Origin of the sequence: Vibrio chanodichtyis (assembly GCF_028863985.1) — a bacterium.
Classification (GTDB): Bacteria; Pseudomonadota; Gammaproteobacteria; order Enterobacterales; family Vibrionaceae; genus Vibrio; species Vibrio chanodichtyis.
Window position 1 is genome coordinate 1 of the sequence record NZ_JARBFT010000002.1, and the last position, 57671, is coordinate 57671.

The following is a 57671-nucleotide window of genomic DNA, read 5'->3' on the forward strand; positions in this document are numbered from 1 at the left end:
GCTTGACACCCAATGAGTCAGAACGATTGTATTGGGAAAACTCTAAAACCGTGGCCAATTTTAGTTGACCACTACAGAGCGAAGGTTTCAATCCACGCGCCTGTGGGAGGCGCGACATGATAAACAACATAATTGTTATGATGATTTTTTGTTTCAATCCACGCGCCTGTGGGAGGCGCGACATTGAATCTCGCCGTGATAAAGCCTTAACCAAAGTTTCAATCCACGCGCCTGTGGGAGGCGCGACTTTGGTGGCTATTTACATTTTACTGACAGCACCAGTTTCAATCCACGCGCCTGTGGGAGGCGCGACCTCAATTCGGATTGCTCCTCTCTAGACGATTACGAGTTTCAATCCACGCGCCTGTGGGAGGCGCGACTTCACTATCTTTGTCAAAATCGTTCATATCCTTGTTTCAATCCACGCGCCTGTGGGAGGCGCGACGATGGCTCTCAAAATGCTTATGTTGGTAGAGTGGTTTCAATCCACGCGCCTGTGGGAGGCGCGACTCCGAGCTAATATGCGTTGATGAGCTGCCCAACATGTTTCAATCCACGCGCCTGTGGGAGGCGCGACGTCATGATCTATGGGTTTGGTTTCCGCCAAGTAGTTTCAATCCACGCGCCTGTGGGAGGCGCGACTTGTCGCTTCGATTTCATCTGCAGGGATGCGTTTTTGTTTCAATCCACGCGCCTGTGGGAGGCGCGACTTCTTTTAGGGGCATTTTTCTATTCGGAGTAATGTTTCAATCCACGCGCCTGTGGGAGGCGCGACATGCCTATTATGAGCAGATGCTATTTGATGCCAAGTTTCAATCCACGCGCCTGTGGGAGGCGCGACCAAGAACCCAATCATTACTAAACTTGTCGAACTTGTTTCAATCCACGCGCCTGTGGGAGGCGCGACAGAGCAAATTAACGCTATCAAGTATGCTTTGCTGGTTTCAATCCACGCACCTGTGGGAGGCGCGACGCTTTATGCAGAGTTCGTTGCTCAAGTGGCTAGTGTTTCAATCCACGCGCCTGTGGGAGGCGCGACGCCTTGATGTATGGTTTTGCTAACGTCTCACTCGTTTCAATCCACGCGCCTGTGGGAGGCGCGACCTAGGATTTTAACATCCTCCCAAAGGTTTGACAGGTTTCAATCCACGCGCCTGTGGGAGGCGCGACGATCCGGATTATAGCGGTTATGTGTTTGGTTCTCGTTTCAATCCACGCGCCTGTGGGAGGCGCGACTTCAAGTGATGCGCAGGCTACAGCTTCTTACCTAGTTTCAATCCACGCGCCTGTGGGAGGCGCGACATACATTGACGGCGTTTCATCTTTCGGCCACCCAGTTTCAATCCACGCGCCTGTGGGAGGCGCGACTTCTCAACATTGCCACCCTTTGCTCTCTCGCTCTTGTTTCAATCCACGCGCCTGTGGGAGGCGCGACCTTTCATTTTATAACTCCTTGCTGAATAGGTGCCGTTTCAATCCACGCGCCTGTGGGAGGCGCGACCATTTATTTACTAGTTCCGTTCGGACATTAATGCGTTTCAATCCACGCGCCTGTGGGAGGCGCGACTCTACAAGCCGGAAGTCAAGCCAACTAGTAGCCGTTTCAATCCACGCGCCTGTGGGAGGCGCGACAAGTGCATCTTTCATTGGGGACAAGTATTTAGTTGTTTCAATCCACGCGCCTGTGGGAGGCGCGACTTGGGCAAAAAAATATCTGAAGAACAAGAATTGAGTTTCAATCCACGCGCCTGTGGGAGGCGCGACGGCGTACCCACGCGATTAAGCCGTACCAAAATTAGTTTCAATCCACGCGCCTGTGGGAGGCGCGACGAATTCGATGATGCAGTGCCACAATTCATTCTTGTTTCAATCCACGCGCCTGTGGGAGGCGCGACTGACAAACACCTGATCTCGGTTTCCGTGAACTCGTTTCAATCCACGCGCCTGTGGGAGGCGCGACCGGCGATTGCCTTGTCGTTGCTATAATTCTTCTAGTTTCAATCCACGCGCCTGTGGGAGGCGCGACGCGTTTGTGTGTCACTCGTAATACCACGCTTCAGGTTTCAATCCACGCGCCTGTGGGAGGCGCGACCTTTTCCCTCCACAAGAAGCTTATAAACGTTGTGTTTCAATCCACGCGCCTGTGGGAGGCGCGACCTTGCACTTGCTTGACCTGGCAACCAGCAACTCGGTTTCAATCCACGCGCCTGTGGGAGGCGCGACCAACGGTACTTCATTCGCTGTTGGCTTGGTTAGGGTTTCAATCCACGCGCCTGTGGGAGGCGCGACTCTACTTGCCAAGCCTTACATCCAAGCGGCCCTAGTTTCAATCCACGCGCCTGTGGGAGGCGCGACTTTCGGCCCAAGATGATGTCTCTCTCCCAGTATTTGTTTCAATCCACGCGCCTGTGGGAGGCGCGACCTCTATCTACTATTTAACTACTTAACACTGAAAGGTTTCAATCCACGCGCCTGTGGGAGGCGCGACACCGACATGACTGCAACATTCGACACAAGAGCAAGTTTCAATCCACGCGCCTGTGGGAGGCGCGACCTCTTCTTTGTCTTCATCAACGGCATAGGAAATGTTTCAATCCACGCGCCTGTGGGAGGCGCGACGTTCGCGTTGGCAATATCGGCCAACCCTTTCAGTGTTTCAATCCACGCGCCTGTGGGAGGCGCGACGTTAACCCAGAGTTAAGCGATGATACAAAGCGTGTTTCAATCCACGCGCCTGTGGGAGGCGCGACTAACGCTAAGTATAAGTTGCTGTATTTAACAAAAGTTTCAATCCACGCGCCTGTGGGAGGCGCGACAATTGATATTATTGTGTACGCAACCTTGAAAGCGGTTTCAATCCACGCGCCTGTGGGAGGCGCGACGCCAGCCATTGATGCACGCTCGATCTCATCAACTGTTTCAATCCACGCGCCTGTGGGAGGCGCGACTTTGGCCTGCAGTTGATCGCCACGAGAGTCACTGTTTCAATCCACGCGCCTGTGGGAGGCGCGACTTTGTCTGCTGAAAGTTGCTGATCGAGGTATTGAGTTTCAATCCACGCGCCTGTGGGAGGCGCGACTTCGTGCCGTCAACATTTATTTGGATTTAAAATGGTTTCAATCCACGCGCCTGTGGGAGGCGCGACCAATTCGGATTGCTCCTCTCTAGACGATTACGAGTTTCAATCCACGCGCCTGTGGGAGGCGCGACGCAAGTACGGCTCCAATGGTGTAAATTATGAATGTTTCAATCCACGCGCCTGTGGGAGGCGCGACTTGATAGGGTAGCGCTTGATTTCGTGGGTTTGTGTGTTTCAATCCACGCGCCTGTGGGAGGCGCGACCTAGCAAGGCGTGTTAAGCAACTCTATGACGCTGTTTCAATCCACGCGCCTGTGGGAGGCGCGACGCGGAGCCGGTACAGCTTTCACCTGTGTACCAGGTTTCAATCCACGCGCCTGTGGGAGGCGCGACCTATTTTGATTTGCTCAAAGTGCAGCCCTAGGCCGTTTCAATCCACGCGCCTGTGGGAGGCGCGACAACATCATATGACTCTGCAAACGCAAGCGCATCGCGTTTCAATCCACGCGCCTGTGGGAGGCGCGACGTCACAGCAAAGCCGTGGCAGATGTCGCTGTAAGTTTCAATCCACGCGCCTGTGGGAGGCGCGACTAGTTGCTGGTCTTTTTTTATGCGCTCAAAAAATGTTTCAATCCACGCGCCTGTGGGAGGCGCGACTGAGCAACAAGCTAAATCGGCAGCGATGGAGTTGTTTCAATCCACGCGCCTGTGGGAGGCGCGACTACTGACAAGTGCCAGAAGCTAACGCAGGCATTGGTTTCAATCCACGCGCCTGTGGGAGGCGCGACATTGGTGTGCTTTGACTTGCCGCTCCAAATGTTGTTTCAATCCACGCGCCTGTGGGAGGCGCGACTTTGACGACGAATTAACGCTTGATAACTTTATCGTTTCAATCCACGCGCCTGTGGGAGGCGCGACCATTGATCCGCTATTAATACTACCAGCACCGCCGGTTTCAATCCACGCGCCTGTGGGAGGCGCGACCTCCAGCATGATTAAAGATTTCACTTGCTGCCGGTTTCAATCCACGCGCCTGTGGGAGGCGCGACTGGGTCTATCTCAAGCACTTGCGTTGAGTTGAAAGGTTTCAATCCACGCGCCTGTGGGAGGCGCGACCTTTGAAATAACTATCTGTAACTGCTGTATAGCGTTTCAATCCACGCGCCTGTGGGAGGCGCGACCACAACATCAACAACGGAGCGCAATATGAATAACGTTTCAATCCACGCGCCTGTGGGAGGCGCGACTTCGAAACTCGGCCGACTTGGAGATTTCATCGTTTGTTTCAATCCACGCGCCTGTGGGAGGCGCGACTGACTGTTTTGGTAATTTCATTGTTAGTGGCACAGTTTCAATCCACGCGCCTGTGGGAGGCGCGACGAGAAAAGCCCGCGTTTGTGTTTGTCGTGGTCGGGTTTCAATCCACGCGCCTGTGGGAGGCGCGACAAGCCGATTTATTTACACCTGACATTAAAGCGAGTTTCAATCCACGCGCCTGTGGGAGGCGCGACGCACGATATTAATCACAGCGTCAATACTTCTCCGTTTCAATCCACGCGCCTGTGGGAGGCGCGACCTGACTGGCGTTACTTTTGGCGACCCTGCTGGTTCGTTTCAATCCACGCGCCTGTGGGAGGCGCGACCACTACATGACGCGCAAAACCGCATTAGTGCTAGTTTCAATCCACGCGCCTGTGGGAGGCGCGACTGAGCCTCTTCCGTTAGAAGATGACCGAGTGAAGGTTTCAATCCACGCGCCTGTGGGAGGCGCGACTCTTTACTCGTATGCGAGCTGAGGACTGGTTTGTGTTTCAATCCACGCGCCTGTGGGAGGCGCGACCATGAGCACCATTTAATTTAACAAGGTTGTCCATGTTTCAATCCACGCGCCTGTGGGAGGCGCGACATTGCTCTATGAACTTTTTATCCCTTTTATTGATGTTTCAATCCACGCGCCTGTGGGAGGCGCGACTGTTGATTTTGAACGAGCGTATTACTCAGTAAAAGTTTCAATCCACGCGCCTGTGGGAGGCGCGACTTCCGTATTTGACACATCTTCGGCATACAAACCGCGTTTCAATCCACGCGCCTGTGGGAGGCGCGACTGCTCATCGTGCATTGGCGTTACTGCTAACACTGTTTCAATCCACGCGCCTGTGGGAGGCGCGACACTGATTCACGGCGAGTACGTTGAACAAAATACGTTTCAATCCACGCGCCTGTGGGAGGCGCGACATATCATGGTCATTTTTGATAAAGGGTAAAATATGTTTCAATCCACGCGCCTGTGGGAGGCGCGACTCATGTTTCCACAATCTTCGCACTCAGCAAACCAGTTTCAATCCACGCGCCTGTGGGAGGCGCGACTAAACCAGTCGTGCAGCGTGCGCTCTGGAACTTCTGTTTCAATCCACGCGCCTGTGGGAGGCGCGACGTTAAGTCCGTGCCCGGCACTCGCAGGATGAGCGAGTTTCAATCCACGCGCCTGTGGGAGGCGCGACAGTTGTCCATCTTGTCACTAAAGACACGATTGATGTTTCAATCCACGCGCCTGTGGGAGGCGCGACGCCTTACGTAACTGTAGCAACTGAGTATGTAGAAGTTTCAATCCACGCGCCTGTGGGAGGCGCGACGTGTATTCACCCAATGCATGCTTGTTTGTTTCACGTGTTTCAATCCACGCGCCTGTGGGAGGCGCGACTTAAGTCCGTGCCCGGCACTCGCAGGATGAGCGAGTTTCAATCCACGCGCCTGTGGGAGGCGCGACACAAAATACAATTCCAGTTCCATTCTGGATGTGGTTTCAATCCACGCGCCTGTGGGAGGCGCGACAAATCTTGCCAGCTTTGATGTTGTTAGACTCGATGTTTCAATCCACGCGCCTGTGGGAGGCGCGACGATACACCCGTTAATGACCAACCAACGCGAGTTTGTTTCAATCCACGCGCCTGTGGGAGGCGCGACTGGCAACGGTGGCATTGGTGCGCTTGGTAATCTTGTTTCAATCCACGCGCCTGTGGGAGGCGCGACCCACCTTCATCATTAGCTGCTTTGACTTCAATTGTTTCAATCCACGCGCCTGTGGGAGGCGCGACTTTTGTTGACGTTTACTTCTGCATCATCATTTGTGTTTCAATCCACGCGCCTGTGGGAGGCGCGACATTGTAAATCCAAGGATGGTGATGTCTTTGGCTGTTTCAATCCACGCGCCTGTGGGAGGCGCGACGTGACAATAACACTCGATCCGTTGTGCTTTAGGGTTTCAATCCACGCGCCTGTGGGAGGCGCGACCAAGTGGAGCTGTCATTAATGCGGAAGCAGCAAGTTTCAATCCACGCGCCTGTGGGAGGCGCGACCTTCACTATCAAACAACTTCAAGCAGCATTTATCGTTTCAATCCACGCGCCTGTGGGAGGCGCGACCGCCTCTTCTCAAAGGCGCGTATAAACTAACACATTCTATTGTTTACCGCTAACTTTGCACAGTAGAACAAGACTATTTGATGTGAATCTATACAAATAAATATTTTCTATATTTTTAAATAGCTTATGCTATCGCTAGATCCCCAGTGTTTTAATGAGAACTCCAGCCTAGCGATTATAAAATAAGGGGATTTCTGAATATATCGATGGCGACTTTCGCACCGTGATGCTCTACTTTGTTGTGCCAGTTTTTGCCGAGCTTATAAAAACGCAAACTGTCTACTTCAGAATCATAAATAGATAACAGTTTATCTTTAAACACCAACCATTGTGTTGAGTCTATTTCACATTCAAATACAGAATATTGCACTCTTACACCATAATCTAAGCATACATTTGCTAATTGCCTGAGGCGTTTTTGACCATTTTCACTGTCAAAAGAGACATCGTAGGTGACCAGTACCATCATTGTTTGCTCTCCTATTTTTTGATTACAAATGGCGGATAATGGGCCAAATCACCACGCAAATGGCGTGCCAGCAGCATGGCTTGTACATGTGGTAATAAGCCAATTTGTATCTTTTCTTGCAAAAATGAATGCATGACTTCTTCTTGTTTTTTAGCTTGATAAGCCTGAAAAACTAACTTGCGCGCTTCGTCTTTGATGGTTACACCACCAAGACAATCTGTCTCAAAGTTCTTAGTGGTGAGGGTTTTGTTATTAAAGAGTTTTAAGGCAATACTATCAACAATGTAGGCTCTAAACTCTTCTAGAAGATCGAGGGCTAAACTATTCCTACCGGGTCTTTCTTTGTGTAAAAAACCGACTTGTGGATCTAACCCTACACCTTGTAATGCCCCACTGATTTCTTGCCCTAAAACAGAGTAAAGTAGTGAAATAACTGCATTAACTGGGTCTTTAGGCGGTCTTCGAGTGCGCTTATCAAACAACTGTTTGCTTTCGTTGCCTTTAAACATGTCAGCAAATGCGGAGAAGTAATGTGATGCCGCTTCTCCCTCTAGCCCTAAAATTGTGTCGTAGGTGGTAACGCCTTTTAGTTGCTCAATAATTTGCTTTAAACGCGCAATGGCTTTTTCTAACTGTGGTGTAGTGCCGTGATTGCGTCTAAAACGTAAAAGCAACATTCGAGATGAATGTATTTTTGCCGCAACAATATGCTTAGCAAGTTCGTTTGCCGCCGGCTCTTTAACGTTAAACTGCTGCCTACGCAGCAATACGTTACCGGTTTGTTTACCAACAACATTAGCGAGGAAACGGCCACGCATATCAAAAAAGGCGAGATGTGTGCCATTTTCACCACAAAAGCCCAGTAACTGCGGCGATACCATAATATTGCCAAAACAAAATATACTGCCAATCGAATGAATGGGAAGCTGCATCAGTTTTTGCTTTTCACCATCCACTTTTTGTTCAATTAACAAGGTGTCACGTTGCTTATGCAAATAAACGCCGTCTTTGGTGATATAAAGTGAGTTTTGCAGCTTTTTCATTCAGCCTCCGTATTAAATAATGCGGCTACGTAACCGCTTGAAGCATCATTATTGGTTAAATCTGGCTGACATATTTCAATCAAGGAACATGCCTTACAATGTTTACCTTTCATTGGCAGAGGCGTTTTTCCGTTTGTAAATAACTGTTGCACTTTCGTAATTAAAGCTTTTGTGCGCATTCGCAATTGGTTATCGAATTCAACGTCAATACGTTTGCGTGTTTGCCAATACCAAAGTGCGCCATTTGTAACTTCAACTGATAGCATTTCTTCGATACATAAGGCTTGCGCGCACAACTGTACTTTGTCGATATCGCTTGCTTTGGGCTTGCCTCGTTTATACTCAACTGGGACGAATTGGTGACTGAGTTTATGGTACTCTAGTAAGTCTAATTTACCTGTTACGCCTAATTGTGGCGCAGTAACCACTACGCCACGTTCAAAACGCACGCCTTTACGGGTTTCTGGATCGCCATTATCAACTCGCTCATGTAACTGCCGCCCGTGTGCCGTTAGGTAGTTTTCTTGCCACACTTGCTCTAAGTGGATCAGCGCACATTGGCGCTGACAAAAAGCAAAATGTTGTAAAGCGGATATGTTGATTAGGCTTGCGTCAATCATTAGAAACCTTCGATCACTTCTGGCTCTAGCCCTTGCAAAGCGCTTACCAGCGAATCATTTAATGCCGATGTTTCAAGCGGTAAGCCTTGTTCAATATGCGCTCTTAGCGTTTGATGCACTTTTGCCGAAGAATACTGGCCAGACTTAGAGTCATGTTTCCACCATACAAGGTGCGAAATACCCATAGAACCTTCAGGGCGCGCTGATGATGCATCACCTTCAAATAACTTGACTAATACCGCTTTAATCTTTTCTGCATCTTCATCACTGAAGCCGGTTTTTTCTGCCAACTGAGGTGTCATCGCACCGAAGGCAACATAGGTTGCTTTGTCTACGCGGTGCTTCATTCCCATGGTATCTGATGATTTTTTGGTGCCATCACCCTCACCACTCACACTCTTGGTAATTTGTGTGCTAGTGATACTGACTGGCTCAATACTAAATGCGCTTTGAATAGTGACAGGTCCACGAATTGGAATAGAAACACCCTCCGTACCCGTACCTTTAAACGCAAAAACTTGGCCGAAAGTACGGACATCTAACCATTTTTCACAACATAATTTTGCGGCCTGATCTGGCGCTGTTTTTTTACTGTTGAACACCTCTTTCCCCAAACCAACCTCGTCTGATTCTGCACGGTTGCGTAAGCTTGTCATGCCATCGGTTTTCTTTTCATCCGATTGAACAAAAATGCTCTCTCCCGCTTCTTGTAAACGATCTCGAATTTTGCGCTTTAAACAAACATCGGTAATTTCGCCAAAACCATCGTAATCCGTACGCGGACGGTTGCCATTGAGTGGGTCACCATTTGGGTTAGCGTTTAATACGTTAAAAATTAATGCAAAATCGATTTTATTTTGTAAAGACATAGTGATGTTCCTTTTCTTAGACTGTTTCTTCAAATGATTCTGTTGTCTGTGTGTCAGTAACTTTTTTAACCCATTGGCCTTTTTCAACTTTGTGGGTTGCTAACCACATCATTTGATTGTGAAAACCAAGCAAAAATTCGGGGCTTAGTTTTTGGTTTGACGTAAAGTCAGCCGGATTAAACATATCGGTTATTTGACTAATAAGTGCTTTAGTGGCTTGGTCATACCCTTGATAATGATTAAACAATCTTTGTTGGTAAGGCACTAAGGCATTGCTGATGTTTAACCACGTTGAAGCGGGTCGATTAACAAACTGCGTCATAAAACGCTCCGCCGTGGTTAAACGATTTGCTTCACTGCTTGAGAGCGCAATTTTTTCAACTTTGTTTGCTACCGCCAGTAAACGACCAAATAAATAGTCGCGACTGGCATGATCTTGTTGTAATGCCATTGGGTATTCCTTTTGAATAGTTGAATGAGTTGTGCGGGTATAAAATCCTTTGATCAGTGAGCAGGCAATGCCTAAGTTCTGTAACCAAAGCCAAGTTTGATCTGATTTATAGGCGACACGATTAACCGCACGGTGAAATGCACTTTGCATGATGTCTTGCGGGATAGGTTTACCCTCTACAATGCATGGGTATAAACGGGTGATCAGGTTTTTCTTTAAAGTATCCGCTGATTTAAGTACATCACCGTATACACTATCAAGTACTCGGAATAGACTCGGAGCACTATAAACCCATTGCCACTGTTCGTTTATTCTGACTCTCTGTTGCCAGCCAAGATCGAGTTGCCATTGCTCTAATCGTGCTAAAAACTCCTTTGCAATGGTTTCACGGTAATACAGAATACCCATTCGTCCTGGGGTAGCCGAATCTAACCCTAATAGAGCAATTTGTTCGTTGTCATCCAACTGATTTTTCGTTTTGATCCCGTTAAAGTAATGTTTTAACTGATTGGCGTAGGCTCGACCTAAATCCTGTGTGTGATCAACGCTGTCGGTTTCTTCTAACAAACTGGCCAAATCAGTAAAGTCTGGTTCGGTAGGTTTGGGCAATTCTTTACCCGATACCGCCCAAGCTAAATAAACTTGATCGCCATTTCTGAAAACACTTTGCTTTGTTAACAAACAACGTAGTGCATTGTGCGCTTTTTGTGTCACTTCAAAGCTAATGTTGCAAGCTTCTTCATTTGATAAAAAACGACCTCGGAAGGTATAACCACTTTTATCGTTGGCAGAGATTAATTTGGCTTTGTCACCACTATGACGTATTTTTGCTGGATGATTACTAGCCACGAGCTTCTCTTCACCAATGGCATAACATAAGCTGGTGCTATCGCTATTTTGACTATCAAATGCAATCCAACTTTGTTGAATGCTTGGGTCGAGCCAAGTTTTGGATTGTGGGACACCGGGTGTTTCAACACTCCAACATACAAGCGCAGAGCCTTGGTCGAACAACCCTTTTTCTTTGGGTAAAATTCTTAGTAATGCCGGGGCTTCCCCTTCATTATTCCATTTGGTTAGCAATTGCCCATTTTGTTCATGTAGCACATTTTCGGCCACCAAGTCTGCAACCATAGTACCTTTGGCAATATATTGGTACACAGCCTGTACTGCAGGATGGCGATGCTCTGAATCACACCAAGCTTTTAATTGCGCTTGATACAACTCAAACCCAGATTTTTTTATACCAGCGAAATCAGAGTAATCTTTCGCAACGTATTGAATTTTATCGGCCAATGCATGTGCACATAAACCACTGCTGCGCCCTGCGGACTGTTCCGTGGCGGGTAAGACTATTTGTGTTTTTTCAAGTACTTCCGCACGAACAAACTCACCTTGTTCATTTATCACAACATGTATGTGCGCATTTTGAAGGGTATGGCAAATCGGCATCACTTGCTGTTCAAATGGCAAGCTGTCATTAAGCTTTTCAAGCTCATCATAGGTTTTGTAGAGTGTCGTTAACCAAGTCATAGGCCGATCTCCGTTTGCTCAACACTCTGCACATTTTGTTCAAGATCAAAACTTTTTACGCTCATTTTTCTCACATGACGCGTTACTGGGCACGCTGTAACGTGAGGATATTCAATTACGCCATTTTTCATTACGCCATGCCAGAATCGACTAATCAGTTCGTTGTTACCGATTTCATCTGGGTAACCAAAACTGTGAAACATTAAGCCAAAACCTAGCTCGTCAATCTGATCGTAAGCGCCTTCACCTTCACCAAATAGACAAGGTTCAACATAACCTTGGCAATCGCGGGTACCGAGAAAAATGTCTTGTCGCCCACCTTTTTCAAGCATGCGTTTAGCAATAGCAAAATGTTTGCCATCAACACGATCTTTCGCTAATTCAGGTCTGTGTTCATTCCACTCAAAATGGGCTTCAATTTGGTATTCAACGTCATGCAAAAAGGTGTAATACGCCAAAGTATTACCTCCTCCCCAGTTCAACGGCTTGGTGCCCTTAGTTTGGGTGCGAAGTGGTTTTATCACCCTGACTCTATCAACATGCCAAACAAGCGTGGGCTTCCAGTAGATGGATTTTAAAATCCCTTTAATCGCCTCGTAGGTAGGAATGTGATAAGTGCACTTTTCCCCCCCCACTTTAGTTATAGGGTCGGTAAATAATGCATACCTGCCCCATAATCTAAAACTAATACTGTTTTTCACATGGTTCTCCTTGTTAAAAACATGGTTATTTTTAAAAAATTAAATCTTGCTGAGCATTTGTTACTTCTAAGCTCAAACCAAAATCTTGGCTGTAAAATTCTTCACTTAAATAAAACACCGCTTCGTCTTGGGCTATGGGGAACACCGCCTGCTGATCCGTTAATTTTTGCCATACATTCGGAAATATATTCACACTGTATTTTTGTGCCGACTTTAATAAACAGCGGTAACTTGCAGCATCAAAGCGCTGATCAAGCGCACATAATTGTGTGATGATGCTTTGCGCTTCATCATTGAATGGCACGATCACGGAATGCACAGGTGCATCAATAGCTTTAAACTGTTTCGCAGCCGTCATAAAAGATTGCTTTAGGGTAAACGGTGTTTGATTGATATTTCTTTGATTACTGCTTAGCAAGTTAAGTAAAGTTTGAGCTTGCTTAACGGGATAGGTCATCTCTTTATGGCGCTCATAAAAGTAGTATTGAAAATACTGGCTCATTGCTTGCGGTTTAAGTAAGTCTTGTTCTGAAAACTCAGTAAATATGCGCTTTGAAGCAGCAATACCGGTTTTAATATCGTGGAGCATACCGACATTTTCTTGGGTAGGGTTTAGCACAAACACATGGCCTTTTTGTTGCTTACCATTTCGATTGCAACGCCCTGCGGCTTGAGCCATTGAGTCAAGACCGGCGACAAAACGTATAACGCAACCAAAATCCACATCAACACCCGCTTCAATAAGTTGGGTACTGATACACAAAGTTGCCACCCCACTTGATAAACGCGCTCTGACCTCATCTAGAATTTGTTTGCGATGAGCTGAACACATGCCAGTGCTTAAATGAAATATTTTCGTTTCGTTAGTCAGTTGACTTTGCAACGCTTGAAACAAGGTTTTTGCCCAGGCTTTGGTATTGACAATCACCAAACAGCTTTGTGCTTCTGATAGTTGTTGTTGCACTAGTTCAGTGATTTCGGCCGCACTCCAACCCTCTTTTTTGGTTACGTTCTTTAAACTCACGCGCTCTAGCTGTTGATAAAGCTTTTCAATATTTGGGGTTAGTTCATTTTCTAGCGGCAATTGCAACTCACCAAACAGTTTGATTTGTTCGGGTAACTGATTGAGTAAAGGTTGAGTCGCGGTACACATTAACGCTGTGCTGTTAGCAAAACGGGTTAAATAGTTAATGGTGTTATTGAATAAATGAACACAACGAATAGGGAGCGTTTGGATTTCATCAAACACCAATACCGCATTACTGAGTTGATGTAACCGCCTTGACCCACGCGTACCACTTGCGAACAGACTTTCAAGAAACTGCACCATGGTTGTGAGCACTATGGGCTTATCCCAATTTTCACATGCGAGTTTTGAACGCCACGTTTGTTGCTCTGGCTCTAAACTTGAATGATGTTCTAACACCCAATCATCGGCGTTTATTTCATCCAAAACACCACGAATGGCATTAGCATTTTGCTCAATAATTGAGGTAAACGGAATTATGTAGATGATCCGATCAAGGTTATGCTTTTGAGCATGATGCAGCGCAAAGCGCAGGCTGGCATAAGTTTTCCCGCCCCCCGTTGGAACCGTCAAACTGTAGATACCCGTTTCGCCTTGTGCGCGATTAAAACAGTTGTCTGATATTTCAGCACGAATATGGTCAATTGGATTGACGGGCTCAAACTGTGCGATGAAACTTTCAATTTTATCGCAAGCCGACGTCCAATCAGGTTGTTTAAAACGCTCAGGTTTATTGCTTGGCTGATCAAAATCGGCACTGTCAATTCGGTCGGCATCAATAAGACAGCTGAACAGCATTTTAGTAAACATGCCAAGGTAATAATCATGTTCAATTGCTGACAACTCGAACTGTTCAAACAGACTTTTAAGGTGTTGGCTACTTTCTAAGATAAACTCAAAACTCGCCAGTGACTGCGCTTGTGAAAGTAGATCAGGGTCAGCATTTTCACTACATTCTTTTAAGTGGGTTAATTCATCGTGCTTTTTAATCCGGTTTGCAAAAACGTTTTCATGTTCTGACAAACTATCAATCAACCCGCTGTGATGTGAGGCAATACACATACTGAGTGCTTGAGTAATGGCTAATCCGTATGGGGCAAGTGTTGCATCTTGTTGTTTTAACTTGGCTAAATGAGGGACAAGCGAATTTATAACCCACTGAGCGCCTGCACTTGAGTGGTCAATTTTTCCTTTTAAACTTTTACTCGTTGAACTTTCGAAGCTACCCTCATCATTATCTGGGCTATAGCCCGTTTGCTCTTCAACAATAAGGCGCATGTATTTTTGAAAAGCACCACTGTATTTACCAAAATCATGCATTAAGCCAATCAGTCGCCCTAGCTCGGCAAAACCTATTTTTGCACCCAGCCGACCAGCTAATTCACTAACCGCATTTAAGTGAGCATAAACGCTTTGGTGATGACCAGTCTCAATATCTGGATGGGCAATATAAGATTCACTCGGGTTACAATCATTCATCAACGCGGCTCCCACGGCATAATGTTCTCGATATACCGTTGCAGCTCCGTCGCTTGAACTTATATCGATATTGGCTTTTATCTTTCATAAACCTTCAAAAGGGGAAGGCGTTATAGTGACTTTCGGTGTATAGAATGGAATGCAGTATAACGAGTTGATTTATCTCGCCAGCTCAGCGACCAGTAAGGATTGCACTGCATAGATAAGCATAATAACGTTACACCGCAGCACAAACCAGAGAACTCATTGAATAAACGTTTAAAAATGGGAGCTCAACACTGTGTCATGGTCGTTTTTTGACATTTTGGCCGTGCTTTCCACAGAGGCATGGATTGAAATTGGGGAGTGTTTGGGGCTAAATTGGGGCTTTTTGAAAGGTTGAATACGGTTTTATTTTCCACTTTACTGTTTATAAAAACAGTGTTATCCAAAAACAAAGCGCCCCTTGCGGAGCGCTATGTGGAGAGATTTTCGGTTACTGCCAATCAAGGATAACTTTGCCGGAAGCCCCGCTGCGCATGATGTCGAAGCCTTTTTGGAAGTCGTCGACTTTGAAGTGATGAGTAATGATTGGGCTGATATCGAGACCCGATTGAATGAGGCTCGCCATTTTATACCAAGTTTCGAACATTTCGCGACCGTAGATGCCTTTGATCACCAAACCTTTGAAGATCACTTGGTTCCAGTCAATCGCCATCGATGAAGGTGGAATGCCCAATAGCGCGATACGGCCACCGTGGTTCATGGTTTTAAGCATGGCGCTGAACGCACTTGGTACACCAGACATTTCTAAGCCAACATCAAAGCCTTCGGTCATGCCAAGCTCTTGCATCACCTCTTCTAGATTTTGCTCTGCCACGTTCACCGCGCGAGTTACGCCCATTTTACGAGCTAAATCAAGACGGTATTCATTAACATCTGTGATCACCACATGTCGTGCGCCAACATGTTTAGCCACCGCTGCCGCCATAATGCCGATTGGGCCTGCACCAGTGATCAGCACATCTTCGCCGACTAAGTCGAAAGAAAGCGCAGTGTGCACCGCGTTGCCAAACGGGTCGAAAATCGAGGCCAAATCATCAGAGATGCCATCTGGAATTTTGAAGGCATTAAACGCTGGGATCACCAAATATTCCGAGAAACAACCGGTGCGGTTGACACCAACACCAATCGTGTTGCGGCACAGGTGCGTACGGCCACCACGACAGTTACGGCAATGACCACAAGTGATATGCCCTTCACCAGAAACGCGATCACCGATTTGGAAACCACGCACTTCTTGGCCAATGCCAACCACTTCACCCACGTATTCGTGGCCAACCACCATAGGTACTGGAATGGTTTTTTGTGACCACTCATCCCAGTTATAAATGTGTACGTCAGTACCACAAATCGCGGTTTTCTTAATTTTGATCAGCAGATCATTGTGGCCAAGCTCAGGCATGTCGACTTGGTTGATCCAGATGCCCTGCTCAGGTTTGAGTTTAGAAAGTGCTTTGATTTTCATAATTAAATGAGTCCCATATCACGACCGACTTCAATGAAAGTGTCGATGGCTTTGTCCAGTTGTTGACGGCTGTGTGCAGCAGACATTTGCGTACGAATGCGCGCCTGCCCTTTAGGCACAACCGGGAATGAGAAACCGACCACGTAAATGCCTTTGGCCAAGGCACGCTCGGCAAATTCTGCCGCCACTTTGGCATCGCCGAGCATAATTGGAATGATCGCATGGTCAGCGCCGCCCATAATGAAACCCGCCGCTTCCATACGAGTGCGGAAGTGCGCGGCGTTTGCCCATAGGCGCTCACGCAGGTCACCACTCTCTTGTAGCAAATCCAACACGCGCAGCGATGCCGCCACAATCGCCGGAGCCACCGAGTTAGAAAACAGGTAAGGACGTGAACGTTGACGCAGCCAATCGATCACCTCTTTTTTGCCTGACGTGTAACCGCCTGATGCACCACCCATCGCTTTGCCGAGTGTGCCGGTGATGATATCAATGCGATCAATCACATCGTGGTATTCATGAGTACCGCGACCATTTGCGCCCATAAAACCTACCGCGTGTGAATCATCAACCATCACTAACGCGTTGTATTTATCCGCCAAATCACAAATGGCTGGCAAATTTGCCACCACGCCGTCCATTGAAAATACACCGTCAGTCACGATCAGCTTGTGACGAGCGCCGGCAGCATCAGCGGCGATAAGTTGCTCTTCCAGCTCTTGCATGTTGTTGTTGGAGTAGCGGAAACGCATCGCTTTACATAGGCGCACCCCATCAATGATCGAAGCGTGGTTGAGCGCATCAGAAATGATCGCATCTTCTTTATCAAGCAGAGTTTCAAACAGACCGGTGTTGGCATCAAAGCATGAGGTGTAAAGAATGGTCTCTTCCTGACCTAAAAATTGCGAGAGCTTTTGTTCCAGCTGTTTATGAATATCTTGCGTGCCGCAGATAAAACGCACCGATGCCATGCCAAAACCGTGGCTATTCATGCCCTGTTGTGCCGCTTCTATTAGCGCCGGGTGATTGGCCAAACCAAGGTAGTTATTGGCGCAGAAGTTAAGTACCTCTTCACCAGTAGAAATTTCGACCGCTGCTTGTTGCTGCGAAGTGATGACACGTTCCGATTTATAAAGCCCTTCAGCTTTGACTTGCTCAAGTTGAGTGCGGATTTGCTGATAAAAAGCAGACGACATGGTGTATTCCTTATTATTTTGATTTTGCAGGGAACAGGATGCGCAAACACACCCTATTTACACTGTAAAAAGCCGATTGCTGTAAGTGTAGTCGAAGCGCTCATCAGCGATTATCTGTCACAGTGGAAAAGCATTGGTGAATTTCAAGCACAAATCTAATCTTGCAGCTGGAATAAGGAGGTGGCGTTGAGGGCGCAATACGGCCAGTTCATGCAATAGCGCTTGATTTCTGCGCCGGAAACTTCAAAGATGTGGTCCCACTTCTTGAGTCAAAGGACCGACGATGAAAGACGCAACCTTAGCGATCCATTATGGTTACACCACCGATCCCACCACCAAATCGGTGGCCACGCCGATTTATCAAACCGTCGCTTATGAATTTGATAATGCGCAGCATGGCGCGGATCTGTTTAACTTGGCGGTGCCGGGCAACATTTATACCCGGATCATGAACCCAACCAACGATGTGCTGGAAAAACGCATGGCCGCACTGGAAGGTGGCATTGGCGCTTTAGTGGTGAGTGCAGGCAGCGCCGCGATCAACTATGCCATTCTCACTTTGGCTCAAGCCGGGGATAATATTGTTTCCACCCCGCAACTGTATGGCGGCACCTACACTCTGTTTGCGCATATGCTGCCAAGCCAAGGGATTGAAGTGCGTTTTGCTAAAGATGATCACCCTGAAAGTTTGATTGAGCTGATTGATGAGCGCACCAAAGCGGTGTACTGCGAAAGCATTGGTAATCCGGCTGGTAATATTATTGATTTACAACGGCTGGCTGAGCTAGCCCACGCACAAGGCGTGCCGGTGATAGTCGACAATACCGTCGCCAGTCCTGCATTGTGTAAACCGATCCAATTTGGTGCTGACATTGTCGTTCATTCGTTGACCAAGTATTGCGGTGGACACGGCACCACCTTAGGTGGCGTGATTGTCGATTCAGGCAAATTCCCGTGGGCGCAGCATCCAGAGCGCTTCCCAGTGTTTAATCAACCTGAACCGTCTTATCACGGTGTGGTGTACACTGAAGCCTTTGGTGACGCGGCGTTTATTGGCCGCGCGCGTACCGTACCACTGCGCAATACTGGCTCCGCCCTCTCGCCGATGAATGCGTTTATGATCCTGCAAGGTTTGGAAACCTTGCCACTGCGCATGGAACGCCACACTGAAAATGCGCTCAAAGTCGCCCAGTACTTAAAACAGCACCCAAAAGTCAGTTGGGTCAGCTATGCCGGCCTCCCTGACTCACCGTATTATGAGTTAGCACAACAATACATGGGCGGCAAACCTTCGGCGATTCTCTCCTTTGGTTTGCAAGAGGGTTATCAAGCTGGGGTGCGTTTTTACGATACGCTGCAAATCTTCAAACGTTTGGTCAATATTGGTGATGCCAAATCACTGGCTTGCCATCCCGCGTCGACGACTCATCGGCAAATGAGTGAGCAAGAGCAATCTAAAGCAGGCGTGAGACCAGAGATGATCCGCTTATCGGTTGGAATAGAACATATCGATGATCTGTTGGCCGATCTCGAACAAGCTCTCAACGCTTAACACGGCGCTGGTGATTCCAGCGCTTAGCTTGCTCCCTCTCATGCGAGACGGAGCAGCTTACCGCTAAACTCTGCACTTTTGGCCCAGCAAATTGCATTTATCAGCAGATTCTGCGACAGTGGCGCGACTTGTTGCCTGACTCTACAAAGCCTGATGTTACCCGCTAAATTGATTGCCCTACTGCCCGATCTCGCCACCTTTATTGTGGTGGTCAATGAAGGCAGTTTTACCGCTGCCGCTGGCAAACTTGGCGTGACTCCTTCGGCGCTGAGTAAACTGATCACTCGCCTAGAACAAGCGTTATCGATCAAACTGTTTGAGCGAACTACGCGCAAACTGATCATTACTCAAGCGGGACAAAAGGTGTATGAGCAAAGCCGCTTAATGGTCAATGCTGCCCAGCAAGCGATGGAGATTTCCAATGCTGAACATGCTGAACCTGCCGGCGCGCTGACGGTTGCTGCGCCAGAAGCATTTTTAAATTCGGTATTACAGCCGTTTGTGCTACCGTTTCTCGCCCGTTATCCACACATTCAGCTCAAACTGCGCGCTGCCGATGGTGAAATTGATCTGTTCAAACACAATATTGATGTGGCATTTCGTTTAACCGATAAACCGGATGAAAACTTAGTGCTGCGTGAGCTGTGCAAAACCAACTTAGTGCTATGCGCTAGCCCAGACTATCTCGCGCTGCGCGGTACGCCAAGCCATCCCACTGAGCTGGCCGAGCATGACTGTTTGTATCTGGCCGAAACGGAGAAAGATCATATCTGGAGCTTCGCCCAAGGCCAAGAAACACACACCGTAGCGGTGAGTGGTCGCTACGCGGTCAATCAGTCACAACTGCGTTTAACTGGGGTAAAAAATCATCTTGGCATCGGTATTTTCCACGATTTTGTGGTGCAAGATGCCCTTGCGACCGGCAAGGTAGTGCAGGTGCTGCAAGCGTGGAGTATTAAAAGTAATTATCACGGCGCGATTGCCATGCAGTATGCACAAACCAAATACATGCCCACTCGTTTGCGGGTGTTTATTGATTTTGTGCTTGAGCATTTATGCCCGAAGCATTCTACACCCAAACCACTTGAAGTTGCAGGTAGGCGGCAAGTGAGTGAGTCCCCATGAGCATAGGCAAACTGTGTAATTAGATAAATATGTCATTAGATAAACGATGTGATTGGGGTCAACGAGCGTAGCCAACACCACGGCAGCTTCAAGTAGGAAGGGGATAAGGAGTCAACATGCTAAAACGTATTCATCATGCCGCGATCATCTGTGCCGATTACCCACGCTCAAAGGCATTTTATAGCGAGATTCTCGGCTTACGCGTGATCGCCGAGCACTATCGCGCCGAGCGAGACTCTTACAAACTCGATTTAGCTCTGCCTGATGGGTCGCAAATTGAGCTATTTTCATTTGCTCACCCACCAGCCCGCGCCAGTTTTCCGGAAGCGCAAGGATTACGTCATTTAGCGTTTGCCGTGGAAGATGTCGCCCACTGCAAAGCTCAACTAGAACAGCAAGGCATCGAGGTAGAACCGATTCGGATCGATCAATACACTGGCAAAGCCTACACGTTTTTCGCCGATCCGGATGGCTTACCACTTGAGCTGTATCAGATCTAATCTCAATCGCGACTCATATCACGCAACGTGCTCTTTCTTTAAACGAAAAACTTAAACGAAACAGTTAAACGCAATGCTTAAACCAAATCGGCAAACTCGGCAATCGGCTGACGGCCACGTAACTGCAGAAAATCTAAAAACTGCCGAGCAGTGTGCGTGATCACCCGCGATGTCGGGATCCCGACTTGATCAATCAGTTGACTGGCTAAAGATAATTCACCGAGATCTAAGCAAAAATGGGCATCGCTCCCAGTCGTAATATAAGCATCGAGGGTTTTGGCGACCTGAGCAATCTGATAGCAGCGATCGATACTGCCGATCCGACTATTGCCCTTAAGTGTGCTGTTATTGATCTCAATCGCCACATGATGAGCTTTGGCACAAGCAATCACCTCGGCAAAATCGAAATCAAAATTGGGATTGCCCAAATGGCCTAATGCGTCAACCCGACCACTTTCAATGGTATTGATCAGTGCTGCGGTGTGGGTCGCTTTATCGGCTGGAGTAAAAACCGGCTCATGAAAACTGGCAATCACCCAATCAAGGTTGGCATCCACACTCGGATGCAGATCAATCTCCCCTTGCGGATTAAGAATATTGGCTTCAACCCCACGCAGTACCCCCACCCCTTCCAAAAAACGCGGCAAAATACGTTGGTTAGAGAAAAACCAATAATGAGGCGCTCCGGGCATTGAGTGTGCATGATCTGTGGTGCAAAACAGGGTCAAACCATTGGCTTTGGCTGCGCGCGCATTTTCAATCAGCGTGCTGTAAGCGTGGCCACTGGCGTAAGTATGAGTGTGTGTATCTACAACAAATTTCATTTTAATCATCCTTGCATACGCATTGCCGCCAGTGTAACAGCCCGCCCGATCAGTTACTACGTTGCAGATTATGCTGTAAGTTTGACTTGCCCAGCCGATCACTCGGTTATCCGTGCTATGTTTAATCTTACCAACTGGAACAGCCCAAGCCGCAAACCTTGCGTCACCTCATTCAACCGCGCTGTTCATAGACAAAATCGCTGGCTTGAGCATCAAAAATCTAAATATAACCATTTTTACGTGTCACAATTTAATCGATTGCGCCATCAAGAGTTGATGTATGTCAAAGAGTCGTAGACAATACGCCACCAAGTTGAGTCGGCCTCTCGCTCACGCAGTCGACTTTGTACTTGATTGATTTTATCTATTGAAACTATAGATAGGATCGGTTTTTGATTTGTGTAATGCGCTGCTAGGGTTGGCGCATACTAAGCATACCCAAATATTTTGCGGGGGAATGGTCATTTTTTGCCCGCAAAGATGGGAAATACCTCGTTTCGAAAGGAAAGATGATGGTAATACCTGAAAACAGCAGCATCGTAATTTTCGGTGCCTCGGGAGATTTGACCTACCGTAAGCTTATTCCTGCGCTGTATCACCTCTATGCCAGTCAACAACTGCCAAAATCATTTGTGATTTTAGGGGTGAGCCGTACTGAGTACAGCGATGAAACTTACCGTGACAAATTGCAACGTTCGCTGCAAGAGCTGGAAAAGACTGAACCCGCCATTTTAGCGGCGTTCATGCAGCATGTGCATTACCAAGCTCTGAATACCTCAGCGGTGAATGACTACCAACACTTGGTGACTAAGCTCGATCAGCTGGCCAACCAACATCAATTAACCCAGCGCAATACGCTGTTTTATCTTGCCACCCCACCAAGCCTGTATGGGGTGATCCCAGCTTGTCTGGCTGCCCATGGTCTCAACGATGAGCGCCAAGGCTGGAAGCGGCTGATCATCGAAAAACCCTTTGGTTACGATCTGCAATCAGCGCAAGCGCTGGATGTGGAGATCCATCACCATTTCCAAGAACACCAGATCTACCGCATCGACCATTATCTTGGTAAAGAAACGGTGCAAAATTTGCTGGTATTCCGCTTTGCGAACGGCATGTTTGAGCCGTTGTGGAACCGTAACTTTATTGATTATGTCGAAATCACTGGCGCAGAGTTTCTTGGGGTTGAAGAGCGCGGCGGCTATTACGATGGCTCTGGCGCGGTGCGTGATATGTTCCAAAACCATCTGCTGCAAGTGCTAGCGATGGTCAGTATGGAACCACCCGCGGCGATCAATGCAGATTCGATTCGTGACGAAGTCAATAAAGTACTGCAAAGCCTACTGCCACTGTCTGAGAGCGATCTGCGCAACAATTTGGTGTTGGGACAATATACCGAATCAGCAGTGCGTGGGCAGTTTTTGCCGAGTTATCGTAATGAACCTGGCGTTGCTGCCGATTCACGCACTGAAACCTATGTTGCGCTGAAAATGTTCATCAATAACTGGCGTTGGAATGGCGTACCTTTCTATGTGCGCAGTGGTAAACGTTTACCAACCCGCGTCACCGAAGTGGTGATCCACTTTAAACGTACGCCGCATCCGGTGTTTGGCCAAAATGCCCCGGAAAACAAACTGATCATTCGTATTCAGCCGGATGAAGGTATTCTGATGAGCTTTGGTTTAAAAGAGCCCGGCGCGGGTTTCAAAGCCAAAGAAGTGTCGATGAATTTCCACTATGCCTCACTGGAGCAGATCAAAATGCTTACCGCCTATGAGCGTTTGTTGCTTGATGCACTTAATGGTGATGCGACACTGTTTGCGCGTACCGATGCGGTAGAAGCGTGTTGGAAGTTTGTACAACCCATCCTCGATTTCAAACAAGACCCACAATCGCTGTATGGATACGCCTGTGGCACATGGGGACCACAACAAGCCGATACTTTACTGCAAGCGGACCAGCGCACATGGCGCTTTCCTTGTAAAAACCTAACGGATACGGATTACTGCGAATTATGATCAATCATAAAATTTTTGTTACTGCGGATGCAGTCGTGACCCGTTTGGCTGACGAGTTGCTCAGTTACAGCCAACAAAGCCAACCGGTGCATATTTCACTTTCCGGCGGCAGCACGCCAAAAATGCTGTTTCAATTGCTGGCTAGCCAACCTTATGCGCATGATATTCAGTGGCAAAATCTGCATTTCTGGTGGGGTGATGAGCGCTGTGTGGCTCCCGATGATGCAGAAAGCAATTACGGTGAAGCCAATGCGCTGCTGTTTAGCCACATCAACATGCCTGAGCAAAATATCCATCGCATTTTAGGTGAAAATCCACCTCAGGCGGAAGCGGAGCGTTTTGCCCAAGCAATGGCCGAGCTGATCCCTGTTGATAATAATGGTACGCCAGTGTTCGACTGGATTTTGCTTGGCGTGGGGGCCGATGGTCACACAGCATCCCTGTTTCCAGAGCAAACCGACTACGCGGATCCGCATCTGGCCGTGGTGGCCAGCCATCCACAATCTGGGCAACTGCGCGTATCAAAAACCGCCAAAGTGCTGCAAGCGGCCAAACGCATCAGTTATTTAGTACTTGGTGCAGGTAAAGCCGAGATCGTACAACAAATTCACACCACTCCAGCGGAACAACTGCCCTATCCGGCAGCCAAAATTCACTCTACGAGTGGAGTAACCGAGTGGTATTTAGATTCAGACGCCGCAGCAAAGATTGCGTGAAGGAGAGCAAAAAATGAAAGGTGATATCGGTGTAATCGGCTTGGCTGTTATGGGCCAAAACCTGATCCTCAACATGAATGACCACGGCTTCAAAGTGGTGGCGCACAACCGTACTGCGGCGAAAGTCGACGAGTTTTTAGCCGGCCCAGCCAAAGGCACTAACATTGTTGGTGCTTATTCGCTGCCAGAGCTGGTGGAAAAATTAGCTACCCCACGTAAAGTGATGCTGATGGTGCGAGCTGGTCAAGTGGTGGATGATTTCATCGAGCAGTTGGTTCCGCTGCTTGAGCAAGGCGACATCATTATTGATGGAGGTAACACCAACTTCCCAGATACTAACCGCCGCGTCAAAGCGCTGCGTGACAAAGGCATTCACTTTATTGGTACTGGCGTATCTGGCGGTGAAGAAGGCGCACGTTTCGGACCTTCGATCATGCCAGGTGGCGCACCTGAAGCATGGCAAGCGGTGAAACCGATTTTCCAAGCTATTTCGGCTAAAACTGACGCTGGCGAGCCTTGCTGTGACTGGGTCGGTAACGATGGTGCTGGCCACTTCGTGAAAATGGTGCACAACGGTATCGAATACGGCGACATGCAGCTGATCACTGAAGCATACCAGTTTATGAAAGATGGTCTTGGGATGTCGGCTGACGAGATGCAAGCGGTGTTTGCCAACTGGAACAAAACTGAGCTAGACAGCTATTTAGTTGAAATCACCGCTGATATCTTGGGCTACAAAGATCAAGATGGTGAAGCGCTGGTTGAGAAAATCCTCGATACCGCAGGCCAAAAAGGCACCGGTAAATGGACAGGCATCAACGCGCTTGATATGGGGATTCCTCTCACGCTGATCACCGAATCTGTGTTCTCGCGCTGCCTATCAGCACTCAAAGATCAACGTGTAGCAGCCGAACAACTGTTTGGCAAAACTCAAACTCAGGTGACTGGTGATAAACAAGAGTGGGTTGATGCCCTGCGTCAAGCGCTGCTGGCTTCAAAAATCATCTCTTACGCACAAGGCTTTATGCTGATGCGTGAAGCATCAAATGAGAATGGATGGAACCTGAACTACGGTAACGTGGCTCTGATGTGGCGCGGTGGCTGTATCATCCGCTCTGCATTCCTTGGCAATATTCGTGATGCGTTTGAACACAATCCTGATCTGGCATTCTTAGGTTCAGATGCCTACTTCAAAGGGATTTTGGAGAACTGCTTGGCCGCCTGGCGTAAAGTGGCCGCTAAGTCACTGGAAGTTGGTATTCCAATGCCTTGTACCACCTCTGCATTGACGTTCCTTGATGGTTATACCACCGCACGCCTGCCAGCAAATCTGCTGCAAGCACAGCGTGACTACTTCGGTGCCCATACTTATGAGCGCATCGACCGTCCACGTGGCGAGTTCTTCCATACTAACTGGACCGGAACCGGCGGTAATACCGCTTCAACCACCTACGACGTATAAACTTACGATTTAGCTATCGCCAAATAAGGATGAAAAATAGGACTAGCTACTTCTTTGCTCTCAGCCTATAATTTCGCCGTTTAAGGAGGATGTCGGTTTGGCCGACATCCTTTATTTTTTCTGCACATTGGCTTTTTAAGAGAATCGATGATGACAATCAACAAGTACTATGTTTTGGTACCACAAGCGTTACAAACGCCAATACATCAGGATAGTGACGTTGCATCTGAGAAGGAAGCTCAGCGCCAGCAGATGGTGAAACAAGCACAGCAGCAAGGCGGATTATGATCGCTACCCAGCAATATCGTGATTGGAACCGATAAAAAAAGCACCCGCAGGTGCTTTTTTATTTAGTCATCAGCAATTTTACGATGGCCTTCTTGTAGATGGACAAAATCCACCAGATCATCACCAGAGACTTGGTAGGCCTGACCAAAACCTTTCACATACAGGCCTTGTTCTGGCTGCAAGCGAAACAAAATAAAGTCTTGTAGTTGGCTTAAACCATCAATAATTTCACCAAACCGCTCACTCATTTGCGCAATCACCGGTTGCCATAGCTCACTGTCGCGCTCAATGATGCTCGCGACTGAATCAAAAGTTAGACGCTTGCGCGCAAACAACTGCTTGGCTTGCCCTTCATCTTCAATCAACATAATCGAAACCTGTGGATTGACTTCCAAATTACGTGCGTGACGGGCAATGCGTGAAATCAGCACAAAATAACCTTGCTGATTTTGCACGAAAGGCGCGTAGCTGACATTCGGGCGACCTTCGGCATCCACCGTGGCGAGTTGCAGTGTTTGGCGTTGTTGGCGAAACTCTTTGATTTCTGGCTCTAAGCGGCCCTGTAAACGCTCTTGTTTAACTTGCTGATCCATCTCTTTCTCCTCAATGATGGGCATTATCGTTATTATTTTTATACCCAAACAACTTGGAGTTGCAGCTAGGTGGCAAGTGAGTGAGTCCCTATGAGCATAGACAAACTATGTGATGGGGGTGAACCAACGTCGCCAACACCGCTGCAACTTCAAGTCGGAAGGGGGATATAATTATACTGACTGCTGTTGCTGCATCGCTTTAAAACGTGCCACTTGCTCGGCAATTAATTCGCGTTTTTCATCACGACCGAGATAGATTTTGAATGCGTTCTCGCCTTGTGCGGTAAAAAATCCAAAGTAGTGGCTTTCACGCCCCATAAACGGTTTGCTGACCAATGCAACATGGCTAATGTTGTCCAGCAGCAAATGGCCATGCAATTCGCCCTCACGACCCATTAAGTTGTAATAACCGCGCGCAACCTTACCTTTTGGAAACGGCGCTTTCACCTCAAAAATTGAGCCAGCCACGGTCATAATGGTCGTGACCGGTCCCCAATCAGGTAAGCTTTCTAAAATGGCTTGCGCTTGCGCACCATCGATAATCGCGACCATCTCTTGCGGTAGTGAACTGACAACCTCAAACTCGGTAACTCCCAATTGCTCCGCCATCGCGGCAGGTAATAACATCGGTTGCTGCTCAAGCAGCTGCATGACTTGCTGTGCTAATGATTCCATTGTGTTTTCCAATCTGGTTGTGCTTAGGCAATAAGCGGTTGTTGATGTTGATCTTGTTGATGCGAATGAATGAGAACTTGAATACAGGCTTGCGCTAAACTCACCGACCAGAAACAGCCTGCAGTGGTCAAGATCAAGTAATCCTCTTCGACAGTGGCTAGCCCCAGCGCTTGCCAACGTAAAAAGAGTGGCATTAACCATTCAAAAGCAGACTGATGCTGAAAAGCAGGTAAACGTTGTTTGGCTACCACGCCAGCATCAAAACCGGATTTTAAGGCCGCGAACAGCGGTTCATATGTATGCTGACGCATCATCATCGCGCTCAGTGGCTGACCATTTTTCAGTGCGTCTAAATAAGTGGTGAGCTGGCGATGTTGCATGAGTCCATAACCGCCAATATTGCCCCCTGCGCCACAGCCGATCGGCAACACTTCGGCGTAAGTTTTTGCCAAGCTGTTGTACAGACTGCGCTCACGATTATCACGTGCCCAGTGGTTAACACTCAGTTGGCGCAGATGATGTTTCGCCATAAACTCCACCCCGATTTGGTACAAGGTGGCTTTTTCTGGCGTAGTGGCGGGCGCGGGTAAACGACCTTGCTCAACCATAGTCAACATGGGTGCACTGCCGCCCACCACCAGTTGATACAAGTCGATACCTTGCGCGCCAGTGGCCATAAAATCGAGCAAATCTTGTTCGAAAACTTGCTCTGTTTGGTAAGGTAAGCCATACAACAGATCGATCACAATCGGCGCTTGTCCGGTCGCCGCTAAAGAAGCGACGCGTGCCATCACCACATCACGATCATCGAGACGTTTAGCACGGCGGCGCACTTGAGTATCAAAGCTCTGCACACCAAACGAGAAACGGTTAAAACCGCCTTCTAACGCTTGTTCGAACATCTCATCACTAAAACGATGGGTACGTCCTTCTAAGGTCATCTCGCAATCCGCGGTGAGCGGAAAGTAGTGACGGATCGCCTCTCCCAGTTGGCGGATCTGCAGCGGTGAAAGCTCAGTAGGTGTGCCGCCACCAATATACACCGCATGAAATACCCCACTTTGGGTCCAAGGTAGAGCGGCTTTTTGTTTGATCTCTTCGAGCAAGGCATCGAAGTAGGCATCCACCAGCTGACGGCTGGCGGCATTTTGGAAGAAGTTACAGAAGGTGCAACGCACTCGACAAAAAGGCACATGGATATAAAGGCATCGAGTTTGCTGAGGTGAGCTCGGCTGCTGCGATATTTGCTGCCAGACTTTAGCTTGTTCAGGAGGTGCAACAGGCATCGCGATACCACCGGCATGCGCCGAGTGCTTATTTTTGAACGCAAAACGCAGTGGATCTGGGGTATCAGCGCCCAAGATTGATTCATCAAAATTATCTAAATTCAACATACTATTTCTCAAGCCAACACCTAGTGCGACAAGGGTTGCGGTTTATTTAATCTTATGCGGCAGGATCATAAATTGACGCTAATGATAATGCAATTGATAATTGCTATTATTTGCAAGCTGAGGGATAATCCTTAGCGCTGAGGCGTAAATGGTCAAAACGCAGTCAAGTCACAGAATGATGTAATGATGTTGCTAGGGGGTAATCAGTTGAATCTGCACAGATATATTATTGCAGGGGGAGCATCCATCGCGCTTCATGCACTGTTGCTGATCACCACCGATCAAGCTCAAGTGTTTGCCATGCCAGCTGGAAATCCGAGCCAATCGGTAGCCATTAATATGGTTTCGATGCCAAAACCAAGCGCACCCGCACAACCTGAACCGGTGTTACCTGCCGCCGTCGAGCCGCAAAAAACCGCGCCAACACCAGCCACTGTGGCCAAACCAAAACCGGCCAAGATCGCCAAGCCTGTGGCTACCACGCCAGCTAAACCACAGTCGACCCAAAAACCGGTTACAGAGCCTATCGAGCCGATCACCCATAATGAAGTGGCGCGTGAAGCGTCGCCAACTCAGCCTAGCGAGGTGAGTAAAGGGATCAGTAGCCAGCCGATTTTGCTTGATAAACCGGCTTTCGTGAGCGCACCGGTGCAACCTCGCTATCCACGTATTGCGCAAAAACGCGGTATTGAAGGCACTGTGATGTATGAAATTTGGCTCGATGAACAAGGGCGTCAAATCAAGCAACAACTGATCTCTTCATCCGGCACGGAACTACTGGATCAATCGGCGCTGGAAGCCATTAAACAGTGGCAGTTTTCGCCACGTATTCTTGATGGTGCGCCAGTGGCACACCGAGTTCATATCCCTGTTCGTTTCAAATTGGAAGGCTAATGGAATCGTTACAACAACTCCAACAACAGCTAGGCTTGATGGCTTGGCCACTTTTCATTTGTTCTGCGCTAACTGTGATGCTGTTAGCCGAACGTCTTTGCCAAGTGTTGCTCAGTTTGACGGTTGGTAAAGGTGCAATACGTCAAGCCTTGCAAGCGGTATCACCTAGCAACCCAGATCAAATCGCTGCGCTCACCGAACATTTCAGCCATAAACGACCTGTGTTGTACCGTGGGGTGGCGATGTTATTAGCCCATCATCAATTTGAGAAATCCCTGCGCGAAGATGCCGCGGGTATTTGGCTGCAAGAGCAGCGTCACCAATTTAACTCTGGCTTACGTTTGCTGACCCTGATTGGCGTGATCAGTCCGCTGCTTGGTCTGCTCGGCACGGTATTAGGCCTGATTGCGATGTTTAAAGGGGTGGCCGCAACCACAGGCAACATTACGCCAAACGTACTGGCGGATGGATTAGGTGTCGCGATGTACACCACTGCCGCAGGTTTGATCGTGGCGGTGCCGGCGGTCGCCGGAGCACAACTGCTGAATTTATGGGCCGATCGTACCATGGCCAAATTAGAGCACACGCTCAATTACGTCAATCTTTGGCTCGAAGGGATGACGCTACATGCCAACGCTGCACTGAGCATCGTTACCCGGCAAGACTCTGCAAGTATGCCGACTGAGACAGGAAATGAGCCGCGATGATTAAGTCTTCTGCCAAGCAGCAGGATTTTGGGCTCACTCCCGATCTCACTCCCCTGCTCGATATCATTTTTATTGTGATGGTATTCCTGCTGCTAACGGCTTCCGTGCGGCTGGAATCTTTAGACGTTGCGCTACCCACCACCGATGCACCGGTGGTTAATGAAATTAATCAACAGTCGATCACCATCAATCTATTGGCCAGCCAACCTTACTGGGCAATTGATGGTAAAACCTACCCCGATTGGCATGATTTCTCAGTGGCACTGCTCGAAATGGTACATAACAGCCAACGGCCAATTGTGATCGCCGCAGATCAAGGTGCTGAGGTACAGCAACTGGTTAAACTGCTCGGTTTTTTACAGCAACATGGCATTCAGGCCACTCAATTACTTACTGAAACTCCTCACTCGTAATGGAAACAAGATGAAACTCACTCAATCATTGGTTGTATTGCTGGCCTGTTGCTCATCGGGCATCACTCTGGCGCAAGAAAGGATCGTTAGTGCAGGCAGTGCCGTCACTGAACTTATGCTCGCACTCGGCGCTCAGCAACAATTGGTCGCGGTCGATGTGACCAGCGAACTACCGAGTTCGCTCAATCTGCCCAAGATTGGTTATCACCGTCGCTTAGCCGCAGAAGGTTTGCTGGCGTTAGCGCCGACCCAACTGATTGGATCGGATGAAATGGGTCCCAATAACGCCTTGCAACAACTGCGTAATGCGGGAGTGCGAGTCAGTGTGATTAATAGCGATGCAAGCCCACAAGGTTTATTAACTCGCATTGACCAAATTGCTCAGCTCACCAATAGTGAGTCACATGCGCAGCAGTTAAAACAGAGCGTGCAACAGCAAATTGCCAGCTTACAAGCCAAACAGCCGACCACCCCGAAAAAAGTGTTGTTCTTACTGTTGCATGAAGGTCGCGCCGCTAACGTTGCCGGCAGTGATACCGTTCCCGATACCATCATTCGCTTAGCGGGTGGGCATAATCCAGCCAGCCAGGTCACCTCTTATAAACCCCTATCGATGGAATCTATGCTCGAAATGCAACCGGAGATGATTTTAGTCAGCGGCCGCAGCCTAGACGTTTTAGGCGGTGTCGATGCCGTACTGAGTGCCGTGCCAGTATTAGCGGCCACCCCGGCAGGTCAAAACAAAAATATCGTGGCGATCGATGGTCATGCTTTGGTTGGCGGCTTAGGGCTGAAAAGCCTGCAAGAGGCTCAGCGTATTCAATCTCTGCTTTATCCCTGAGGCCGATCCTAGTGTTAAGACGATTTCCGTTTATGCTGACCATAAGTCTGCTGCTTGTGGCAGTGATGTTGGCTGGGATCTACTCGATTACTGTCGGTCCGATGAATATCACGATGACCGACAGTATTCGTAGCCTGCTGTTTCGCTCTGATCAGCAGGCCAGTGCCATCCATCTGGTGATCCATGATATTCGTTTGCCACGTACGTTACTTTGCTTACTGATTGGCGCAATATTGGCGTTATGTGGTACGGCGATGCAGGGGCTGTTTCGTAACCCACTGGCAGAACCTGGTATCATCGGTGTTTCTGCTGGCGCCTCGCTCGGTGCCGCCTTGGCGATTGTATTATTGAGCGATTTAACCTTCCGTTTACCTTGGTTAAATAGCCTGATGTTACCGGTGGCGGCATTTATCGGCGGCGCGCTCACCACGGTATTAGTCTATCGTTTGGGCACCTCTAAATTTGGCACCTCAGTCACCATCATGCTGCTGGCTGGAGTGGCGATTTCGGCCCTTGCCGGAGCAGGCATTGGCTATCTTAACTATTTAGCCAGCGATCAGATGCTGCGTGATTTGACGCTATGGTCGATGGGTTCGATGGCTGGCGCCACCCAGTCAAGTATTGTGCTGTGCGGGATCACCTTATTGATCTTATTAGGTTATTTTTGCTGGCGAGCGATGGCGCTAAACGCTTTGCTACTCGGTGAAGCCGAAGCACGTCATTTAGGTGTACCTGTACAACGACTCAAACGCGAAATGATTTTACTGTCAGCGATTGGAGTAGGCGTTGCGGTGAGTGCGGCAGGCATGATTGGCTTTGTCGGATTGGTGGTACCGCATATTGGTCGTATGTTGGTCGGGCCGGATCATCGTAATCTAGTGCCGATTTCTGCCCTACTCGGCGCATTGATGCTCACCCTCGCCGATATGATCGCGCGAATTGCGGTCGCGCCAGCGGAATTACCGATTGGTATTGTCACCGCCTTGGTCGGTGCTCCGTTCTTCTTGTATCTGTTATTCCAACAAAAAGGCCGAATTTTCTGATGCACTCGATGGCAATTCAAGGCACTGATCTTTGTGTCACTTATGGCTCACGCTCCGTGCTCGACCATGTAGATATCACTTTGCGTGGTGGTGAAGTGGCGGCGTTACTCGGTCCGAATGGTGCGGGCAAAAGCACCTTATTAAAACTGCTCAGCGGTGAAATGAGTGGTGCAGGAACACTGCGCTATTTTGATATTCCAGCCAACCAATGGCCAGCCGCAAAATTGGCCACTCATTTGGGTATTTTGCCCCAGCAGAGTTCGCTAAGCTTCCCATTTAGCGCACAAGAAGTGGTGGAATTGGGCGCTATCCCACTCAATTTATCGCGCAAAGAAGTGCAGCAAGTGGCGCGGCATTATATGCAACAAACCGATGTGTTGCATCTGGCCACTAGCCTCTACCCATCGCTGTCTGGAGGTGAAAAACAGCGCCTGCATTTAGCGCGAGTCTTGACTCAGTTACATCAAGCGGGTCAACAGCGCATTTTAATGCTGGATGAACCAACTTCGGCGCTGGATTTAGCCCATCAGCATAATACCTTACAACTGGCACGCGACTTAGCCGATCAGCAAGGATGTGCTGTGGTGGTGGTATTGCATGATTTAAACCTTGCAGCGCAATATGCCGATCGGATGATCTTGCTGCACCAAGGTAAGATTGTGTGTGATGCCGCGCCGTGGCAAGCGCTGACCGCTGAGCGAATTGAGCAAGTCTACGGTTATCAAGCCCTCGTGGCGGCGCATCCTACCCGCGATTTTCCGATGGTCTATCCAGCCTGAATCACCCGCGATTTCAACCGTAAGCCAGCGCCTGAAAAACCGCCGAAGTGTTGAACATCCGGCGCTTTAAACATTCGTGGCTGGCGACGGTGCTTAACCATCAAGGCCGTTCTGTATGATCACGACTCAGTGGATCATACTGACCAGTGAACGGCCCAGTAACCATTCCACTTCTTTTTGGCTATCTTGGCCAAATTTCTCTGCAGCTAGCTTATATAAGCCATTGATCTCTTTATAAGCAAAATCATCGGCACGTTCCGCACTTACAATATGATGAAATAACAGGCGTAAAATCGCGGTAAATGGCGATTGTTGCAATGCTTGCAGCCAACTGCGACGAAACGCTTCAATATCATGTTCAAAATCAAGGTGTTCAATAAATAGCTTGAAAATCCGCCCATCCAGCGCCGAGGCAAAATCGGTTTTCTTCGGAAAATGATGACTGATCCCAGTCCGAGAAATGCCGGTTTGCTGACTAAGAGTGGTATACGACATTTGGTCATAACCGAGTCGCAACAACTGGTCCACTACCGCATCCATGATGGTCTGAATGGTTATTTGTGTATCTTGTTTACTACGCTTAGGCATGATTAGGCTCTTTTCTAACGTCGATGACTTGTCTGGATGAATCATGAGCAAGCATCATAATGATTAAAATAGTCAGCACAAAAGTCACCACCAAACAAGCTCAATTATGGTTTGGTCGGATCTTTTAATACTAGTCACTCAGTAGATGAATTCACTCTTTTGCATAATTTTTTTGACTGTTTTTAAAATACCCAGTTCTTATCACGCCATCGACTCAGTGCAAAAATGCATATCGCTACATGACTAATAATCCATCAATCGATTGACCATAACAATGCGCTAGCGGCAACTCTGACAATTCTCCGACATTGGAAAACCAAATTAGTGCAGAAGCTCACACTGAGCTGCGCAAATTCGCTTCATCACTCGTGGTTTCGAGCTGCGATAGCTCTGACTGACTCAATTCCTACACTCATCGCTGAGCTTTTTTGTGGTATAACCATTCGCTGCGGACTAAAATAGTTCGATTATTGGTAAGAGGATTAGGATATGAGTAACCAAACTTGTGTCGAAAATGAAGTGTGTGAAGCTTGTGGTTGTGCCGGAGAGATTGGTTTTATCATTCGTGAAGGCGATGATGTGGCAGAGGTCTCCATATTTGGTGCTGATCCAGCACATCTGCAAGGCAAATTAGCCGAGTACATCAGTTTAGCTCAGCAGGTTTGTGCTGCAGTGGAATACGAAGTGGCACCGGCCGCAGAGGATGCCACCGAATTACACGCTCGATTTAAATTTGAAGTGAGTGCTGAAAAATTAATTTTCGAACTCAAGACTCGTGCCCTAGCACGCAGCTAAATCAATACTCACTCAGCGGGCATCATGCCCGCTTTTTCTGCGCAGCTAGCCAATTATAACTGGCGCTTGCAACATTGTTTGCAACACTAAAGCCGCGTATTTCCATTCAAGCCAAGGATCGATCGTTATCAATGATGTGGCGTACTTTAGTACTCTGTTGTTCATGTTTAGCCAGTGGCTCACAAGCCATAGCACTGGATCAGTATATGGTGCTCAATCATCTCGATAACTACGGTAATCTGGATTTACGCGCCAAACCCTACCGCTCATTGCCGGAAAATTTTCACATCAAGGGCAATCTGAATATCGGTAACACCGCGATCACATCGCTGCCCAGAGGCCTTAGCATCGATGGCAGTCTTGAAGCAGCGAACAGTGGGTTAGCCAACGTGCCGCGCGGTACCAGCATCAAAGGCTACGCCAATTTACTGGGCAGCAAAATCAAAGCTTGGCCGGCAGGCATTCGCGTCGGTGGCTATCTCAATTTTACCGATACACCATTAGCCTCCTTACCCGCTCGGCTGACTGTCAAAGGCGATTTAAGCGTGATCCGCACCCCACTGACTGAGCTACCGAATGGCATTATTATTGAAGGTAATTTGTATATAGGTGGCTCACAAATCACCCGTTTTCCTGAGCGGATGACAGTAAACGGCAATATTTATTTAGGTGGCAATCAAATCAGTCAATGGCCAACCGAACTGACACTCGGCGGCGCAGTGGCGCGCTAAAACGCTAAGTGATTACCTACCATCAAACACCGACAAAAAGAGGAGCGTGAGCTCCTCTGGTGATCGGAATGCGCTATACCAAACAGTAACGGCACAGCAACCTAGCGATTAACAACATCCATTAGCTATGAAGATGATTACGCACCGGGTTAGCGTAAGCATCCAGTAGATAACGCTGAGCCGGCTCTGGCAACTCAGCCAGCTTAGCGTTTAACCGCTCACGTACCTCAGCGGTGATCTCGCTATCATCTTGCCCAGCCGCCAAACGGTTGATCGGATAGAGCACATAGTTGTGGTGGATTTGTCGATCAATCTCTTGTGCCAACGCTTCTGGGGTCTCGAAGTCTTCGCCGATCACTTCACCAAAAGCAACATGCACTCGACCTTTTTCACCGATAATGCCTTGGATAATGCTTTCGATATCTTCAAACTCACCTTTTTCGTAGCGACCTTGGGTATCTTTTTCGTACAATTCGCGCGCTTTGGCAATATCACACGGATCGTTTTCATAAGAGATCGCCACCGGAACAATCTGCAAACTACGCATATACTCCGCAAACGGTATTTTTTGATGACGCCCTTCAACATGGAACATTTTCAAAATCGCCGGATCGGTCTGATCGTTGCCATCTTTGGCGCGTCCCTCTTTCTGGGCAATCCAGATCGAATGTCCGGTCTCTAATGAATGCTTGATGTAGCCCGACAGGGTGCCCAACATTTTCATCATCTCACGCGGCCCCTTAGCCGAACGTTTGACAATAAAACTTTTATTTAAGCGCATCAGCTCAGTAGCACAGGGTTTGGTCAATAAATTATCGCCAATCGCGATGCGCACTGTACGATGACCGGCCAGATATAATCCGTAATTGACTAATGCCGGATCCATCGCGATATCACGGTGATTACACACAAATAAATAGGCTTGCTGAGTATCTAACTTATCTAACCCGCTGAAGCTCACCCCTTGTGTGGTTTGAGCTAACGTTTGGCGGAGGTACTTTTTCACCTCAAGTTGGATCGCTTCAATACTGTCCAATTTCGCCCACTTGCGCTTAAGGTAAAACTTAACCAGTGGAGTCATTAAAGCGCGTAACCAAGCAGACTGGTGTTTAAAGCGATGTTTCAAAATCGCCGCAGTGAACTCTTGGTCATTGATCAACCGAGCAAGCGCGGCTGGGATTTCGTCATCGTTGTATGGCCGAATATCAATATAAGGATCAGTTGTTGAAGTCATAAGTTTGTACATCAGATAAAAAACTGGCCTATTCTACGCATAGTTAGCCGCGCCATCAGCAAACATCGAAAAGGTCAGACCAGTGCGGTTATTCCTCAAGCACAGCAATTGGCTTTTGCCGTGATAAGGGGTAATCTTAGCGCCGTTAACATTTCCAAGGCCTTTTATGAACTACGCAATTGAGTCGCAAGCCCGCCACTTTGAGCACTTAGCACTAACCGCGCGTAAACGCACACTCAAACACAGTCTGATCCGAGTTGAACAAGGTTTACTGCTGTTTCGACTCGGCAAACACGAGTATGCCGTGGAACGCGGTCAAACACTGTGGATCCCTTGTGACTGCCTGTGTGGTCTCACCTTTTTTCCAGATACTCGCATCACTCGCGTAGATTTTTCGGTACGTTTAAGCGCATCGTTTGCCCACCAAGCTGGGCTGGTGCAACTGTCGCCGCTGGTCAGCATGGTACTTGATCGCTTGCAAGATTGCCCGCGCGAGCACCCCGCATTTGCCCACTTGACCCAACTGCTGATGCTTGAGCTCATCGGCTGCGAGCCTAAACTCATCCATTCGCCACTCACTCAAGCGCTCAGCCAGTGGCAACCAGAAGCGCCATCGGGCATCAGCAAAGAGCATCATCTGGTATTACTGGTTCGTGAAGCGCTAAAACGCTCACAATCTGGCGTGGCGACGCCGCGCATTATTGATCAACTGTTTGCCGGCAATGCTGAGCAATATCAGCAGCTGCGTTCGATTATTTTAGGCCAAGCGTGAGCCATTCACTGGCCCACTAATCGATTAAACCTGCCGAACCATCTCTTGTTCGCGTGCTTCATAGGCTAAAGAGGCTGCTCAAGGTAAAGCGGTGGCGACTGATATTCCAACACTTCAATCGAGTCGCCAACCGTAATCATCCCTTCATTTTTGGCCAGCAAATTTTGGCCAAAAAACACACTCCCCTGCGGATTAGCTCGAAATTGAGCCAAGGTGCGCAGCGGCTCTTGGCTTGGTCTAAATGCGCCTTGCGCGAGATCAATGGTGGTTAAAATGCAGCGTTGGCAAGGTTTCACCAGCGTAAACTCCACCTCGCCAATCCGGATCCGCTTCCAGCTATCTTCGGCAAACGGCTCGCTGCCCGCCACCACCAAATTGGTGCGAAATTGATCCATGACATGCGACTCAGGACTGCGTCGATTCAGTTCATCTAAAGAGGCCTGACTGATGACCAGCAGTGGATAACCATCAGCAAAACTGACGTTATGTCCGAGCTTTTCACGCACACGATGAGACTGCTCACCGCAATACAGCAAACGCACCGTCATTCCAAGCAGCGCGCTAAACCAGTGATTAGCCGCATCGGTGGTGGTATAAGCCGGAAAATTATCGGACCAAACTTGAGCTGCAACAGTTTGCCGTTGCAAATCGGCATAACGAATTGTCAGTGCAGCGTGACCGGGCGCGTAAAACTGTAACCCATCATGCCGTAATGCGGTTTTGATCCGCACCAGTTGCGGAAATTGACGCGCGGTGACCATGCGGCCATCACCATCCGCCAACATAAAGCGCCGATCAAAGCTTATCCCTTGTGTTTCAACCCAAGCCGATGACATGGCGATCCCGGCTAATGATTTAACCGGAAAGACATTGATTTGTGAGAGTTGTCCTGCTGACATGCGGTTTTCCTGTGCGCGGTCTAGATAGGGCATCATAAAACAAAGCTCTGATCCGGGATAACAAATTGTGAGCATGCCGAACGTTATAGCCAAGCCACTTGGCGTTGCAGGTAGGCGGCAAGTGAGTCCCGATGAGCATAGACAAACTATGTGATTGGGGTGAATGAACCTAGCCAACACCGCTGCAGCTTCCAGTAGGAAGGGGATAGTTAAGCGAGTGCAGCAGAAATAAAGGGTGAAAAGGATTAGGCTTTGCTCTATCATCCGCACGCCTAAGCGGAACCGTTTGCGCGGCGCGCTAGGCTCCAATCATTTTATGCCTTTATGGTGGGAGCACTTCATGACAACACTGACCATTACACGCCCAGACGACTGGCACGTTCACCTTCGCGATGGTGAGGTTCTTACCGATACGGTACGTGATATTAGCCGCTATAACGGCCGCGCACTGATCATGCCCAATACCGTGCCACCGGTCACCACCACCGCCATGGCGTTAGCCTATCAAGAGCGGATCATGGCCGCTCAGCCCTCGGCGCATTTTACCCCGTTGATGACGCTGTATCTTACTGATAACACCACCGCCGATGAAATTCGTCACGCTAAAGCATCGGGCCAAGTGGTGGCCGCCAAGCTTTATCCTGCGGGTGCCACCACCAATTCAGATTCTGGAGTCACCTCGGCGCAGAAAATCTATCCGGTGCTGCAAGCGATGCAAGAGGTGGGGATGTTGCTGCTGGTGCATGGTGAAGTCACAACGCACGACATCGACATTTTTGACCGTGAACAAGCGTTTCTTAATCAAGTGCTTGCACCAATCGTGGCCGATTTTCCACAGTTGAAAATCATCCTAGAGCACATTACCACCGCCGACGCAGTCAATTTTGTGCGCCAAGCGGGCGCTAACGTTGCTGCCACGATCACCGCGCACCATTTACTGTTTAACCGTAACCATATGCTGGTCGGTGGCATTCGTCCCCATTTCTACTGTTTACCGATTTTAAAACGCGCCACTCACCAACAAGCCTTAGTGGCTGCCGCCACCTCGGGCAGTAAACAATTTTTCCTCGGGACTGACTCCGCCCCTCACGCCAAAGATCGTAAAGAGGCAGCTTGTGGTTGTGCGGGATCTTATACTGCCCATGCAGCGCTTGAGCTGTATGCAGAAGTGTTTGAAAAAGAAGGTAAACTAGAGAATCTGGAGGCGTTTGCCAGCTTGAATGGCCCTGATTTCTATGGTTTGCCACGCAACCCAACCACTGTCACTCTGACCAAGCAAGCATGGCCAGTGGCACACAGCATGCCGTTTGGCAGCGATAGCGTGGTGCCGATCCGCGCCGGTGAGCAGATCGAATGGACGGTTAGCTAAGCACGCTGCAAATATCGAATATTGGTCGATATCCAACAGGAGAGGCTCGCCTCTCCTTATATACCCAAACCACTTGGCGTTGCAGGTACGCGGCAAGTGAGTCCTGATGAGCATAGGCAAACTATGTGATTGGGGTGAACCAACCTAGCCAACACCGCTGCAGCTTCAACTAGGAAGCGGATATGTTCATCAATCCCGTCTTACCAATAACGTCAGCACTTCCGCATGATCGGTGTGGGGAAACATATCAAACCACTGCACTCGGATCAGTTGATAACGAGCAAGCTCAGCGATGTCTTTGACCATGGTATGCGGATTACAGCTAGAGTAGAGAATATGTTTGGGCGCAAGGGCTTGCAGTTGTGCGGTCAGTTCCCCCCCTAAGCCACGCCGCGGAGGATTAACCAACACTAATTCCGGCGCACTGATTTGCGTGTGGGAAAATTTAGCCGAATCCAGGGCGGCAAAGCTGAGATTTTCAATCCCCATCAGTTGAGCTGAGCGCTGCGCACTGGCAATCGCCTCTGGCTCGATTTCAATCCCCGTGACGGAAGTTTGTGGCGCAGCGCAATGCAGTGCAAAACCGCCAACCCCACAAAACAGATCCCACATTTGCTGTGGTGCAATTTCACGTACCCAAGCTCGCGCAGTCGCGTAAAGCTGCTCGGCAACTTGAGGATTGGTTTGGAAAAAACTTTTCGGGCGGATCACCATCGGCACATCATTGAACTGCTCAAGCAAGCTTTGCGTGGCGGTCAGGAAAATTTCCTCTTCACCTTCTAAGCGCGCCATATGCACCGGCTGAATATTGACCGACACCACAGCAATACTCGGAAACGCCGCCAGCAACGCAGGTAAATTACGTTCAATCCGCTCAAGCACGGCATGACTGCGCGCCACAAAACGCAGCATATATTGGCCACGAATCGCACTGCGGGTGAGCAGAATAAACTTCAACTCACCTTTTTTCTTCAACTTGTTATACGGCGCAATGCCAGCAACCCGGATCCAGTTTTGCAGATACACGAGTAGCTCTTGCATTGGCTGAGGATAAAGTGGGCAACTGACCAGCGATAACGGCTCGCCTTGCCGATCTTCAATACCTAAAATCGGCGCGTGAGCGGCTCCAAGCACCACCATCTTGGCTTTATTACGAAACCCCGTTTCAACACTGGTGACCGGCGCTAACCACTCGACATCCAAGCTCGGCGTAATCAAGGCTCGCAACTGCTGATCTTTATTCTCAACTTGCTGGGAATACGGCAGCGCACACTGTTGGCAAGAGCTACACCGCTTTTGAATAAAGAACTCACATTGCATACTATCCACCACCGAAAAAGCAAAGCCGCTAGTTTATTGGCCTGCCTGAAAATAACAAGCAGGATCACTCGACTAACAACCGATTTTTATACTGCTCAGGGGTTAAACCGGCGTATTTTTTAAACATAGTGATGAACGGGCTGGCTTGATTGTAACCCAGTGTCAATGCCACCTCTTTCACCGCATGGCCTTGGCGCAGCAGTTCCATCGCATAGAGGTAGCGCACTCGCAAACGCCATTCAGTAAAACTCATCCCCAATTCCGCCTGACAATGACGTGCCAGCGTGCGTTCCGTGGTGTGTACTCGCTCAGCCCACTGCTGCAAGGTGGTATTATCGGTCGGGTTCTCTTCGACACACGCCAAAATCGGCGCTAAATATTTGTGATGGGTCGAGGGCAGAAAATGGTGTTGCGTTTCACGAGTTGCCAGTTGATCAAGCAGTACCTGTACTAAGCGCTGATCTTCACCACTGTCGGCGACATTAATCTGCCGCGCTCGAAAATCATCAATAATCGCAGACACAATGGGGGTGACTTTAATTAAGCTGGTTTTGGTTGGAAACGCGGCAGTTAAATTCGAGGCAATATTCAGTGAGCAATATTCAATTGGCTTGCGGTTATAGCTGCGGTGCAAAATCCCTGCGGGTACCCAAATTGCCAAATGAGGCGGAGCAAGAAAGCGGGTATCCTGCGCTTGCATTTCCAAAATGCCACCAGCAATCAATTGTACCTGTCCCCAAGGATGACTATGTTCGCGGGTTTCGGTATTGGACAGAAAAGCTTCGAAATTCATAAACACATCCGAGGGTGGATGTTCGATGGATAATGAAGGGTGCAAATGGCGTGGACGTTTGCTCAAACTTGTCTTCCTATCGCTCACAATGTCTTTTCAAAGATAGTTATAATTATAAAGACCTGCCACACTATGATCCAAGTAACAAAGAGTGATGAGACTCACATGATTTATCTTCTGCCATTTTTAACGGTGCTGATTTGGGGTGGCAACTCGATTGTCAACAAGCTCGCCTCCGTCACCATCGAACCAAGCGCGATGAGTTTTTATCGTTGGTTACTAGCCATGCTGCTATTAACGCCATTCTGCCTACCGAGCGCGATCCGTCAATGGCCGACCATCAAACGTTACTTGAGCAAACTCGCCGGCTTGGCATTGCTGGGCATGGTACTGAATCAATCGCTCGGCTATTACGCGGGATTAACCACTACCGCCACCAATATGTCCCTTATCTCCTCTTTCGTGCCACTGATGAGTGTATTTATCAGTGTGCCGCTACTCAATAAACCGATTTCACCACTGAGTGTAATTGGCGGAATACTATCGCTAACCGGTCTGGCTTATATGCTTGGCGCAGGCAACCCGCTCTTTTTCTTGCATCAAACCATCACCGAAGGCGATGCTTTAATGGTGATGGCCGCGCTGGTTTATGCGCTATACTGTGTGTTGCTCAAACGATGGAAAATGCCATTTAGCAATTGGATGCTGATTTATTTGCAAGGAATGTGCGCGGTGTTAATGCTGATCCCACTTTGGCTGACCAGTGATCAGCTATTACCGACCTCCGGCTCACTGCCATTGATTGCCTACGCAGGGATTGGCGCATCATTACTGGCTCCTTGGATGTGGGTCAAGGCGATTGATGCGATCGGGGCCGATTCTACCGCGATGTTTATGAACTTATTACCGGTCTTTTCGGTTTCGTTAGCGGCAACCTTATTAGGCGAAACGGTCCATTTTTACCATTTGATTGGTGGCATGTTGGTGGTCAGTGGGGTGGTGTTATCTCAGTTGAAACTTCAACGTTGGCGCAGTGATGCGGTAGAAAAAGTCTCTCAGATTTGATGTTGACTCAACGCGCTAACCCCAGGTTAGCGTCATGACGACTCCCCCGTTGCACGACAGCTGAGAAGCGATAGTGCATTTTGATCACGATAGTTCGTTTTTGTAAAAAAGGATTAAAAACGAAAAGAATACGCAAATCATGGTTTAAAATTGCGCCGTGACTTCGTAAACTGGAGGCCATTGAAATGATAAGGATATTACGGTGAAAGCAGTCAAGCGCCATCAAGAAATCATTGAATTAGTTCAAGCTCAAGGTTTTGTCAGTACTGAAGAGTTGGTTGCACGGTTTGATGTCAGCCCACAAACCATCCGCCGCGATCTCAACGAATTAGCCGAAGCCAATCAATTACGCCGTAACCACGGCGGTGCCACGATTCCTATCAGTTCGGAAAACTCCTCGTATTACACCCGACAAGTCTCTTATCAAGCCGAAAAAGAGCTCGTGGCTAGCGCGTTGGTACAACATATTCCCGATGGAGCGACGCTTTTTATTGATATTGGTACCACACCAGAAGCCATCGCCCGCGCATTGATGGTCAACCATCATCAACTAAGGGTTGTGACCAATAACCTCAATGTTGCCACCATGTTGATGAATAAACCTGATTTCAGCGTGATTCTAGCCGGCGGAGAAGTGCGCAATAAAGATGGTGGTGTTACAGGTGAAGCCACCCTAGACTTCATCTCCCAGTTTCGTTTAGATTTTGGCATTTTGGGCATCAGTGGTATCGATTATGATGGCTCATTACTCGATTTTGATTACCATGAAGTACGAGTCAAACGTGCGATTATTGAAAACAGCCGCAGTGTATTCCTTGCCGTTGATCACAGTAAATTTGGCCGTAATGCGATGGTAAAACTCGGGACCTTAGCCGATGTGGATTTGATCATTACCGATCAAGCCCCACCGCAAGAGATCGCCGAATTTGCTAAATTGCATGAAGTCGCCATTCAAGTGGTTTAGCCGGTCAGCGCTGCAACAGCGCAAAAAGGATCAATACTGCTCAAATTTGTGAAAAATTAAAGAGTTGTCAGGCGCTGTAAGGTTATTCACCAGCGCCTGTCATCCAATTGTCATCAAACTTTGCTTAAATGTTTGCCCATCTCTAGCTCACGGATTGTACGCTTTTGTTATGGCGCTAACCCTCGATAAAATTACTCTAACCGAAACGACTTTAAACAACCTAAAATCGGTCGAATATCAATGGGTCAGAACACTGTACGTGCAAGGCTATCAACCAGAAGCAATTAACCACTATATTCAAACCTGTTTTGGTGGTGATACCACTTTTGCCGATCTGTTCCGTCGCGTTGCGATGCATGAGGAGAGTCTCTATTTGCTGCTGAGATACTTAAATTGTGCGCCTTCTAGTCGAGAGTTCTAATTTTTCTGTACTCTTCATTCTTGATTACCACTCAATTTCTGATCTGACTCGCAACCTATCATGCTAGCTCTGTTGGCAAATAAGGTTGTGCTTATACTGGCAAGCGTGTTCTATATCCTTCTTACTTGAAGCTGCAACTACGTTGTTTGGGTATATAACAGAGATCAGCCATAAAAAAACCCGAGCTAAGCTCAGGTTTTGGTTACAAAAACTGTTAGTCGTGAACTAGTAAGGAATAGAGCTAACAGCCAGCTATGCGTAACGCCAGAATTGCAGCTTCTTAACTTGTCGGCGGCCAAACCAATAGTTGTTAAGAAGGGATACAATGGGCGACCTTAGGTCGCCCTTATGGTTATTATCCTTTCACACCACCAGCCGTAAGTCCTCCGACTAACCAGCGCTGCGCAAGTAAAAATACAATCGTGATTGGGAATGCTGAGAGCACCGCTGCGGCGGCAAAATCACCCCACAGATAGTTCTGAGGATAAAGATACTGCTGCATACCAACCGCAAGAGTGTACGAGTTTACATCAGAAAGCAGCAGCGATGCCACCGGAACTTCGCCCACCACACCGATAAATGACAAAATAAACACCACCGCCAAAATCGGCACGGATAACGGCAACAACACCAGTCTAAACGCTTGCCAAGGGGTAGCGCCATCCAACGCTGCCGCTTCTTCTAATGAACGATCGATCGTTTCAAAGTAACCTTTAATCGTCCAAACGTGCAGCGCAATCCCACCAAGATAAGAGAAAATCAAGCCACCATGAGTATTTAAGCCCAAGAATGGAATGTACTGACCAAGCTTATCAAACAGCGCATACAACGCCACCAAAGCCAGCACCGCAGGGAACATCTGGAAAATCATCATCGCTTTTAAAATCGTCTCTTTACCTTTAAAACGCATCCGAGCAAAGGCATACGCAGAGGTGGTTGACAGTGCAACGATCAATACCGACGTGATCCCCGCCACTTTGACTGAGTTCCACAGCCAAGTCATCACCGGAAACGGAGGTGGTGTCACCGTACCATCAGCATTTTGCACCGCAATACCAAGTGCTAATTTCCAATGCTCCAGCGATGGGCGATCCGGAATTAAGCTGCCAGTCGCGAAGTTACCTTCACGAAACGAAATCGCGATAATCATTAACAACGGGAAAATAATCATTGCTAAGAACACCCACAGTGCCGCGTGGGTTGCCCACACGCGATACTTAAGAGATTTACCTTGTACCATAGCCATATGAATGCTCCTTATTATTGGCTCAGCTTAGTAAAGCGCAGGTTAAGCAGCGCTAAGGCGCCTACCAGTAAGAAGATCAACGTGGCAATCGCACTCGCCAGACCGAAGTCTTGGCCGCCCGCGCCTTCAAACGCAATCCGGTAGGTATAGCTGACCAGCAGATCGGTGTAACCCGCAGGCTCTGAAGTGCCGATACGGTTAGGTCCACCTTGAGTTAACAACTGAATCATAACAAAGTTGTTAAAGTTAAAAGCAAAACTTGCGATCAGTAACGGTGTCAGTGGCTTAATCATCATTGGCAACGTAATTTTGGTGAAATTATTAATAAAATTCGCACCATCAATCGCCGATGCTTCATACAGATCATCCGGGATCGCTTTAAGTAGCCCCATACACAAAATCATCATATAAGGGAAACCAAGCCAAGTATTGACAATCAATACCATGGTTTTGGCCAGCAGTGGCTCAGAGAACCAAGCCGGACTGATCCCAAATAAGCCATTCAGTACCATATTGATTTCACCGAAGCTTTGGTTAAACAAACCGCGGAAAATCAAAATCGAGATAAATGCCGGAACCGCATAGGGCAGAATCAGTAGCACACGATAAACCGCGCGGCCTTTGAGTGCTTCCCACTGCACAACACTTGCCAGTACCAGCCCAATGATCAGGGTAAAAATCACCGTTAAAACTGAGAAGATCACCGTCCAAATAAAGATATTGATAAACGGCTCTTTAATGCCCTCATCTTTCCAGACTCGTTCAAAGTTGTGAGTCCCAATCGATACCACAAATCCAGGCGAGACGCGATCACCGATAAATTCACCGCTATCATTGACTGGTTGGTAAAAACCGATTTCCATATTAGGACTAAGCTTTTGACCCGACTGATTATTGATCAGCGTTTCACCATCCGCTTGTAGGGTATACAAAGGTTTGACTGCGGCGAATTTGCGTAACCCGCTCATACGGATATCTTCACCATCAGGGAAATGCAGATCAATGCCACTTAATACCGAACGATAACTGATGATGGTTTTGATCGGTTCAAGTTCACCCGCAACACCCTCTACCACTTCGATATTGAGATCCGATGGAATATTCTCACTCAGCGAGAAAGCTTCAGTAGCTAAAAGCTGATCTCCATCTTCAATCAGTAAACGATAACCTTGCTCAGTGTTATAAAGTTGGAATGTATAACTCTCGCCACTTTGAAAGGTCTGATCCATCAGCACCGACTGCGCCCGCTCCAACGAGAGCTGATTTTTCGCACTGTAGTTGGTAAAAGCCAGGTTCACGGTATACGCGAGGGGGAACAGAATAAACAGGATCATTCCCGCAATACCGGGATAGATATAACGATGTGCGTATGTTTTAGGACTGGCAAATACATACAAAGCCAATGTGGTCAGGATCAGCGTCAGCAATGCAAACGCTACCTCACCGCGAGAATACATAATAATGGTTGCGTAGCCATTCACGATACCTACTGCGCCAAGTACTGCCCATTTTAAAAATGCACGTTTGTCGATTGGACGTACCGCAGTTGGTTCGGACATAGCCTGTGTACCTTGAGCTGACTGCATAAATAACCTGCTAGCGTGTTGTTACCAAGAAATGGGAGGGGGAAAATGCCCCCTCCAAGATATGACGATGGGTTATCGAGTCATCTGTTTTTCAGCATCAGCCAGTGCGGCATCAACGGTTTGGCGACCATCAACAATGTTGATGATGGCATTTTTCACTGCACTCCAGAATGCGTTCATTTCTGGAATATTAGGCATGATTTCACCATTCATAGCGTTATCCATGGTCGCGGCAATACGTGTATCCGCATCCAATTCACGCTGGAATGAATTCAGTGCTACAGCACCCAGTGGTTTATCATTGTTCACCATACGTAGACCATCATTGGTCAACAGATAGTTTTCGATAAACTCAACCGCTAGATCTTTGTTTGGAGAAGCGGTACTGATACCCGCAGTCAGTACGCCGACAAAAGGTTTTGACGCTTGAGAGTTAAATTTAGGCAACGTTGTCACACCATAATTGATGCCTGACTTATCAATGTTGCCCCATGACCATGGGCCGTTGATGGTCATCGCTGTGGTACCTTGGTTAAAGGCTGCTTCAGATACCGAATAATCCATATCTGGTGAAATGATCCCTTTATCAACTAGGCCTTTGACGAAGTTCATCGCCTCTTTGACACCTTTGTTGTTAACGCCAGCATCTTTGACATCGTAACCATCCATGCCATATTTGAACGCATAACCACCATCAGCAGCCATTAGCGGCCAAGTGAAATACGGTTCTTTGAGGTTCCACATAATCGCGGACTTGCCTTCTTTTTTCAGTTTGGCATCCAGTTCAGCCACTTCTTCCCAGTTCTTCGGTGGGTTAGGCACTAAATCTTTGTTGTAAATCAAAGATAGCGATTCAACAGCAATCGGATAACCGATCAGCTTACCTTTGTATTTCACCGCATCCCAAGCAAAGTCCACGGTACCCTCTTGGATTTTCTTGGAAGGTTTGATCTCAACCAACAGACCCGCATCAGCATAACCACCAAAGCGGTCATGAGCCCAGAACACAATGTCAGGACCATCACCCGTGGCCGCCGTTTGTGGGAATCGATCTTGCAGGCCATCAGGGTGAGCCACGGTCACTTTCACCCCAGTGTCCGCTTCAAATTTTTTACCGACTTCCGCCAGACCGTTATAACCTTTATCACCATTAATCCAAATAGTGAGTTGTCCTTGTTCTATAGCAGCATGGGCACCAAACGAACCAAGAGCAACCAAAGTGCTCAGCGCGACTGTGCTTAGGGCATTTTTCATATTTATATCCTTTTTTTTGTGTTGTAGGGCTCACCAAGAGGTTTTGCCGTATTTCGCCATTCATGATCAGAAAAAAGCGCATGCAACTCATCATCCCAATCCCTACGCCCTCGGTATTATGGCGTATTTTCGTGATCTCTATCGATGCATGTCAGCGAGCTAAATCACAAAAAGCAGGATTGGTGTGATCCTACGCAACTTATCCGCCATCAATTATTTGAACTGGATCTAACTACGCCTGACGCCCCCTCCTCCACCTCATCCTTGACTACTCCCCCTACAAAAAAAATGATGAGGAGGATGCAAGCATTGACCATTTCACACAAACTCACTGCATCCTAAAGAGGATGGTAAGAGCCTTTTCCAGTTCACAACTTGTGACTGGTTCCACCGCCAAGTCGGTTGTCGATATAAAATCATATTGGTAGTGAGCATTACGGGAGAGATATGATTTTTTATACGGGGGAAACAACCGACTTTTCGTGGCAGACGGGTGAATGGCTTCATAGCCGGAGTCTTCACCCTTTCTTTTCTTACCTAATAAGGCGGCGCTGTCAATCGAGCCACTGTGGTTCGCCTTATCCAATTCCTGCTGTTATTGCGTGCACAATAATTCATATAATGAGCCGCAGTAATGATTAAAAATCTTGATCGAGGACGAGCTAGATGGCGAGTGTCACGTTAAAAAATGTATGTAAAGCTTATGGCGATGTGCTGATTTCTAAGGATGTCGACCTAGAGATTCAAGAAGGCGAATTTGTGGTATTCGTCGGCCCTTCAGGTTGTGGTAAATCAACCCTACTGCGTTGTATTGCCGGGCTCGAAGACATTACCTCGGGCGATCTGTATATCGGTGAGCAACGGATGAATGATATTGAACCGTCCAAACGCGGAGTGGGTATGGTGTTTCAATCCTACGCACTTTATCCGCATCTCAACCTCTATGACAACATGTCGTTTGGCTTGAAACTGTCTAAATCGGACAAAAATGAGATCAAACAACGCGTCGATCACGCTGCTGAAATTCTGCAGCTCAGTCATCTGCTCGACCGTCAACCAAAAGCCCTGTCTGGTGGTCAGCGCCAGCGAGTAGCGATTGGTCGTACTCTGGTTTCGCAGCCTAACGTCTTTTTACTCGATGAACCGCTGTCTAACCTTGACGCGGCGCTACGCGTGCAGATGCGCTCAGAAATTACCAAGCTACAACGCAAACTAGGCTGCACCATGATTTACGTTACTCACGACCAAGTCGAAGCGATGACCATGGCCGATAAAATCGTTGTGTTGGATGCTGGTTTTGTCTCACAAGTGGGTAAACCACTTGAACTGTACCACTACCCAGAAAATCGCTTTGTGGCCGGCTTTATAGGTTCACCAAAAATGAACTTTATGAGTGTGTTTATTGAGGCGGTAGAAAAAGATCGCGTACAAGTACAACTTTCTAAAGGAGCAACATTCTGGATCCCTGTCGATGGTACCACCGTCACACGCGGTCAACGTATGTCGCTCGGTATCCGTCCAGAGCATTTAGTCGAAGCGGAAAAAGGTGACGCTCAAATCGAAGGTAAAGTGATGATCGTTGAGAAATTGGGCAACGAAACACAAGTCTATATGAATCTAAAAGGTTCTGACTCTGATGTCATTTATCGCCAACCCGATACCCTCGATGTTGAAACCGGTGACTCGTTGACAATTGGCATCCCTGCCTATCGCTGCCATCTGTTTCACAGCGATGGTCGAGCTTGCCGCCGTCTATACCAAGAAAAAGGCACCGAATCCAAGCGTTAAGCCTATCTTTACTGACTACGCCCTCTTATTTAAGAGGGCTTTTTATTATGCCTAATTAAGCATCAACATCTTCAAGACCGATATTATTTTTGGCCCAAATCAGAGCCTGCAGGCGGTTTTTGGCATTAATTTTTTTAAATACATTATGCAAATGGGTTTTAACGGTATTTTCACTGACAAAAAGCTGATCGGCAATTTCAATATTAGATGCCCCACTGCCCAGCAACTTAATAATTTGTTGCTCTCTTTTGGTTAATTTTGCGTACATTTGCGAAGTCACCACAGAATGGCCGGTACGATAATGCAGGATATATTCTTGAGCCAGTTTACGCGTTAACCACATTTCGTCTTGCAAAACGTTGCCCATACCTTTGATCAGCTTATCGATATCATCCTCTACATAAAAAACACCGACCAGATTATTCCACTTGAACAATGCTTTATGCTCAATATCGAGCGGACAATTTATAATGACTTCTTTAGCATCAGGGCAGCATAGCTGCCTGAAAGCGCTATAATCATTTAAGGCATTGTCTGCAATTCTCGAGTAATCAATCATCAATATCTGAATATTTCGACTGGCGGGCTTATTTTCCTCAAGCCAGATTTGTGAAAATGGCGTGATCTCCAGCGCCACGGGAAGCTTTGATTCCAGTGCTTCTTTCAACAATCTCGATTGCATACCAACATCAGACAACATTCTAACGTTTAGCTTTTCCTGACCTTTCATTTCATCCTTCCTAACGCAGCAAGACCAACGTAATTAAACTAACGTTAAGTAAGGCGAAGTCAATCTTCAAAAATAAGACAAACGTTTAAGCAGGGAAATTTAAGACCATAATGAGCATAATGCATCATGTTGAGCGTTATTTCTCAATATTAAGAATATATTAATCACAACCACGGCAAGCATTAATCAAATATCAACCAAGTTGCTTAATTAATTGGCAAAAATTACGTACGATAAAGCACTTTGATGATATGCCAACCAAATTTGGTTTTAACCAGCTGCGGGGTTAATATCTCCCCCTGAAAACACGCTTTATCAAAAGCAGGCACCATTTGACCTTGGCGAAACTCACCCAGATCGCCGCCTTTTTTACCTGAAGGGCACAACGAATATTTTTTGGCTAACAGATGAAACTTAGCCCCTTGCTTGAGTTGCGCGAGAATATCATCCGCTTGTTGTTGATGTTTGACTAAAATATGCAACGCTGCCGCAGTACGAGCCATAGGATCCCCCGATTTTAATTAGCCGCGTAGTGTACCTGAACAGCCATAAATGTAAACGTATGGCTTAGATCAAAATAAATGGCTTAAATATCAGCTAAATTCAAGCTATACCCAAACAACTTGGAGCTGCAGGTAGGCGGCAAGTGAGTGAGTCCCCACGAGCATAGGCAAACGATGTGATTGGGGTGAGCAAACGTAGCCAACACCACTGCAGCTTCAAGTCGGAAGGGGATATTGCATTACCGATAAGGTAATTTCGTCTAGTATCAATCACCTTCACGAGATAAAGATAGCGTTATGGCAAAAGTGGTCAGTAAAGCGAATCAAGCACAGGGCATGTTGATGTTCACCCTCAGTGCTCAACAACAACTTTTCGCGATTGGTACTCTAAAAGTGCGGGAAATTGTCACTTACCAACCGATGACGCAAATACCCTACTCCCATCATCATGTGATTGGTACTGTGACCATTCGCAATTTAACCATCCCGGTGATTGATATGGCGGCTGCAATTGGCTTTCGTGCTATCCAGCCCAGTGAATATCAACAATGCTATCTGATCGTGACCGATTGTTTGCGCACCGTGGTCGCGTTTATGGTGCGTAGTATTGAAAAAATCATCGAATGCGATTGGCGACAAATTGAGTCCTCGCCGCCTTCTGCTGGGCATAATGTGTTTGTCACCGGTATCACTCACTTTCAAGATAAGATAGTCCAGCTCCTTGATGTAGAATTACTGCTGTCAAAAATCTATCCTCAGTATGAGTCATCGAAAATACCCATGTTGACCGATATTGAACGTGAACGGCTTAAGCCACTCAATATTCTGCTCGTCGATGATTCTTCGATTGCCCGTAAACAGCTCTCTGATGCGTTAGACCGTATTAATATTGCCTATCAGATATGTAAAAATGGCAATGATGCGATCGAACTGATGCGTAACATGGCGAGAGAACATCGCGCAATCAATATTCTGGTCAGTGACATTGAAATGCCCGGCTTAGATGGCTATGAACTGGCGTTTGAAGTGCAAAATGATCCCGCGTTAAACCAGGCCTACTGTATTTTGCACACCTCCTTATCCAGCGAAATCTGTCTTGATCGCGCCCACCAAGTCGGGGCTCATGAAGCATTAGAGAAATTTAATGCGACCGAATTGATTGAGGCGATGCTACGCGGAGCCAAAAAACTCCAAACTCAGTGCTTAACTCAGGCATAAATCGCTCAGGAGGTAACGGCTAGCCTCTTATTGAAAATGCCCATCCCAGCGCTGTTCATAATGGCTTAGCCATTGCTGCAATTGATTGGACAGCGCATCTTGCTCAAGCTCAGAAAAACCGTTCAAAATGCGCGTTTGCCACGCCAAATATTCGACTAACAAGGCGTCGATGCGGTACACACCTTGCTCACTGAGCGTAACGTCAATACTGCGCCGATCCGCTTGGCTCATGGTCCGAATCAGCCAGCCTTTGTGTTCAAGCTGATCCAGACGATGAGTCATCGCCCCCGAACTCAGCAAGGTCAGACTTTGCAACATAGCGGGGGTTAAACAGTAAGGCGCTCCAGCACGACGCAGCGCAAGCAACACTTCAAATTCACCTGGGGTTAAGCCAATTTGCTGGTAAAACTTCGCCATTGCCAATTCAATGCGTTTAGTGATGCGCAAGGTACGGTCAATAATGGCCATCGGTAAGGTATTCCACTCTGGCTTTTGATCTGCCCATTGCTGAATCGCGATAGTCACTGAGTCCATAGGTACTCTTCCTTTTCATACTTAGAGATTATGTTATCAACATCATGGAAATAAACCATTTTTCGGTATTCCCATTACAATTCAGTTCTGTTCATCTACTATGATAGAAATGTCAACTATACCCAAATAACTGGGAGTTGCAGGTAGACGGCAAGTGAGTGAGTCCCCATGAGCATAGGCAAACTATGTGATTGGGGTGAACGAACGTAGCCAACACCGCTGCAGCTTCAAGTAGGAAGGGTATATCTCCAAGCCAATAATCGCTAAGGAATAGCCAGTGCTTGCGAAAATACCGACCAGAATCGCGTTAGCCATTTTTATCTCTCCACTGATTATTCTGTTGCTGACCCAACAGTTGTGGGTTACTTATGCGATACAGTTTTTGCTCAATCAAAAATTTACAGAAATTAATCAATATGTTGAGCAACGTAATCTAGCTTTGGATAACATGATCACCACTCAAGTGCAGTCGATGACTTTTAGTTGTGACACGAATGATATGCAACTAATTAATAATCCACTGTTTTACAATCGCTTTATCCGTCTGATCGGGATTGAAACTGCGCAAGGAGTCGGTTGCTCAACCATAGGTTACCCGATCCCACTACCCGCTGAGTTGCCTAACTCAACCATAATGAGCATGGGCTATCACCTTTCTGCCACACCGCAAACCGAAAGTGCGTCACGGGAGCTGTTAATTCAATATGTTGAGCCGCGTGGCCGGGTATTTTGGGTAGTGGATGGTAGCTGGGCACAAGAACTGCTACGTGAGCCTTGTACCGAGTGTTTTTATCTGAAATTTCGCTTTTTAGACCCGGCCCTGAGTGCGCTCACCATCCAACGCGGCAATTTGGCCATTTTGGCGCAAACCGAGAAGCTGTCGGTTTATCGACAATCCGGCCAGGCGCCCTTTGAGAGCGAACAGACCTTGATCGCAGGAGCGGCTCTACACACTTTCGCCCGCCAACAAATTTTCGCATGGGGGATCCCTATCTCTCTGCTGCTTGGCTTACTGTTTTCCAGCAGCTATCTGATTTTGCGTAACTATCGTAACTCAATTGAAGGCTTGATTGAGAAAGGGATCCGAGATGAAGAGTTTATTCCTTACTATCAACCGATCGTCGATTCTAGAACCCGTGAAGTGGTCGGTTATGAAGTCCTACTACGCTGGCAGAAAGGCCAGCAATTGTTACCGCCAAGCCTATTTATCTCTGCTGCCGAAAATTCCGGTTTAGTGGTCGAAATGACCAATCAACTGATCCAAAGAGTCTGCTTAGATTTAGAGCATATTCCGGCTCACTGTTGGATAAGTATAAACGTGGTCGCTGATCATCTAGAGCAACACCATCTTTCCCAATTATTGGAACAGTTACACTGGCCATACAGTGAACGTATTACGTTTGAATTAACCGAAAGAACACCGATCAAAGTCATGACCCAAGCGCAAGATGAAGTGGCTAGTCTATTGCGACAAGGCTACCAGTTTAAACTGGATGATTTTGGAACTGGCTATGGTGGATTTGCTTATCTACAAAACTTACAAATTACCAGCATTAAAATCGACAAAATGTTCGTCGATACCATCAACACCAGTGATGTAAAAATCAGCGTATTAGATTCGATTATTGGCTCAGCCCAGGGCGGTAATATTGAAGTGATCGCCGAGGGGGTGGAACATCAGTATCAGGTCGATTATTTAGCGCAACGCGGCGTATATTGGATCCAAGGTTATTTCTATGCTAAGCCGATGCCACTAGAGCAAGTTTTGCAATTTACTCTCCATCCAACACCGACACGGTAAGTCGGTGATGAGCAGTAATGCGACTCTAGCGCGTCACCGCCTCATCCGACCGACAACCATGGTGAACCGAGAGATCAAAAGAGAAGCGCGGCGATCAATTATGCCGCTGAAATATAATTGCGTGGCGAACGGGTTTGCTGTGCAAGCTCTTGGATCAGCGCATCTAGATTCAGTTCAATATTAAAACGGCGCTTAAGGTTGGCGAGAAAGATCGGGTCTTCACACATCGCTTTCTCAGGTTGGTCACTGATTTTTGCCACCGGACGACCTTGACACTCAGCCAGCTTAATCACCATCGATAACGGACGATATTCAACCCCTGTCGCGTTGCGCCACTGGGCTAAATCATTGGTCAAAAAGGTGCCAATCCCAAACGAAATTTTCACTCGTCCAGCAAAATACTCACACAAATCCAACGCCTGATCGAAATCCAAGCCATCAGAAAAAATAAACAGCTTGCTCATTGGATCAATACCGAGCTGCTGATAATGAGCAATCATGCGATCCCCCCAGCGGAATGGACAACCGGAATCGTGGCGCACCCCATCATAAGCATTGGCCAAGTGACGATTAAAATCACTCAAGAAAGCATCAATGGTTAAAGTATCGGTTGGAGCAATCGCCAACATGCCATCAAAAGCGCTGAGCCAACGCTGTAATGCCACTTGTTGTGAATCACGCTCATTCACCAGTGCTTGATGGCCCATAAACCACTCATGGGCAATCGTGCCAATCGGTTTTAAACCAAACTCACGCGCGAAATGATAATTGCTGGTGCCCAACATCCATTGTGGAATTTCTTGCTGCAAACACGCCACCACATCACGTTGTACTTGGCTGGAGAAACGACGCCGCGTGCCCATTTCCGTGAGTGAGAAATTGGTGATGCCACGGCGAGCAATGTCGGCTTTGAGTTTAGTTAATTTGCGCTGTAACACCTTGAGCGGCAAATCAGCGGGAACATCCGCCCAACGCTGACGACTGCGCACTTCGGCCACAATCGCCATCACTAAGGTTTCATATAAGATGGTGTCACGCCAACTACCGCGAATACCAATCCGCAGTTGCTGTTTACCTGCCTGCTGCAGCACACCGATTTCCACCTGCTCTTGCGGCGTAAAATGAAAATAGCGCAGAGATTGCAAAAAAGTCGGCTTAAGATGGGGCGCATGCTGGATTAAATAGTGAATATCCGCGTCTGAAAAACGCAGTGAACCCAGCTCGGCGATCGCTTGGCGAATTTCGGCGAGTAGTGAACTGACATCCTCATCACTGCGCACAATCAACTCGTAACGTACCGATACATCGGGATAAAAATGGTGTATCGCCTGCATCATATTGATTTTATAAGCATCAAGGTCAAGCAGACTACGAATGATGTGGGGAGAAAACAGGCGTGGACTCATGATTGCCCTCCTTCAGTTCACTTTCGATGTTAGTAACATATTGTTGCTAACTTTTGCTGGCACGATAATCGAGCCACCAGCGTTTGTCAACTTTTGTGACAAACCAAGCATAAAAATGGCCATCATCACTCTTATCACCAGCTATGACTATATCCAAATAACTTGGAGTTGCAGGTAGGCGGCAAGGAAGTGAGTCCGCATGGGCATAGACAAACTATGTGATTGGGGTAAACGAACGTCGCCAACACCGCTGCAGCTTCAACTCGGAAGGGGATAGACACAGCTCTTTTGATTATCGATAGTGGCACCATTATGTCTGAAACCTAAGTTTGTCACATTTTGTTATTTATATTTGACCCTTACCTTTCAGTTACCTAGAATACTCCTATCTCACTTTAGGAGCCTTGTATGATTGTCACCATTGATATGGTCTGCTTGCGCCTAGCCCCAGCGGGTATTGAGACCTTATTAGTCAAGCGCAACAATCCACACCGCTCTGACTGTGGCTTATGGGCATTGCCTGGCGGCTGGGTGTTTGATGAAGATCTCAGCGCCCAAGGCGGAGAGCCGGCCGATAAAGATTTTGACTCTGCGCGGCGGCGCATCTGCCGCCAAAAAATCCATACCTACCCGAATTTCATCAGCGATCCACTGGTCGATGGCAACCCTAAACGCGATCCTGATGGTTGGAGTATCAGTATTTCCCACTACGCCCTACTCAATCACACCAACATTAAACAAATTGAAGAAGCGGGCATGGCCAAAAGCCGTGTCAATTGGTTTGCGCTGGAGAATATATTACAAGGTAAGCAGACTCTGGCCTTTGATCACGTGGCACAAATTCAGCACGCTTGGAAAAAACTGCGCGCTGCGGTCGAATACACCTCTGTCGCCCTATTCTTGCTTGAAAAAGAATTTTTGGTCGCCGACATTATTGATGCCTACGCTAAATTCGGCGTCGAAGTGAACCGCATGACCATCAAACGCCGCTTAATCGACACCGGTGTGATAGTCAGCACTAACCGGATTGTCGCCTCCAACAAAGGCAAAGGCGGCAAACCTGCGATGGTCTATCGCTTAGCCAGCAAAGAGATGATCTATTTTCAGACCTGCTTACGCAGTTAGTCGGTAAATAGATCATTACTACGCCTCACCAATCCTCCAGATCAGCCTTCGATCAAGGAGGATGACGCCCAGCAAGCCACGTCTATAATCCCAGCCATTGAATTGCTTCAAACCCATGCACCACACGACAAAAATGTGTGGCGGCGTAGTTGCAGGGAGTCACACCATTGTCCAAATCCAATGCCAACGTTATTTTGCATGCCTTTGATTGGCCATATGCAGAGATCGCCAAACAAGCCAAATTAATTCAGCAACTGGGCTATGGTTCAGTACTGGTTTCACCACCGATGCGCAGTGCTCACTGCGCGCCAT

At 47.8% G+C, this 57671-nt stretch carries 49 protein-coding genes, 1 pseudogene and 1 CRISPR repeat array (1 of these 51 running past the window's edge); of the genes and pseudogenes, 25 read left to right on the top strand and 25 right to left on the bottom strand.

Annotated elements, in window-relative coordinates:
• The first annotated feature begins 84 nt into the window (after nucleotides 1-84).
• Nucleotides 85-6501: direct repeats of the CRISPR family, unit length 32 nt; unit sequence GTTTCAATCCACGCGCCTGTGGGAGGCGCGAC.
• A gap of 175 nt (nucleotides 6502-6676) precedes the next feature.
• The 9 genes from cas2 to PUN32_RS02165 all read right to left on the bottom strand — a co-directional run bounded on the left by cas2 (nucleotide 6677) and on the right by PUN32_RS02165 (nucleotide 17396).
• Complete coding sequence (gene cas2 / locus PUN32_RS02125) at nucleotides 6677-6970, bottom strand: CRISPR-associated endonuclease Cas2 (RefSeq protein WP_274721562.1); 294 nt, start codon at nucleotides 6968-6970, stop codon at nucleotides 6677-6679.
• An 11-nt stretch (nucleotides 6971-6981) separates the two neighbouring features.
• Nucleotides 6982-8013 carry a type I-C CRISPR-associated endonuclease Cas1c gene (gene cas1c / locus PUN32_RS02130; RefSeq protein WP_274721563.1) on the bottom strand — a complete coding sequence of 344 codons (1032 nt, stop codon included), beginning with the start codon at nucleotides 8011-8013 and terminating at the stop codon, nucleotides 6982-6984.
• Nucleotides 8010-8633, bottom strand: coding sequence for a CRISPR-associated protein Cas4 (gene cas4, locus PUN32_RS02135; RefSeq protein ID WP_274721564.1), 624 nt, complete (start codon nucleotides 8631-8633; stop codon nucleotides 8010-8012). Before cas4 ends, cas1c begins: the two co-directional genes overlap by 4 nt.
• Nucleotides 8633-9589 (bottom strand): type I-C CRISPR-associated protein Cas7/Csd2, encoded by a 957-nt coding sequence (cas7c, locus tag PUN32_RS02140; protein WP_274721565.1) that lies wholly within the window; start codon nucleotides 9587-9589, stop codon nucleotides 8633-8635. Before cas7c ends, cas4 begins: the two co-directional genes overlap by 1 nt.
• Entirely contained in the window at nucleotides 9519-11486 is a 1968-nt protein-coding gene (cas8c, locus tag PUN32_RS02145; protein ID WP_274721566.1) for a type I-C CRISPR-associated protein Cas8c/Csd1, read from the bottom strand. The genes cas7c and cas8c overlap by 71 nt, the downstream gene beginning before the upstream one ends.
• A complete protein-coding gene (gene cas5c / locus PUN32_RS02150; protein ID WP_274721567.1) occupies nucleotides 11483-12187 on the bottom strand; it encodes a type I-C CRISPR-associated protein Cas5c in 705 nt (234 codons plus the stop codon). Before cas5c ends, cas8c begins: the two co-directional genes overlap by 4 nt.
• Before the next feature lie 31 nt (nucleotides 12188-12218).
• Nucleotides 12219-14693, bottom strand: a complete 2475-nt coding sequence (gene cas3 / locus PUN32_RS02155; protein WP_274721568.1) for a CRISPR-associated helicase Cas3' — start codon at nucleotides 14691-14693, stop codon at nucleotides 12219-12221.
• Between the two features lie 475 nt (nucleotides 14694-15168).
• Nucleotides 15169-16200, bottom strand: a complete 1032-nt coding sequence (tdh, locus tag PUN32_RS02160) for an L-threonine 3-dehydrogenase (RefSeq protein WP_274721569.1) — start codon at nucleotides 16198-16200, stop codon at nucleotides 15169-15171.
• Between the two features lie 2 nt (nucleotides 16201-16202).
• Nucleotides 16203-17396: a glycine C-acetyltransferase gene (locus tag PUN32_RS02165; RefSeq protein WP_274721570.1), complete on the bottom strand. Its 1194-nt coding sequence runs from the start codon at nucleotides 17394-17396 to the stop codon at nucleotides 16203-16205.
• 283 nt (nucleotides 17397-17679) lie between these two features.
• Here PUN32_RS02165 and PUN32_RS02170 point away from each other — a divergent pair, with 283 nt between their 5' ends.
• The 3 genes from PUN32_RS02170 (at nucleotide 17680) to gloA2 (ending at nucleotide 20573) form a co-directional block, all read left to right on the top strand.
• Nucleotides 17680-18948, top strand: coding sequence for an O-acetylhomoserine aminocarboxypropyltransferase/cysteine synthase family protein (locus tag PUN32_RS02170; RefSeq protein ID WP_274721571.1), 1269 nt, complete (start codon nucleotides 17680-17682; stop codon nucleotides 18946-18948).
• A gap of 153 nt (nucleotides 18949-19101) precedes the next feature.
• Nucleotides 19102-20073 carry a LysR family transcriptional regulator gene (locus PUN32_RS02175; protein WP_274721572.1) on the top strand — a complete coding sequence of 324 codons (972 nt, stop codon included), beginning with the start codon at nucleotides 19102-19104 and terminating at the stop codon, nucleotides 20071-20073.
• A 116-nt stretch (nucleotides 20074-20189) separates the two neighbouring features.
• Nucleotides 20190-20573 carry an SMU1112c/YaeR family gloxylase I-like metalloprotein gene (gloA2, locus tag PUN32_RS02180; RefSeq protein ID WP_274721573.1) on the top strand — a complete coding sequence of 128 codons (384 nt, stop codon included), beginning with the start codon at nucleotides 20190-20192 and terminating at the stop codon, nucleotides 20571-20573.
• A gap of 77 nt (nucleotides 20574-20650) precedes the next feature.
• On the opposite strand, the gene PUN32_RS02185 is transcribed toward gloA2, so the two are convergent.
• Nucleotides 20651-21397, bottom strand: a complete 747-nt coding sequence (locus tag PUN32_RS02185; protein ID WP_274721574.1) for a phosphatase — start codon at nucleotides 21395-21397, stop codon at nucleotides 20651-20653.
• Between the two features lie 512 nt (nucleotides 21398-21909).
• On the opposite strand from PUN32_RS02185, the gene zwf reads away from it, so the two are divergent.
• From zwf to PUN32_RS02205, 4 genes are all read left to right on the top strand, one after another.
• On the top strand, nucleotides 21910-23412 hold the full coding sequence (gene zwf, locus PUN32_RS02190; protein ID WP_274721575.1) for a glucose-6-phosphate dehydrogenase: 1503 nt from the start codon (nucleotides 21910-21912) through the stop codon (nucleotides 23410-23412).
• The gene (pgl, locus tag PUN32_RS02195; protein ID WP_274721576.1) at nucleotides 23409-24128 is read left to right on the top strand and encodes a 6-phosphogluconolactonase; all 720 of its coding nucleotides are present in this window, start codon (nucleotides 23409-23411) and stop codon (nucleotides 24126-24128) included. Before zwf ends, pgl begins: the two co-directional genes overlap by 4 nt.
• Before the next feature lie 13 nt (nucleotides 24129-24141).
• A complete protein-coding gene (gene gnd / locus PUN32_RS02200) occupies nucleotides 24142-25590 on the top strand; it encodes a decarboxylating NADP(+)-dependent phosphogluconate dehydrogenase (RefSeq protein ID WP_274721577.1) in 1449 nt (482 codons plus the stop codon).
• 147 nt (nucleotides 25591-25737) lie between these two features.
• Nucleotides 25738-25878 (top strand): hypothetical protein, encoded by a 141-nt coding sequence (locus PUN32_RS02205; RefSeq protein ID WP_166015056.1) that lies wholly within the window; start codon nucleotides 25738-25740, stop codon nucleotides 25876-25878.
• 62 nt (nucleotides 25879-25940) lie between these two features.
• Here the strand turns inward: PUN32_RS02205 and hutZ are convergent, their stop codons facing one another.
• The 3 genes from hutZ to hutW all read right to left on the bottom strand — a co-directional run bounded on the left by hutZ (nucleotide 25941) and on the right by hutW (nucleotide 28540).
• The gene (hutZ, locus tag PUN32_RS02210; RefSeq protein ID WP_274721578.1) at nucleotides 25941-26471 is read right to left on the bottom strand and encodes a heme utilization protein HutZ; all 531 of its coding nucleotides are present in this window, start codon (nucleotides 26469-26471) and stop codon (nucleotides 25941-25943) included.
• Between the two features lie 171 nt (nucleotides 26472-26642).
• A complete protein-coding gene (gene hutX / locus PUN32_RS02215) occupies nucleotides 26643-27146 on the bottom strand; it encodes a heme utilization cystosolic carrier protein HutX (protein ID WP_274721579.1) in 504 nt (167 codons plus the stop codon).
• 23 nt (nucleotides 27147-27169) lie between these two features.
• A complete protein-coding gene (gene hutW, locus PUN32_RS02220; protein WP_274721580.1) occupies nucleotides 27170-28540 on the bottom strand; it encodes a heme anaerobic degradation radical SAM methyltransferase ChuW/HutW in 1371 nt (456 codons plus the stop codon).
• A gap of 207 nt (nucleotides 28541-28747) precedes the next feature.
• On the opposite strand from hutW, the gene PUN32_RS02225 reads away from it, so the two are divergent.
• The 6 genes from PUN32_RS02225 (at nucleotide 28748) to PUN32_RS02250 (ending at nucleotide 33217) form a co-directional block, all read left to right on the top strand.
• Nucleotides 28748-29434: an energy transducer TonB gene (locus tag PUN32_RS02225; protein ID WP_274721581.1), complete on the top strand. Its 687-nt coding sequence runs from the start codon at nucleotides 28748-28750 to the stop codon at nucleotides 29432-29434.
• A complete protein-coding gene (locus PUN32_RS02230; protein ID WP_274721582.1) occupies nucleotides 29434-30141 on the top strand; it encodes a MotA/TolQ/ExbB proton channel family protein in 708 nt (235 codons plus the stop codon). The genes PUN32_RS02225 and PUN32_RS02230 overlap by 1 nt, the downstream gene beginning before the upstream one ends.
• Nucleotides 30138-30554 (top strand): ExbD/TolR family protein, encoded by a 417-nt coding sequence (locus tag PUN32_RS02235; protein WP_274721583.1) that lies wholly within the window; start codon nucleotides 30138-30140, stop codon nucleotides 30552-30554. The genes PUN32_RS02230 and PUN32_RS02235 overlap by 4 nt, the downstream gene beginning before the upstream one ends.
• Before the next feature lie 10 nt (nucleotides 30555-30564).
• On the top strand, nucleotides 30565-31395 hold the full coding sequence (locus PUN32_RS02240) for a heme/hemin ABC transporter substrate-binding protein (protein WP_274721584.1): 831 nt from the start codon (nucleotides 30565-30567) through the stop codon (nucleotides 31393-31395).
• A 65-nt stretch (nucleotides 31396-31460) separates the two neighbouring features.
• Entirely contained in the window at nucleotides 31461-32438 is a 978-nt protein-coding gene (locus PUN32_RS02245) for a FecCD family ABC transporter permease (RefSeq protein WP_274721811.1), read from the top strand.
• Nucleotides 32438-33217, top strand: coding sequence for a heme ABC transporter ATP-binding protein (locus PUN32_RS02250; protein WP_274721585.1), 780 nt, complete (start codon nucleotides 32438-32440; stop codon nucleotides 33215-33217). The genes PUN32_RS02245 and PUN32_RS02250 overlap by 1 nt, the downstream gene beginning before the upstream one ends.
• 126 nt (nucleotides 33218-33343) lie before the next feature.
• On the opposite strand, the gene PUN32_RS02255 is transcribed toward PUN32_RS02250, so the two are convergent.
• Nucleotides 33344-33805 carry a TetR/AcrR family transcriptional regulator gene (locus tag PUN32_RS02255; RefSeq protein ID WP_274721586.1) on the bottom strand — a complete coding sequence of 154 codons (462 nt, stop codon included), beginning with the start codon at nucleotides 33803-33805 and terminating at the stop codon, nucleotides 33344-33346.
• A gap of 489 nt (nucleotides 33806-34294) precedes the next feature.
• Between PUN32_RS02255 and PUN32_RS02260 the strand changes: the two genes are divergently transcribed.
• Together PUN32_RS02260 and PUN32_RS02265 are read left to right on the top strand one after the other, a co-directional pair.
• Nucleotides 34295-34600 (top strand): YfcZ/YiiS family protein, encoded by a 306-nt coding sequence (locus PUN32_RS02260; protein WP_166015126.1) that lies wholly within the window; start codon nucleotides 34295-34297, stop codon nucleotides 34598-34600.
• Nucleotides 34601-34734: 134 nt separating this feature from the next.
• On the top strand, nucleotides 34735-35331 hold the full coding sequence (locus PUN32_RS02265) for a leucine-rich repeat domain-containing protein (protein ID WP_406707950.1): 597 nt from the start codon (nucleotides 34735-34737) through the stop codon (nucleotides 35329-35331).
• 121 nt (nucleotides 35332-35452) lie between these two features.
• Here PUN32_RS02265 and PUN32_RS02270 read toward each other — a convergent pair whose 3' ends face one another.
• Nucleotides 35453-36565: a 1-acyl-sn-glycerol-3-phosphate acyltransferase gene (locus PUN32_RS02270; protein ID WP_274721588.1), complete on the bottom strand. Its 1113-nt coding sequence runs from the start codon at nucleotides 36563-36565 to the stop codon at nucleotides 35453-35455.
• A gap of 166 nt (nucleotides 36566-36731) precedes the next feature.
• On the opposite strand from PUN32_RS02270, the gene PUN32_RS02275 reads away from it, so the two are divergent.
• Nucleotides 36732-37337 carry an AraC family transcriptional regulator gene (locus PUN32_RS02275; RefSeq protein WP_274721589.1) on the top strand — a complete coding sequence of 202 codons (606 nt, stop codon included), beginning with the start codon at nucleotides 36732-36734 and terminating at the stop codon, nucleotides 37335-37337.
• A gap of 74 nt (nucleotides 37338-37411) precedes the next feature.
• Here PUN32_RS02275 and PUN32_RS02280 read toward each other — a convergent pair.
• A pseudogene (locus tag PUN32_RS02280) lies at nucleotides 37412-38236 on the bottom strand (MOSC domain-containing protein); the annotation flags it as partial.
• A gap of 340 nt (nucleotides 38237-38576) precedes the next feature.
• Between PUN32_RS02280 and pyrC the strand changes: the two are divergent.
• The gene (pyrC, locus tag PUN32_RS02285) at nucleotides 38577-39605 is read left to right on the top strand and encodes a dihydroorotase (RefSeq protein ID WP_274721590.1); all 1029 of its coding nucleotides are present in this window, start codon (nucleotides 38577-38579) and stop codon (nucleotides 39603-39605) included.
• Nucleotides 39606-39794: 189 nt separating this feature from the next.
• Here pyrC and rlmC read toward each other — a convergent pair whose 3' ends face one another.
• Both rlmC and PUN32_RS02295 read right to left on the bottom strand, forming a co-directional pair.
• Nucleotides 39795-40925, bottom strand: a complete 1131-nt coding sequence (rlmC, locus tag PUN32_RS02290) for a 23S rRNA (uracil(747)-C(5))-methyltransferase RlmC (protein ID WP_274721591.1) — start codon at nucleotides 40923-40925, stop codon at nucleotides 39795-39797.
• A 64-nt stretch (nucleotides 40926-40989) separates the two neighbouring features.
• Complete coding sequence (locus PUN32_RS02295; protein WP_274721592.1) at nucleotides 40990-41784, bottom strand: AraC family transcriptional regulator; 795 nt, start codon at nucleotides 41782-41784, stop codon at nucleotides 40990-40992.
• Nucleotides 41785-41883: 99 nt separating this feature from the next.
• Between PUN32_RS02295 and PUN32_RS02300 the strand changes: the two genes are divergently transcribed.
• The 3 genes from PUN32_RS02300 to PUN32_RS02310 all read left to right on the top strand — a co-directional run bounded on the left by PUN32_RS02300 (nucleotide 41884) and on the right by PUN32_RS02310 (nucleotide 44168).
• Nucleotides 41884-42783: a DMT family transporter gene (locus tag PUN32_RS02300; protein WP_274721593.1), complete on the top strand. Its 900-nt coding sequence runs from the start codon at nucleotides 41884-41886 to the stop codon at nucleotides 42781-42783.
• A 202-nt stretch (nucleotides 42784-42985) separates the two neighbouring features.
• On the top strand, nucleotides 42986-43747 hold the full coding sequence (locus tag PUN32_RS02305) for a DeoR/GlpR family transcriptional regulator (protein ID WP_166015135.1): 762 nt from the start codon (nucleotides 42986-42988) through the stop codon (nucleotides 43745-43747).
• 169 nt (nucleotides 43748-43916) lie between these two features.
• Nucleotides 43917-44168: a hypothetical protein gene (locus tag PUN32_RS02310; protein WP_274721594.1), complete on the top strand. Its 252-nt coding sequence runs from the start codon at nucleotides 43917-43919 to the stop codon at nucleotides 44166-44168.
• A gap of 355 nt (nucleotides 44169-44523) precedes the next feature.
• Here PUN32_RS02310 and malG read toward each other — a convergent pair whose 3' ends face one another.
• From malG to malE, 3 genes are all read right to left on the bottom strand, one after another.
• Entirely contained in the window at nucleotides 44524-45414 is an 891-nt protein-coding gene (gene malG, locus PUN32_RS02315) for a maltose ABC transporter permease MalG (protein ID WP_274721595.1), read from the bottom strand.
• A gap of 14 nt (nucleotides 45415-45428) precedes the next feature.
• Nucleotides 45429-47000 carry a maltose ABC transporter permease MalF gene (gene malF / locus PUN32_RS02320; RefSeq protein ID WP_274721596.1) on the bottom strand — a complete coding sequence of 524 codons (1572 nt, stop codon included), beginning with the start codon at nucleotides 46998-47000 and terminating at the stop codon, nucleotides 45429-45431.
• Nucleotides 47001-47072: 72 nt separating this feature from the next.
• Entirely contained in the window at nucleotides 47073-48254 is a 1182-nt protein-coding gene (malE, locus tag PUN32_RS02325; protein WP_274721597.1) for a maltose/maltodextrin ABC transporter substrate-binding protein MalE, read from the bottom strand.
• A 666-nt stretch (nucleotides 48255-48920) separates the two neighbouring features.
• Here malE and malK point away from each other — a divergent pair.
• Nucleotides 48921-50042, top strand: coding sequence for a maltose/maltodextrin ABC transporter ATP-binding protein MalK (gene malK, locus PUN32_RS02330; RefSeq protein ID WP_166015140.1), 1122 nt, complete (start codon nucleotides 48921-48923; stop codon nucleotides 50040-50042).
• Nucleotides 50043-50097: 55 nt separating this feature from the next.
• Here malK and vpsT read toward each other — a convergent pair whose 3' ends face one another.
• Together vpsT and ppiC are read right to left on the bottom strand one after the other, a co-directional pair.
• Nucleotides 50098-50772: a LuxR family transcriptional regulator VpsT gene (vpsT, locus tag PUN32_RS02335; RefSeq protein ID WP_274721598.1), complete on the bottom strand. Its 675-nt coding sequence runs from the start codon at nucleotides 50770-50772 to the stop codon at nucleotides 50098-50100.
• A 224-nt stretch (nucleotides 50773-50996) separates the two neighbouring features.
• Entirely contained in the window at nucleotides 50997-51275 is a 279-nt protein-coding gene (gene ppiC, locus PUN32_RS02340) for a peptidylprolyl isomerase PpiC (protein WP_274721599.1), read from the bottom strand.
• 297 nt (nucleotides 51276-51572) lie between these two features.
• Here ppiC and PUN32_RS02345 point away from each other — a divergent pair, with 297 nt between their 5' ends.
• Nucleotides 51573-52493, top strand: coding sequence for a chemotaxis protein (locus PUN32_RS02345; protein ID WP_274721600.1), 921 nt, complete (start codon nucleotides 51573-51575; stop codon nucleotides 52491-52493).
• A 27-nt stretch (nucleotides 52494-52520) separates the two neighbouring features.
• On the opposite strand, the gene PUN32_RS02350 is transcribed toward PUN32_RS02345, so the two are convergent.
• Nucleotides 52521-53027, bottom strand: a complete 507-nt coding sequence (locus PUN32_RS02350) for a MarR family winged helix-turn-helix transcriptional regulator (protein WP_274721601.1) — start codon at nucleotides 53025-53027, stop codon at nucleotides 52521-52523.
• A 277-nt stretch (nucleotides 53028-53304) separates the two neighbouring features.
• Here PUN32_RS02350 and PUN32_RS02355 point away from each other — a divergent pair, with 277 nt between their 5' ends.
• Nucleotides 53305-54828, top strand: a complete 1524-nt coding sequence (locus PUN32_RS02355; RefSeq protein WP_274721602.1) for an EAL domain-containing protein — start codon at nucleotides 53305-53307, stop codon at nucleotides 54826-54828.
• A 98-nt stretch (nucleotides 54829-54926) separates the two neighbouring features.
• Here the strand turns inward: PUN32_RS02355 and pncB are convergent, their stop codons facing one another.
• On the bottom strand, nucleotides 54927-56234 hold the full coding sequence (pncB, locus tag PUN32_RS02360) for a nicotinate phosphoribosyltransferase (RefSeq protein ID WP_274721603.1): 1308 nt from the start codon (nucleotides 56232-56234) through the stop codon (nucleotides 54927-54929).
• Nucleotides 56235-56642: 408 nt separating this feature from the next.
• Between pncB and PUN32_RS02365 the strand changes: the two genes are divergently transcribed.
• A complete protein-coding gene (locus tag PUN32_RS02365; RefSeq protein ID WP_274721604.1) occupies nucleotides 56643-57359 on the top strand; it encodes an NUDIX hydrolase in 717 nt (238 codons plus the stop codon).
• Nucleotides 57360-57508: 149 nt separating this feature from the next.
• Nucleotides 57509-57671 carry the start of an alpha-amylase family glycosyl hydrolase gene (locus PUN32_RS02370; protein WP_406707939.1) on the top strand. Its footprint extends 1205 nt past the window's final position, so 163 of the gene's 1368 nt are visible here — the first part of the coding sequence; it begins with the start codon at nucleotides 57509-57511; its stop codon lies beyond the right edge, outside the window.

What these genes read in the sequence shown, in the direction of transcription:
- gloA2 (WP_274721573.1), top strand. Translation starts at nt 20,190, where the DNA reads ATGCTAAAACGTATTCATCATGCCGCGATCATCTGTGCCGATTACCCA.
- hutW (WP_274721580.1), bottom strand. Translation starts at nt 28,540, where the DNA reads ATGTTGAATTTAGATAATTTTGATGAATCAATCTTGGGCGCTGATACC.
- PUN32_RS02275 (WP_274721589.1), top strand. Translation starts at nt 36,732, where the DNA reads ATGAACTACGCAATTGAGTCGCAAGCCCGCCACTTTGAGCACTTAGCA.
- PUN32_RS02365 (WP_274721604.1), top strand. Translation starts at nt 56,643, where the DNA reads ATGATTGTCACCATTGATATGGTCTGCTTGCGCCTAGCCCCAGCGGGT.
- tdh (WP_274721569.1), bottom strand. Translation starts at nt 16,200, where the DNA reads ATGAAAATCAAAGCACTTTCTAAACTCAAACCTGAGCAGGGCATCTGG.
- PUN32_RS02260 (WP_166015126.1), top strand. Translation starts at nt 34,295, where the DNA reads ATGAGTAACCAAACTTGTGTCGAAAATGAAGTGTGTGAAGCTTGTGGT.
- PUN32_RS02240 (WP_274721584.1), top strand. Translation starts at nt 30,565, where the DNA reads ATGAAACTCACTCAATCATTGGTTGTATTGCTGGCCTGTTGCTCATCG.
- PUN32_RS02350 (WP_274721601.1), bottom strand. Translation starts at nt 53,027, where the DNA reads ATGGACTCAGTGACTATCGCGATTCAGCAATGGGCAGATCAAAAGCCA.
- PUN32_RS02265 (WP_406707950.1), top strand. Translation starts at nt 34,735, where the DNA reads ATGTGGCGTACTTTAGTACTCTGTTGTTCATGTTTAGCCAGTGGCTCA.
- PUN32_RS02185 (WP_274721574.1), bottom strand. Translation starts at nt 21,397, where the DNA reads ATGAAATTTGTTGTAGATACACACACTCATACTTACGCCAGTGGCCAC.
- malG (WP_274721595.1), bottom strand. Translation starts at nt 45,414, where the DNA reads ATGGCTATGGTACAAGGTAAATCTCTTAAGTATCGCGTGTGGGCAACC.
- PUN32_RS02345 (WP_274721600.1), top strand. Translation starts at nt 51,573, where the DNA reads ATGGCAAAAGTGGTCAGTAAAGCGAATCAAGCACAGGGCATGTTGATG.
- PUN32_RS02300 (WP_274721593.1), top strand. Translation starts at nt 41,884, where the DNA reads ATGATTTATCTTCTGCCATTTTTAACGGTGCTGATTTGGGGTGGCAAC.
- cas8c (WP_274721566.1), bottom strand. Translation starts at nt 11,486, where the DNA reads ATGACTTGGTTAACGACACTCTACAAAACCTATGATGAGCTTGAAAAG.
- malE (WP_274721597.1), bottom strand. Translation starts at nt 48,254, where the DNA reads ATGAAAAATGCCCTAAGCACAGTCGCGCTGAGCACTTTGGTTGCTCTT.
- PUN32_RS02230 (WP_274721582.1), top strand. Translation starts at nt 29,434, where the DNA reads ATGGAATCGTTACAACAACTCCAACAACAGCTAGGCTTGATGGCTTGG.
- PUN32_RS02175 (WP_274721572.1), top strand. Translation starts at nt 19,102, where the DNA reads ATGTTACCCGCTAAATTGATTGCCCTACTGCCCGATCTCGCCACCTTT.
- PUN32_RS02310 (WP_274721594.1), top strand. Translation starts at nt 43,917, where the DNA reads ATGGCGCTAACCCTCGATAAAATTACTCTAACCGAAACGACTTTAAAC.
- hutX (WP_274721579.1), bottom strand. Translation starts at nt 27,146, where the DNA reads ATGGAATCATTAGCACAGCAAGTCATGCAGCTGCTTGAGCAGCAACCG.
- PUN32_RS02255 (WP_274721586.1), bottom strand. Translation starts at nt 33,805, where the DNA reads ATGCCTAAGCGTAGTAAACAAGATACACAAATAACCATTCAGACCATC.
- PUN32_RS02170 (WP_274721571.1), top strand. Translation starts at nt 17,680, where the DNA reads ATGAAAGACGCAACCTTAGCGATCCATTATGGTTACACCACCGATCCC.
- cas1c (WP_274721563.1), bottom strand. Translation starts at nt 8,013, where the DNA reads ATGAAAAAGCTGCAAAACTCACTTTATATCACCAAAGACGGCGTTTAT.
- PUN32_RS02250 (WP_274721585.1), top strand. Translation starts at nt 32,438, where the DNA reads ATGCACTCGATGGCAATTCAAGGCACTGATCTTTGTGTCACTTATGGC.
- pncB (WP_274721603.1), bottom strand. Translation starts at nt 56,234, where the DNA reads ATGAGTCCACGCCTGTTTTCTCCCCACATCATTCGTAGTCTGCTTGAC.
- malK (WP_166015140.1), top strand. Translation starts at nt 48,921, where the DNA reads ATGGCGAGTGTCACGTTAAAAAATGTATGTAAAGCTTATGGCGATGTG.
- cas4 (WP_274721564.1), bottom strand. Translation starts at nt 8,633, where the DNA reads ATGATTGACGCAAGCCTAATCAACATATCCGCTTTACAACATTTTGCT.
- cas3 (WP_274721568.1), bottom strand. Translation starts at nt 14,693, where the DNA reads ATGAATGATTGTAACCCGAGTGAATCTTATATTGCCCATCCAGATATT.
- PUN32_RS02165 (WP_274721570.1), bottom strand. Translation starts at nt 17,396, where the DNA reads ATGTCGTCTGCTTTTTATCAGCAAATCCGCACTCAACTTGAGCAAGTC.
- ppiC (WP_274721599.1), bottom strand. Translation starts at nt 51,275, where the DNA reads ATGGCTCGTACTGCGGCAGCGTTGCATATTTTAGTCAAACATCAACAA.
- malF (WP_274721596.1), bottom strand. Translation starts at nt 47,000, where the DNA reads ATGCAGTCAGCTCAAGGTACACAGGCTATGTCCGAACCAACTGCGGTA.
- pgl (WP_274721576.1), top strand. Translation starts at nt 23,409, where the DNA reads ATGATCAATCATAAAATTTTTGTTACTGCGGATGCAGTCGTGACCCGT.
- PUN32_RS02205 (WP_166015056.1), top strand. Translation starts at nt 25,738, where the DNA reads ATGATGACAATCAACAAGTACTATGTTTTGGTACCACAAGCGTTACAA.
- PUN32_RS02245 (WP_274721811.1), top strand. Translation starts at nt 31,461, where the DNA reads ATGTTGGCTGGGATCTACTCGATTACTGTCGGTCCGATGAATATCACG.
- PUN32_RS02270 (WP_274721588.1), bottom strand. Translation starts at nt 36,565, where the DNA reads ATGACTTCAACAACTGATCCTTATATTGATATTCGGCCATACAACGAT.
- hutZ (WP_274721578.1), bottom strand. Translation starts at nt 26,471, where the DNA reads ATGGATCAGCAAGTTAAACAAGAGCGTTTACAGGGCCGCTTAGAGCCA.
- rlmC (WP_274721591.1), bottom strand. Translation starts at nt 40,925, where the DNA reads ATGCAATGTGAGTTCTTTATTCAAAAGCGGTGTAGCTCTTGCCAACAG.
- gnd (WP_274721577.1), top strand. Translation starts at nt 24,142, where the DNA reads ATGAAAGGTGATATCGGTGTAATCGGCTTGGCTGTTATGGGCCAAAAC.
- zwf (WP_274721575.1), top strand. Translation starts at nt 21,910, where the DNA reads ATGGTAATACCTGAAAACAGCAGCATCGTAATTTTCGGTGCCTCGGGA.
- PUN32_RS02235 (WP_274721583.1), top strand. Translation starts at nt 30,138, where the DNA reads ATGATTAAGTCTTCTGCCAAGCAGCAGGATTTTGGGCTCACTCCCGAT.
- cas2 (WP_274721562.1), bottom strand. Translation starts at nt 6,970, where the DNA reads ATGATGGTACTGGTCACCTACGATGTCTCTTTTGACAGTGAAAATGGT.
- vpsT (WP_274721598.1), bottom strand. Translation starts at nt 50,772, where the DNA reads ATGAAAGGTCAGGAAAAGCTAAACGTTAGAATGTTGTCTGATGTTGGT.
- pyrC (WP_274721590.1), top strand. Translation starts at nt 38,577, where the DNA reads ATGACAACACTGACCATTACACGCCCAGACGACTGGCACGTTCACCTT.